The 57671-nt window shown below is 68.4% G+C and carries 43 protein-coding genes, 1 tRNA gene, 1 pseudogene and 1 riboswitch (1 of these 46 running past the window's edge); of the genes and pseudogenes, 27 read left to right on the top strand and 18 right to left on the bottom strand.

Translation table 11 applies throughout. From position 1 onward, the window contains the following. From MLGJGCBP_RS11150 to MLGJGCBP_RS11095, 12 genes are all read left to right on the top strand, one after another. Positions 1 to 659: the 3' portion of a 3-oxoacyl-ACP reductase gene (locus MLGJGCBP_RS11150; RefSeq protein WP_160095554.1), read on the top strand. Its footprint begins 259 nt before the window's first position; only the last 659 of its 918 coding nucleotides appear in the window; its start codon lies beyond the left edge, outside the window; its stop codon occupies positions 657 to 659. Positions 660 to 1244: 585 nt separating this feature from the next. Next, the gene (locus MLGJGCBP_RS11145) at positions 1245 to 2009 is read left to right on the top strand and encodes an MlaE family ABC transporter permease (protein ID WP_087561128.1); all 765 of its coding nucleotides are present in this window, start codon (positions 1245 to 1247) and stop codon (positions 2007 to 2009) included. 20 nt (positions 2010 to 2029) lie between these two features. Next, positions 2030 to 2881 (top strand): MlaE family ABC transporter permease, encoded by an 852-nt coding sequence (locus MLGJGCBP_RS11140; protein WP_087561127.1) that lies wholly within the window; start codon positions 2030 to 2032, stop codon positions 2879 to 2881. Between the two features lie 12 nt (positions 2882 to 2893). After that, on the top strand, positions 2894 to 4069 hold the full coding sequence (locus MLGJGCBP_RS11135) for an MCE family protein (RefSeq protein WP_087561126.1): 1176 nt from the start codon (positions 2894 to 2896) through the stop codon (positions 4067 to 4069). After that, a complete protein-coding gene (locus tag MLGJGCBP_RS11130; protein ID WP_160095552.1) occupies positions 4066 to 5088 on the top strand; it encodes an MCE family protein in 1023 nt (340 codons plus the stop codon). Before MLGJGCBP_RS11135 ends, MLGJGCBP_RS11130 begins: the two co-directional genes overlap by 4 nt. A 2-nt stretch (positions 5089 to 5090) precedes the next feature. Then, entirely contained in the window at positions 5091 to 6146 is a 1056-nt protein-coding gene (locus MLGJGCBP_RS11125) for an MCE family protein (protein WP_160095550.1), read from the top strand. Next, a complete protein-coding gene (locus MLGJGCBP_RS11120) occupies positions 6143 to 7435 on the top strand; it encodes an MCE family protein (RefSeq protein ID WP_160095548.1) in 1293 nt (430 codons plus the stop codon). The genes MLGJGCBP_RS11125 and MLGJGCBP_RS11120 overlap by 4 nt, the downstream gene beginning before the upstream one ends. Further along, complete coding sequence (locus MLGJGCBP_RS11115) at positions 7432 to 8661, top strand: MCE family protein (protein WP_160095546.1); 1230 nt, start codon at positions 7432 to 7434, stop codon at positions 8659 to 8661. Before MLGJGCBP_RS11120 ends, MLGJGCBP_RS11115 begins: the two co-directional genes overlap by 4 nt. After that, positions 8658 to 10067, top strand: a complete 1410-nt coding sequence (locus MLGJGCBP_RS11110; RefSeq protein ID WP_160095544.1) for an MCE family protein — start codon at positions 8658 to 8660, stop codon at positions 10065 to 10067. The genes MLGJGCBP_RS11115 and MLGJGCBP_RS11110 overlap by 4 nt, the downstream gene beginning before the upstream one ends. Further along, entirely contained in the window at positions 10064 to 10810 is a 747-nt protein-coding gene (locus MLGJGCBP_RS11105; protein WP_160095542.1) for a hypothetical protein, read from the top strand. Before MLGJGCBP_RS11110 ends, MLGJGCBP_RS11105 begins: the two co-directional genes overlap by 4 nt. After that, positions 10807 to 11325: a h domain protein gene (locus MLGJGCBP_RS11100; RefSeq protein ID WP_087561119.1), complete on the top strand. Its 519-nt coding sequence runs from the start codon at positions 10807 to 10809 to the stop codon at positions 11323 to 11325. Before MLGJGCBP_RS11105 ends, MLGJGCBP_RS11100 begins: the two co-directional genes overlap by 4 nt. Before the next feature lie 174 nt (positions 11326 to 11499). Then, entirely contained in the window at positions 11500 to 12510 is a 1011-nt protein-coding gene (locus tag MLGJGCBP_RS11095; RefSeq protein ID WP_160095540.1) for an NAD-dependent epimerase/dehydratase family protein, read from the top strand. On the opposite strand, the gene MLGJGCBP_RS11090 is transcribed toward MLGJGCBP_RS11095, so the two are convergent. After that, the gene (locus MLGJGCBP_RS11090; protein ID WP_160095538.1) at positions 12480 to 14027 is read right to left on the bottom strand and encodes an alpha,alpha-trehalose-phosphate synthase (UDP-forming); all 1548 of its coding nucleotides are present in this window, start codon (positions 14025 to 14027) and stop codon (positions 12480 to 12482) included. The two genes, MLGJGCBP_RS11095 and MLGJGCBP_RS11090, sit on opposite strands and share 31 nt — an antisense overlap. 33 nt (positions 14028 to 14060) lie before the next feature. Continuing rightward, positions 14061 to 14234 carry a hypothetical protein gene (locus MLGJGCBP_RS50460; protein WP_005244525.1) on the bottom strand — a complete coding sequence of 58 codons (174 nt, stop codon included), beginning with the start codon at positions 14232 to 14234 and terminating at the stop codon, positions 14061 to 14063. Between the two features lie 166 nt (positions 14235 to 14400). On the opposite strand from MLGJGCBP_RS50460, the gene MLGJGCBP_RS11085 reads away from it, so the two are divergent. Together MLGJGCBP_RS11085 and MLGJGCBP_RS11080 are read left to right on the top strand one after the other, a co-directional pair. After that, a complete protein-coding gene (locus tag MLGJGCBP_RS11085; RefSeq protein ID WP_160095536.1) occupies positions 14401 to 16131 on the top strand; it encodes an ABC transporter ATP-binding protein in 1731 nt (576 codons plus the stop codon). Continuing rightward, complete coding sequence (locus tag MLGJGCBP_RS11080) at positions 16128 to 17876, top strand: ABC transporter ATP-binding protein (protein WP_160095534.1); 1749 nt, start codon at positions 16128 to 16130, stop codon at positions 17874 to 17876. The genes MLGJGCBP_RS11085 and MLGJGCBP_RS11080 overlap by 4 nt, the downstream gene beginning before the upstream one ends. Positions 17877 to 17936: 60 nt before the next feature. Here the strand turns inward: MLGJGCBP_RS11080 and MLGJGCBP_RS11075 are convergent, their stop codons facing one another. Beyond that, on the bottom strand, positions 17937 to 18872 hold the full coding sequence (locus MLGJGCBP_RS11075) for a methionyl-tRNA formyltransferase (RefSeq protein ID WP_160095532.1): 936 nt from the start codon (positions 18870 to 18872) through the stop codon (positions 17937 to 17939). Positions 18873 to 18982: 110 nt separating this feature from the next. On the opposite strand from MLGJGCBP_RS11075, the gene MLGJGCBP_RS11070 reads away from it, so the two are divergent. From MLGJGCBP_RS11070 to MLGJGCBP_RS11050, 5 genes are all read left to right on the top strand, one after another. Further along, positions 18983 to 19786: an alpha/beta fold hydrolase gene (locus MLGJGCBP_RS11070; RefSeq protein ID WP_087561113.1), complete on the top strand. Its 804-nt coding sequence runs from the start codon at positions 18983 to 18985 to the stop codon at positions 19784 to 19786. A gap of 80 nt (positions 19787 to 19866) precedes the next feature. Beyond that, the gene (locus MLGJGCBP_RS11065) at positions 19867 to 21066 is read left to right on the top strand and encodes a sensor domain-containing diguanylate cyclase (protein ID WP_160095530.1); all 1200 of its coding nucleotides are present in this window, start codon (positions 19867 to 19869) and stop codon (positions 21064 to 21066) included. A gap of 300 nt (positions 21067 to 21366) precedes the next feature. Continuing rightward, complete coding sequence (locus MLGJGCBP_RS11060; RefSeq protein ID WP_160095528.1) at positions 21367 to 38106, top strand: non-ribosomal peptide synthetase; 16740 nt, start codon at positions 21367 to 21369, stop codon at positions 38104 to 38106. 162 nt (positions 38107 to 38268) lie between these two features. Beyond that, on the top strand, positions 38269 to 39615 hold the full coding sequence (locus MLGJGCBP_RS11055; RefSeq protein ID WP_160095526.1) for a lysine N(6)-hydroxylase/L-ornithine N(5)-oxygenase family protein: 1347 nt from the start codon (positions 38269 to 38271) through the stop codon (positions 39613 to 39615). Beyond that, positions 39612 to 39863: an MbtH family protein gene (locus MLGJGCBP_RS11050; protein WP_005244517.1), complete on the top strand. Its 252-nt coding sequence runs from the start codon at positions 39612 to 39614 to the stop codon at positions 39861 to 39863. The genes MLGJGCBP_RS11055 and MLGJGCBP_RS11050 overlap by 4 nt, the downstream gene beginning before the upstream one ends. Positions 39864 to 39972: 109 nt before the next feature. Here the strand turns inward: MLGJGCBP_RS11050 and MLGJGCBP_RS11045 are convergent, their stop codons facing one another. Next, positions 39973 to 41412, bottom strand: coding sequence for a threonine/serine ThrE exporter family protein (locus MLGJGCBP_RS11045; RefSeq protein WP_087561109.1), 1440 nt, complete (start codon positions 41410 to 41412; stop codon positions 39973 to 39975). Position 41413: 1 nt separating this feature from the next. Then, on the bottom strand, positions 41414 to 41794 hold the full coding sequence (locus MLGJGCBP_RS11040) for a nuclear transport factor 2 family protein (protein WP_087561108.1): 381 nt from the start codon (positions 41792 to 41794) through the stop codon (positions 41414 to 41416). A gap of 72 nt (positions 41795 to 41866) precedes the next feature. Between MLGJGCBP_RS11040 and MLGJGCBP_RS11035 the strand changes: the two genes are divergently transcribed. Both MLGJGCBP_RS11035 and MLGJGCBP_RS11030 read left to right on the top strand, forming a co-directional pair. Then, a tRNA-Thr gene (locus MLGJGCBP_RS11035) sits at positions 41867 to 41941 on the top strand. Between the two features lie 173 nt (positions 41942 to 42114). Then, entirely contained in the window at positions 42115 to 42291 is a 177-nt protein-coding gene (locus MLGJGCBP_RS11030; RefSeq protein ID WP_160095524.1) for a sigma factor-like helix-turn-helix DNA-binding protein, read from the top strand. Between the two features lie 4 nt (positions 42292 to 42295). Here the strand turns inward: MLGJGCBP_RS11030 and MLGJGCBP_RS11025 are convergent, their stop codons facing one another. The 4 genes from MLGJGCBP_RS11025 to MLGJGCBP_RS11010 all read right to left on the bottom strand — a co-directional run bounded on the left by MLGJGCBP_RS11025 (position 42296) and on the right by MLGJGCBP_RS11010 (position 47353). Further along, positions 42296 to 43708, bottom strand: a complete 1413-nt coding sequence (locus MLGJGCBP_RS11025) for a lipase family protein (protein WP_160095522.1) — start codon at positions 43706 to 43708, stop codon at positions 42296 to 42298. Positions 43709 to 43809: 101 nt separating this feature from the next. After that, positions 43810 to 44445, bottom strand: coding sequence for a TetR/AcrR family transcriptional regulator (locus MLGJGCBP_RS11020; protein WP_160095520.1), 636 nt, complete (start codon positions 44443 to 44445; stop codon positions 43810 to 43812). 43 nt (positions 44446 to 44488) lie between these two features. Further along, positions 44489 to 46381 carry a glycoside hydrolase family 15 protein gene (locus tag MLGJGCBP_RS11015; RefSeq protein WP_160095518.1) on the bottom strand — a complete coding sequence of 631 codons (1893 nt, stop codon included), beginning with the start codon at positions 46379 to 46381 and terminating at the stop codon, positions 44489 to 44491. An 84-nt stretch (positions 46382 to 46465) separates the two neighbouring features. Further along, a complete protein-coding gene (locus tag MLGJGCBP_RS11010) occupies positions 46466 to 47353 on the bottom strand; it encodes a sigma-70 family RNA polymerase sigma factor (protein WP_160095516.1) in 888 nt (295 codons plus the stop codon). A 79-nt stretch (positions 47354 to 47432) separates the two neighbouring features. Between MLGJGCBP_RS11010 and MLGJGCBP_RS11005 the strand changes: the two genes are divergently transcribed. After that, positions 47433 to 48194: an SDR family oxidoreductase gene (locus MLGJGCBP_RS11005; RefSeq protein WP_160095514.1), complete on the top strand. Its 762-nt coding sequence runs from the start codon at positions 47433 to 47435 to the stop codon at positions 48192 to 48194. On the opposite strand, the gene MLGJGCBP_RS11000 is transcribed toward MLGJGCBP_RS11005, so the two are convergent. The 3 genes from MLGJGCBP_RS11000 to MLGJGCBP_RS50450 form a co-directional block, all read right to left on the bottom strand. After that, on the bottom strand, positions 48179 to 49093 hold the full coding sequence (locus MLGJGCBP_RS11000; protein ID WP_087561101.1) for a SigB/SigF/SigG family RNA polymerase sigma factor: 915 nt from the start codon (positions 49091 to 49093) through the stop codon (positions 48179 to 48181). The two genes, MLGJGCBP_RS11005 and MLGJGCBP_RS11000, sit on opposite strands and share 16 nt — an antisense overlap. A gap of 43 nt (positions 49094 to 49136) precedes the next feature. Further along, positions 49137 to 49283 (bottom strand): hypothetical protein, encoded by a 147-nt coding sequence (locus tag MLGJGCBP_RS50455; protein WP_179220422.1) that lies wholly within the window; start codon positions 49281 to 49283, stop codon positions 49137 to 49139. Between the two features lie 73 nt (positions 49284 to 49356). After that, entirely contained in the window at positions 49357 to 49500 is a 144-nt protein-coding gene (locus MLGJGCBP_RS50450; RefSeq protein WP_167372176.1) for a hypothetical protein, read from the bottom strand. Positions 49501 to 49721: 221 nt separating this feature from the next. Between MLGJGCBP_RS50450 and MLGJGCBP_RS10995 the strand changes: the two genes are divergently transcribed. After that, the gene (locus tag MLGJGCBP_RS10995; protein WP_087561100.1) at positions 49722 to 50048 is read left to right on the top strand and encodes a MerR family transcriptional regulator; all 327 of its coding nucleotides are present in this window, start codon (positions 49722 to 49724) and stop codon (positions 50046 to 50048) included. 11 nt (positions 50049 to 50059) lie between these two features. Here MLGJGCBP_RS10995 and MLGJGCBP_RS10990 read toward each other — a convergent pair whose 3' ends face one another. Beyond that, entirely contained in the window at positions 50060 to 50443 is a 384-nt protein-coding gene (locus tag MLGJGCBP_RS10990; RefSeq protein ID WP_087561099.1) for a hypothetical protein, read from the bottom strand. Between the two features lie 242 nt (positions 50444 to 50685). On the opposite strand from MLGJGCBP_RS10990, the gene MLGJGCBP_RS10985 reads away from it, so the two are divergent. Both MLGJGCBP_RS10985 and MLGJGCBP_RS10980 read left to right on the top strand, forming a co-directional pair. Next, positions 50686 to 50991: a MerR family transcriptional regulator gene (locus MLGJGCBP_RS10985; RefSeq protein ID WP_087561098.1), complete on the top strand. Its 306-nt coding sequence runs from the start codon at positions 50686 to 50688 to the stop codon at positions 50989 to 50991. 87 nt (positions 50992 to 51078) lie between these two features. After that, positions 51079 to 51309, top strand: coding sequence for a hypothetical protein (locus tag MLGJGCBP_RS10980; protein ID WP_160095512.1), 231 nt, complete (start codon positions 51079 to 51081; stop codon positions 51307 to 51309). A gap of 291 nt (positions 51310 to 51600) precedes the next feature. Here the strand turns inward: MLGJGCBP_RS10980 and MLGJGCBP_RS10975 are convergent, their stop codons facing one another. The 3 genes from MLGJGCBP_RS10975 to MLGJGCBP_RS10965 all read right to left on the bottom strand — a co-directional run bounded on the left by MLGJGCBP_RS10975 (position 51601) and on the right by MLGJGCBP_RS10965 (position 53193). Then, positions 51601 to 51951: a hypothetical protein gene (locus MLGJGCBP_RS10975; protein WP_087561096.1), complete on the bottom strand. Its 351-nt coding sequence runs from the start codon at positions 51949 to 51951 to the stop codon at positions 51601 to 51603. Between the two features lie 72 nt (positions 51952 to 52023). Beyond that, positions 52024 to 52830 carry an ABC transporter gene (locus MLGJGCBP_RS10970; protein WP_160095510.1) on the bottom strand — a complete coding sequence of 269 codons (807 nt, stop codon included), beginning with the start codon at positions 52828 to 52830 and terminating at the stop codon, positions 52024 to 52026. A 48-nt stretch (positions 52831 to 52878) separates the two neighbouring features. Further along, positions 52879 to 53193 carry a DMT family transporter gene (locus MLGJGCBP_RS10965; protein ID WP_087561094.1) on the bottom strand — a complete coding sequence of 105 codons (315 nt, stop codon included), beginning with the start codon at positions 53191 to 53193 and terminating at the stop codon, positions 52879 to 52881. 10 nt (positions 53194 to 53203) lie between these two features. After that, positions 53204 to 53265, bottom strand: a riboswitch (guanidine-III (ykkC-III) riboswitch). Positions 53266 to 54039: 774 nt separating this feature from the next. On the opposite strand from MLGJGCBP_RS10965, the gene MLGJGCBP_RS10960 reads away from it, so the two are divergent. Both MLGJGCBP_RS10960 and MLGJGCBP_RS10955 read left to right on the top strand, forming a co-directional pair. Continuing rightward, positions 54040 to 54756, top strand: a complete 717-nt coding sequence (locus tag MLGJGCBP_RS10960) for a response regulator transcription factor (RefSeq protein ID WP_167372175.1) — start codon at positions 54040 to 54042, stop codon at positions 54754 to 54756. Positions 54757 to 54836: 80 nt separating this feature from the next. Further along, positions 54837 to 56219 carry a sensor histidine kinase gene (locus tag MLGJGCBP_RS10955; RefSeq protein WP_160095642.1) on the top strand — a complete coding sequence of 461 codons (1383 nt, stop codon included), beginning with the start codon at positions 54837 to 54839 and terminating at the stop codon, positions 56217 to 56219. 3 nt (positions 56220 to 56222) lie between these two features. On the opposite strand, the gene MLGJGCBP_RS10950 is transcribed toward MLGJGCBP_RS10955, so the two are convergent. Further along, a complete protein-coding gene (locus MLGJGCBP_RS10950; protein WP_201453027.1) occupies positions 56223 to 56648 on the bottom strand; it encodes an HIT family protein in 426 nt (141 codons plus the stop codon). Between the two features lie 28 nt (positions 56649 to 56676). After that, positions 56677 to 57671 (bottom strand): annotated as a pseudogene (locus MLGJGCBP_RS10945) (tryptophan 7-halogenase); the annotation flags it as partial.

The raw sequence follows: 57671 nt of genomic DNA, 5'->3' as shown, positions 1-57671 counted from the left end.
GCCGGCTCGGCAGCCTCGACATCCTGGTGAACAATGCGGGCATCACGCGGGATCGCATGCTGTTCAACATGTCCGACGAGGACTGGGACGTGGTGCTGAAAGTTCATCTGCGCGGCCACTTCCTGTTGTGCCGCTCCGCCGCGTCGTACTGGCGGGGCAGGTCGAAGGAGGCGGGCGCGCCCGTGTACGGGCGCATCGTCAACACCTCGTCCGAGGCGGGACTGCTCGGCCCCGAGGGGCAGGCGAACTACGGCGCCGCCAAGGCGGGCATCACCGCGCTCACGCTGTCCGCCGCCCGGGGCCTCTCCCGGTACGGCGTCCGGGCCAACGCGATCTGCCCTCGGGCCCGCACGTCGATGACGGAGAACGTCTTCGGGGAGGCGCCCGCCGAGGGGGTCGATCCGTTGTCGCCCGAGCACGTGGCCGCGCTGGTCGCCTACCTCGCATCGCCCGCCGCCGACTCCGTGAACGGTCAGGTCTTCGTCGTCTACGGACCGATGGTGGCGCTGATGGCGGCACCGGTCGTGGAGCGGCGCTTCGACGCCGCGGACGGCCGCTGGACTCCCGATGCACTCGCCGCGGAACTCGGGACGTACTTCGAGGACCGGGATCCGGCCGCGATGTTCTCGGCCTCCGCGGCGCTACGCGAACTGGGCTGATGCGCGTCCAGCGGGGCGAAGAATCGACACGAAGCGTGTTTGCGTATCGTTTCCGCAGGTAATGCGTCGCGATGGGCGATACTGAACGTAACTGAACGTAACTGAACAGCTGCGGAGCGGGGCCGGGTGACGGTGGAGAGGTTGTGGAACGCGTGCCGGATTTGACTAGATCGTGTTCTAGTTTTCCGTCGTCGACCGGTTCGATCACCCTTGCCCGCGCGACTTCGGCGAGCCGCCGCCCAGTGGGCGAATGCGACCGCCGGATTCGGGGCTCGAAGGCAATTCCCACGCCCATCCGTACGTGATGATCTTCACTCAAAGTTCTTGTGCTATAACATCTTAGCGCCACTGCTCCCGCCTTTCGGCCGGCACGAACTGCCGGGTCCGATCGCGGGGCGGCACGCCCGGATTTTCGGTCGAATCCGACCCTCGGAGTGTGCTGAATGTGGGACGATTCTTGCTGATGAGCGACCACCTTTGACAGGTGAACACGTTCTAGTTAATATGACCTGAGTCACAGACCGATGGGGGGCTGGGCTCGAACTGACAGTCGGTGCTGGGCGAGATCATGGACGAGGAGGACGGATGGTAGACCTCCTCGAGGTGCCGTTGCGTGCGGTCGGCGGGTTCTTCACGATGTCGGGCGAAACGTTGAGGGCAGTCTTTTCGAGGCCCTTCCAGCGTCGTGAGTTCGTCGACCAGGCGTGGTTCGTCGCCCGGGTCTCGATGGTGCCCACCGTGCTGGTGGCCATCCCGTTCACGGTGCTGGTGAGCTTCACGATCAACATCCTCCTGCGCGAGATCGGCGCCGCAGACCTCAGTGGCGCGGGCGCCGCTCTCGGCACCGTCACCCAGGTCGGCCCCATCGTCACCGTGCTGATCGTCGCGGGTGCGGGTGCCACCGCCATCTGCGCAGACCTCTCCGCCCGCACCATCCGCGAAGAGATCGACGCGATGCGGGTGCTGGGCATCAATCCCATCCACCGCCTGGTCGTGCCGCGTGTGCTGGCCTCGACCATCGTGGCGCTCCTGCTCAACGGGCTGGTCTGCACCATCGGCATCCTCGGCGGTTTCGTCTTCTCGGTCTACATCCAGGACGTCAACCCGGGTGCGTTCGTCAACGGCATCACACTGCTCACCGGTTTCGGGGAGCTCGTGATCTCGGAAGTCAAAGCCGGTCTGTTCGGCATGATCGCCGGCCTCGTCGCCGCCTACCTCGGCCTGAACGTCAAGGGTGGCGCGAAGAGCGTCGGTGACGCCGTCAACCAGACCGTCGTGTTCTCGTTCATGGCCCTGTTCGTGGTCAACGTTCTCGTCACCGCCGTCGGCATCAAACTGACGGCAGGGTGATCGACTTGGTGGTGGAGTAGATGGCACTAGCGGCGGCCGGGCGCTTTCCCCGAACTCGCAGACGCTTCGCGTCGGCGTCCCGTTCGATCGACCGGCTCGGTGAGCAGGCGCTGTTCTTCGCGCGGGCCATCGGCTCGGCGCCCCGCGCCCTGATGCACTACCCGAAGGAGACGCTGCGGCTGATCGCCGAGATCAGCATGGGCACCGGTGCGCTCGCGGTGATCGGCGGAACGGTCGTCATCGTCGGCTTCCTGACGCTGTTCACCGGCGGCACCATCGCGGTGCAGGGGTACAGCTCGCTCGGCAACATCGGCGTCGAGGCACTCACCGGCTTCTTCGCGGCGTTCATCAACGTGCGCATCGCGGCGCCGGTCATCGCGGGTATCGGGCTGGCGGCCACCATCGGCGCCGGCTCCACCGCTCAACTCGGTGCGATGCGCGTGTCGGAGGAGATCGACGCGCTCGAGACGATGGCGATCCCCTCGATCCCCTACCTGGTCAGCACCCGCGTGATGGCGGGCATGATCGCGATCATCCCGCTGTACGCCCTGGCGGTGATCGCGTCCTTCATGGCGAGCCGGTTCGCGACCGTCGTGCTGTACGACCAGTCGTCCGGCGTCTACGACCACTACTTCTCGACGTTCCTGATACCCACGGACATCCTGTGGTCGTTCGCCCAGGCCATCGTCATGGCCATCGCGATCATGCTCATCCATACCTACTACGGCTTCAACGCCTCGGGCGGCCCGGTCGGTGTCGGTGTGGCCGTCGGCAACGCGGTGCGCTCCTCGCTGATCGCCGTCGTCACCGTCACCCTGCTCATCTCGCTCGCCATCTACGGCGGGTCCGGCAACTTCAACCTTTCGGGATAGGAGTGCCGGTAGATGACTGATTCGGGTGGGAAGAAGAAGCTCGCGGCACTCGTTCTCGTGGTGAGTCTTCTCGCGATCATCGGTGTGTCACTGGCCATGTTCAACGGCACGTTCGACGAGTCCACGCCCGTCACCGTGACGTCGGATCGCTCCGGGCTGGTGATGGAACCCGACGCCAAGGTCAAGCTCCTCGGTGTCCAGGTCGGCCGCGTCGGCTCCATCGAACACGTGACGGACGGCGCCGAGCTGAAACTGGACATGTACCCCGACATGATGTCGCTGATCCCGTCGAACGCGACGGTGGAGATCAAGTCCACCACCGTGTTCGGCGCCAAGTACGTCAACTTCGTGATGCCGGAGAACCCGTCGTCCACCCATCTCCAGTCGGGGGCGGTCATCGCGTCCGACAACGTCACCGTCGAGTTCAACACGGTCTTCCAGCACCTGTCCGACGTGTTGGCGAAGGTGCAGCCGGAGAAGCTCAACGCCACCCTCGGTGCCATCTCCTCGGCGCTGCACGGGCGGGGTGACGAACTCGGCGCGCTGCTCGAGCAGGGCGACAGCTACCTGGCGAAGATGAACCCGAGCCTGCCTCAGCTGCAGGAAGATCTGGCGAAGGCGGCGCAGGTCACCGACGTGTATGCCGACACCGCACCCGACCTGCTGCGGGTGCTCGACAACGCGACGGCCACCAGCGGCACCGTCGTCGACGAACAGGACAACCTGGACGCCGTGCTGCTCAACGTCACCGGGCTCGCCGACACGGCGAACACCGTCCTGACCGAGAACGAGCAGAACCTGGACTCCGCGCTGAGCCTGCTGCTGCCGACGACGGATCTGCTGGCCGAGTACTCGCCCGAGATTTCCTGCTTCATCGTCGGCCTCAACAACGTGATCCCCCTCGCCGAACAGCTCATCGGCGGCAATCAGCCGGGAATCGCGCTGAGCGCCAGCTTCATGTACGGGCAGGAGCCGTACACCTATCCGAAGGACCTGCCGAAAGTGAACGCGACAGGTGGGCCGAACTGCCACGGTCTTCCCAACCCCGATCTCAGCAAGCACGCGAACTTCGTCGTGGCCGACACCGGCACGGTGCCGTTCGTCCCGTCGACGGAAGTCCAGGTGCATCTGCCGAAGGTGTTCCAGCTGTTGTTCGCGGGCGTATACCCCCAGCAGGGTGGGCAGTGACTGTGCGAGCGACCACGGTCAAACTGCTGATCTTCGCGACGGTGATGTCGGTGATCTTCGCCGGGCTCGCCCTGGTGTTCAGCCAGTACCGTTTCAGCAGCTCCGACGGCTACCACGCCACGTTCACCGACGTGTCCGGGCTCAAGCCCGGCGACAAGGTCCGCATCGCCGGCGTTCCCGTCGGCGCCGTCGAGAAGGTGGGCATCGACGACGACAACCTCGCCGACGTCGACTTCACCGTCGACACCAAGTACTCCCTGTTCGACGGGACCAAGGCCACGGTGCGGTACGAAAACCTCGTCGGCGACCGGTACATGGAGCTCCTCGAGGGCGCCGGATCGGTCGAACCGCTCCCGGACGGCGGCTCGATCCCCGTCGAGAACACCTCTCCCGCACTCGATCTCGATCTCCTGCTGGGCGGGTTCAAGCCGCTGCTCCGGGCACTGGACCCGCAGCAGGTCAACGATCTGTCGCAGGCGCTGGTCCAGGTGTTCCAGGGGCAGGGCGGCACGCTCGTCTCGCTCCTCGGCAGCACGAGTTCGTTCACGAACACCCTCGCCGACCGGGACCAGCTGATCGGCGAGGTGATCACGAACCTCAACCAGGTGCTCGGCACCATCAACGACCGCGGCGACCAGTTCCGGTCGACGCTGGACCAGTTGCAACAGCTGGTGAGCGGGCTCTCCCAGGACCGCGACCAGATCGGTGACGCCATTCCCCGCATCGCCGGGGCGACCGGCGATCTCGCGGGCCTGCTCGAGGGTGCGCGGCCGCCGCTGCAGAGCACGATCGCCGAGGCCAACCGCACCGCCACGCAACTCCAGGCGGGCGAGGACGATCTCGACTGGGTGCTGCAGAATCTGCCCGACGCGTACCGCAGGCTCATCCGCATCGGCACGTACGGCAGCTTCTTCCAGATGTACGTCTGCACGGTCAAGTTCAAGTTCTCCGGCCCGGACGGATCGGATCTGCTCCTCAACATGCCGGGCGGTCAGACGGCAGGGAGGTGTGCACCGTAGCCATGAAGAGTGAACGCAATCCCGTACAGGTGGGACTCATCGGTGTCGCCGTCGCGAGCATGATCGTGATCGCGACCCTGCAATACGATCAGCTGCAATTCCTTTCGGGCGGCACGCAGTACTCCGCCTACTTCGAGGACGCGGGTGGGCTGATGACCGGCGACACGGTGACCCTCGCCGGGGTCGACGTCGGGAAGGTCGCCGAGGTGGAACTCGACGATCAGAAAGTGCTCGTCACGTTCACCATCGAGGACGGCATCGCTCTCGGCGACGCCACCGAGGCGAACATCAAGACCAACACCGTTCTCGGGCGCAAGTCGCTGGCCGTCACCCCGCTCGGGCACGACACGATGCGGGTGGGGTCGACTATTCCGTTGGAGCGCACCAACTCTCCGTACTCCCTCAACGACGCGCTCGGCGATCTGTCGACCACCGTCTCCGAACTCGACACCGACCAGGTCAACAACGCGTTGAACGCGATGTCCGGTGCCCTCGAGAACACACCGCCCGAACTGCGCACCGCACTGGACGGCCTGACCCGGTTGTCGGAGAGCATCAACTCGCGGGACGAGAGCCTGCGGCAGCTGCTCTCGCGGGCCGAGAACGTGACCGGAATCCTCGCCGAGCGCAGCGGGCAGATCAACTCGCTGATCGTCGACGGAAACCAGCTGTTCGGTGAGCTCGACCGGCGCCGCGCGGCGATCAGCCAGCTGATCGTGAACATCTCCGAGGTGTCCCGGCAGCTCACCGGACTGGTCCAGGACAACGAGGAGCAGATGAAACCGACGCTCGACAAGCTGAACTCGGTGGTCGACGTCCTGCAGCGCAACAAGGACAACATCTCACAGGCTCTCGACGGCCTCGCGCCGTACGCCACTCAGCTCGGCGAGTCGGTGGGTAGCGGCCCGTTCTTCATGGCGTATGTCTACAACATCGGCATCGGCAACCTGCTCCAGGGGCTCAACGACGCGGTGACGTGGCCGGAGCATCTGCCCAACGACCTCCAGGCCTACCTGCAAACGGGTCCGTCCATCGAGCTGAGGGAACCGCCGCGATGACGACGAACCCGGAAATCACCAACACGCGGAAGAAATGGCTGATCCGCGTCGGCATCGCCGCGGTCGTGATCGTGCTGATCGTCGGTGCCGCAGTGATGTTCGTGCCCAAGCTGTTCCAGAACACGATCACCGCGTACTTCCCGGCGACCACCGGGCTGTATTCGGGTGACGACGTCCGCGTCCTCGGCGTGAAGGTGGGGACGATCGATTCGATCGAGCCCGGCGCCGACTTCGCGCGCGTGACGATGAACGTGAACAAGAGCGTCGAGATTCCGGCCGACGCGAAGGCCGTCATCGTCGCACCCAGCCTGGTGTCGGGACGGTTCGTCCAACTGACCCCCGTGTACGCGGGCGGGCCGACGATGGGCGACGGCGCGAGCATCCCGGTGGAGCGCACCGCCGTCCCGGTGGAGTGGGACGAGATCAAGACCGAGCTGAACAAGCTGTCGGAGGCGCTCGGACCGCAGGGCGCCGACCCGCAGGGCTCGCTCGGCACGTTCATCGACACCGCCGCCGCCAACCTCGACGGCAACGGCCAGTCGCTGCGCGACACGCTGCGGGAATTGTCGGAGACCATGCGGACCCTGTCCGACGGCCGCACCGACCTGTTCTCGACCATCCGCAACCTGCAGACGTTCGTGGCGGCGCTGTCGTCGAGCAATGAGCAGATCGTCCAGTTCGAGGGCCGGCTCGCGTCGGTGTCGAACATGCTCGCCACCAACTCCGACGAACTCGGAACCGCCCTGAACGACCTCGACCTGGCGCTCGGCGACGTCAACCGGTTCCTGGTGGAGAACCGCGCCGCCCTCAGCGAGCAGGTCGGCCGCCTGGCGGACGCCACCCAGGTGCTCGCCGACAAGCGGCCACAGATCGAGCAGGTGCTCCACGTCGCGCCCACGGCGCTGGCCAACTTCAGCAACATCTACAAGCCGGCGCAGGGGTCACTGGTCGGTGCGGTCGCGTTTGCGAACCTCGCGAACCCCGTGAACTTCATGTGCGGTGCCATCCAGAGCCTGCAGGCCAACGAGGCGAATCGCAGTGCGGACCTGTGTACCCAGTACCTGTCGCCGGTGCTGAACTCGCTGACGATGAACTATCTGCCCGTCCTCACCAACCCGACCACGGGTGTGAATGCGTTCCCGGATCAGATCGAGTACAGCCCGCCGAGTCTCGAGGCCTCCGTGCCGCCCCGGTCCGCGCCCCCGGTGACCGGCACCCTCGCCGGGATGCCGACGGTGGACGTGCCCCGGGACCTGAACGATCTGCTGCAGCCGGGAGGTGGGCGATGACGAAGCACGCACGGATGCGTCGCGGCGGCCTCGCCGCGGTGGCGATCGCCCTCACGCTGACCCTGACCGGATGCGAGTGGGAAGGGCTGAACTCGCTTCCCCTACCGGGCACCGAGGGGCAGGGCGACGACGCCTACACCGTCGAGATCCAGATGCCCAATGTGACGACGCTGTCGCAGAATTCGCCCGTCCGGGTGAACGACGTGACGGTGGGTTCGGTGACGGGCATCGAGGTGCAGGACTGGCACGCCCTGGTCACCGTGTCGATCAACGGCGACGTCCAGTTGCCCGCCAACGCGACGGCCGAGATCGGTCAGACCAGCCTCCTCGGCTCGCAGCACCTCGAGTTGGCTCCGCCGACCGACATCGAGCCCGAAGGCACACTCGAGAACGGTGACGTGATCCCGATCGAGCGGGCGGGCGCCTACCCGACCACCGAGCAGACGCTGTCTTCGCTGTCGGTGGTGCTCAACGGCGGCGGCATCGCCCAGATCCGCGACATCACCCAGGAACTCAACGCCGCACTCGGCGGACGGGAGGACTCGATCCGCGACCTCCTTCCGCAACTCGACCAGCTCGTCACGAGCCTCGACCAGCAGCGCGGCGACATCATCGGTGCGATGGAGGGGCTCGACCGGTTGTCGGGCACCGTCAACGAGCAGAAGGCCACCCTGGACGCGGCGCTGGACGGCATCCCACCGGCACTGGAAGTGCTCGTCACCCAACGGCAGAATCTCACCACCGCACTGGTCGAGGTGGGCAAGCTCAGTGACACCGCCACCCGTCTCGTCGAGAGCAGCGGCGAGGACCTGAAGGCGAACCTGCGCAACCTCACCCCGGTGCTGCGTGAACTCGCCAACTCGGGGAGCGCGCTGACCGAGGTGCTGACCCTGATGCTCACGTACCCCTTCCCGATGAAGACGATGGACAAGGCGATTCAGGGCGACTACGCGAACCTCATGATGACGATCGACCTGACCAACGAACGCGTCGACAGCAACTTCCTCACCGGAACCGGTCTCGGCGGATCGCTCGGCGGTGTCGAGGGCGCCGTGGGATCGCTCGCCGGGGTGGCCGGACAGTCGGGCGACCCGCTGCAGGCGCCACTGCAGCCGGCCCCGAAACCGGCACCCGCACCGCCGGTGATTCCGGGGCTCCCGCAGATACCCGGACTGCCGCAGATACCGGGCCTTCCGTCGCAACTGGGAGGGGCTCCGACACCATGAGAATGACGAGATTCGTTCGCATTCAGCTGATCATCTTCTCGATCCTCACCGTCATCGGGCTCGTCGTGATGTCGATCCAGTACATCAAGGTGCCGGTGCTGTTCGGCGTCGGACGCTACGAGGTGAGCGTCCGACTGCCGTCCACCGGCGGCCTCTACTCCCACGCCAATGTCGCGTACCGCGGCACCAACATCGGTGTCGTCGAGAACGTGACGCTCACCGGCGAGGGTGTGGAGGCGAAGATGTCGCTCGACAGCGACTACAAGATCCCGGCCGACGTCGACGCGGCAGTCAAGAGCGTGTCGGCGGTCGGCGAGCAATATGTCGACCTGATTCCGCGGGAAGGCGCCGCCGACGGCCCGTACCTCGCGGACGGCGACGTGATCCCGGAGGATCGGGCCACCATCCCGCAGGACGTCGGCGAGATGCTCGACCAGGCCGACGAACTGCTCGCCAGCATTTCGGACACCAGGCTGCAGACGGTGATCGACGAGGCATTCACGGCGTTCAACGGATCCGGTCCCGACCTGCAGCGGCTCATCGACTCGGCCCGCCTGTTCGTCGAGGAGGCCGACGCGAACAGCGACGCGACGAAGGCTCTGATCGACCAGGTCGGCCCGCTGCTCGACACCCAGACCATCAGCAGCGACTCCATCCGCTCCTGGACCCAGGACCTCGTGACGTTCACCGACCAGTTGCGGGCGAGCGACCCGAGCCTGCGGTCGGTGCTGGAGAAGGGGCCCGGCGCGGCGCAGGAGACCACCCAGCTGTTCCAGGACCTGCAGCCGACGCTGCCGATCCTGTTGCGGAATCTGGTGAGCGTCGGCCAGGTCGGGGTGATCTACAACAAGAGCATCGAGCAGGTACTGGTCATCTACCCGCCGCTGACCGCGGCGCTCGTGACGGCGGCGACGGGCGGGCCCGTGGAGGACGGCGCGATCGTCGACTTCGCCCTGCAACTGCACGACCCCCCGGCGTGCACAACGGGATTCCTGCCCCCGGACCAACGCCGGTCGGGAGATCAGACCGACCCGATCGCGACACCGAACGACCTGTACTGCAAGGCCGCTCCGGACGACCCGTCCGTCGTGCGCGGTGCGCGGAACCTGCCCTGCATGGAGTTCCCCGGACGTCGCGCACCGACGGTCGAGGCGTGCCGCGAGGGCTGGGAGGCGTCGGGCAACAACCCGCCGTACGGGCCGATCATGCCGCCGGATGTACCCTCGTACACAGCCGTTCCGAGTTCCTACGAAGGCTCCGCGGGTGCACCGGTCGCGGCCGTGCCCTACGACCCGGCCACCGGTAGCTTCATTGGTTCGGATGGAAAGACGTACACCCAACCGGATCTGGCGGTGCAGGGAAAGGACTCGACGTGGCAGACGATGATGACAGGTCAGCAGATTTGAGTTCCGGAACAGACGAAACTGTGACCGACTCCGCGGATCAGGCGCAGCAGACGCCCGCATCGACGGACCGGACGAGGCGCCGGGCCGTCCGGCACGCCGGCCCACCGGTGGGGGAGACCGAGGCCCCGAAGCCGGTGGTCCTCGCCAAGCCGGCGGGCGCGCAGGCCGCGCCCGAGGCCGAGAAGGTCTCCACGACGAAGTCCGCGTCCCCCGCGTCCGAGACACCGCCCATCGAGGCAGCGAATCAGGGTCGGCCACTGAAGTCGTTGCTCGCGTGGGGTGTTACGGCGGTGGTGATCGTCGCACTGATCGCCGCGGCGGTGGTCCTGCTGCTCGACCAGCGGTCCGCACGCGAACGGGACGACCGCCGTCAAGCCTTCGTCGACACGGCCCGGCAGACGGTGCTCAACCTGACGACCATCCATCCCGAGACCGCGAAGGCCGACGTCGACCGGATCATCGCCGGCGCGTCCGGGCAGTTCCTCGAAGAGTTCCAGGGCCGGGAGGATCCGTTCGTCGGTGTCGTGCAGGACGCGAACGTGACCACCGAGGGCGAGGTCATCGAGGCCGGCGTCGAGAACGGGACCGAGACGTCGATCTCGGCGAACGTCCTGGTGGCCGCGCGGACGATGGTGAGCAGCAAGGAACAACCGGAACCCTCACCGCGCGACTTCCGGATGCGGGTGACGATCAGCGACGTCGACGGCAAGTTGACCGCATCGAAGGTGGAGTTCGTGCCATGAGCGACAACAACGAAGGCAAGCGAAAGTTCGCACTCACCAAGGGCGTAGCGCTGAAAATCGCGGCCGCGGTCGTGGTGGTCGCGCTCGCCGTCGGGGTGGGCTTCCTCTGGTACGGCCACCGGCAGGATCAACTGTCCGAGCAGGCGCGCATCGACGCCGTCGACGCCGCGGGCAAGCAGGCCGTCGCGATGCTGGCGTACGATTTCGCCGACGTCGACAACCAGTTGGCCGCTGCCGCAGACGGACTCACCGGTTCGTTCCGCGACGACTACACCACGCTCGTGCAGGGAACCATCGCACCGGGCGCCAAGGAGAAGCAACTCACCGTGCAGGTGTCGGTGCAGGCCGCGGCGCCGGTATCCACCACACCCGACGAGGCGGTGGTTCTGCTGTACCTGAACCAGACGACGACGAGCGCCGACGCCCCGGACGCCCGAACGTCGGGCAGCCGGGTGCGGGTGTCGTTGCAGAAGGTGGACGACCGCTGGCTCGTCGATCAGCTGACCCCGGTGTAGCTGCGGCTCCGCCGCCCGTGAGTACTTATTAACCGCCCGACGTTAATAAGTACTCACGGGGCGAAGCCACCCCCTTCGCAAAATGAAACAAGTTCTAGTAGTGTCGGGGTCTCCTGGCCGAGTGTCGACGCACGACGCTGTGTCGCACGGCCACAACCGAACAGGGAGTCGTCGATGAAGGTTGCAGTAACCGGCGCCGCGGGATTCGTGGGCAACAATCTGCTGAATCTGTTGGTCGAGGCAGGGCACGAGGTGACCGCCATCGACCGCGTGCGTTCCCGGTACGCACCCGAATTCGGGGTTACGTGGGTGAACGCCGACGTACTCGACGTCGAATCCATGAAGCGGGCGCTGGAGGGCGCCGAGGTGGTCTACCACCTGGTCGCGATGATCACCCTCGCCCAGAAGGACGACCTGGCGTGGACCGTCAACACCAAGGGCGTTCGTACCGTCGCCGAAGCCGCTCTCGCGGTGGGAGTTCGGCGGATGGTGCACTGCAGTTCCGTGCACTCCTTCGACCAGAGCAGTTGCGGCGGAACGCTCGACGAGCACTCGCCGCGGTCCGTCGACGCGTCGATCCCCGTGTACGACCGGTCGAAATGGGCGGGCGAGATCGAACTCCGCGCAGTGGTCGACGCCGGCCTCGACGCGGTGATCTGCAACCCCACCGGGGTGTACGGGCCCGCCGACTACGGACTGTCGCGGGTGAACGCGTTGCTGCGCAACGCCGCTCGCGGCCGGGTGCCCGCGGCGGTGCAGGGCGGGTTCGACTTCGTCGACGTCCGCGACGTCGCCGCCGGACTGATCGCTGCAGGCGAGAAGGGCCGGACCGGTGAGAACTACCTGATCTCGGGGCACATGCTCGGCATGCATGATGTCGTGAGGAGGGCAGCGCGTACGGCGGGCCGTCGGGGGCCGCTGTACTCGTTCCCGCTCAGTGTCATCGAGCGCGTGCTGCCGATCGCCGAACCGATCGGAAACCGGTTCGGGTCGGACGTGCTGTCGCGGTCGGCGATGTCGGCGCTGCTCGCGGCGCCGGTCGTCGACGGCGACAAGGCGCGGTCCGAACTCGGTTACACCCCGCGTCCCGCCGACGAGACGATCCGCGACTTCGTCGCCTTCCTGGTGACGTCCGGTCAGCTGAGCCGGGGAGGTCAGTTGTCCCCGGTGGGGTCCTCGGTGTAGTCGGACTCGGAGGCCTCGGCGGGAGCGATCAGTGCGGGGCCCGCGGCGCCGCCGTGCGCGAGGGCGTCGAGGAACGACCGGGCCCACCGGTCGACGTCGTGTGCGAGGACCTGCCTGCGCAGGGCCCGCATGTGGCGTCGGCCGTCCTCCTTCGGCTGGTTCAGGGCCTGCGCCATCGCGTCCTTGACGCTGTCGAGATCGTGCGGATTGCACAGGAACGCCTGGCGCAGTTCGGCGGCCGCACCGGTGAACTCGCTGAGCAGCAGCGCGCCGCCGAGATCACTCCGGCACGCCACATACTCCTTGGCGACCAGGTTCATGCCGTCCCGTAGCGGCGTCACCAGCATCACGTCGGCGGCGACGAAGAACGCGATCAGTTCGTCGCGGGGGATCGGCCGGTGGATGTAGTGCACGACGGGCCTGCCGACCTCGCCGTACTCGCCGTTGATCCGCGACACCGACTGCTCGATCTCGCCGCGCATGTGGACGTAGCTCTCCACGCGTTCACGGCTGGGGGTCGCGAGTTGCACGAGCACGGTGTCGGCGGGGTCGACGCGCTTCTCGTCGAGCAGTTCGTGCAATGCGGCGAGGCGGACGTCGATGCCCTTCGTGTAATCGAGGCGGTCGACGCCGAGCATGATGTGTTTGGGATTGCCCAGTTCCTTGCGGATCTTCCTGGCGCGGTCCCGGATGGACTTGGACCGGGACTGCTCGTCCAGCTGCCCCGAGTCGATGGAGATCGGGAACGCGCCGACGCGGACCGTGCGGAAACCCACCTGCACGACGCCCAGCTTGGAACGGACGCCCACGTTGCCGCGGGACGTCTGCTGGCCGGCGAGTTTGCGGGCCAGGTAGAGGAAGTTCTGGGCGCCGCCCGGGAGGTGGAACCCGATCAGGTCGGCGCCGAGCAGGCCCTCGATGATCTCGGTGCGCCACGGCATCTGCATGAACAGTTCCACCGGGGGGAACGGAATGTGGAGGAAGAACCCGATGGTGAGGTCGGGGCGGAGCATGCGCAGCATCTTCGGGACGAGCTGCAGCTGGTAGTCCTGGATCCACACGGTGGCGCCCTGCGCGGCAGCCTTCGACGTGGCCTCCGCGAAACGCCGGTTGACCTCGACGTACGCGTTCCACCAGGCGCGGTTGTACTCGGGCTTGACGATGACGTCGTGGTACAGCGGCCACAGCGTGGCGTTGGAGAAGCCCTCGTAGTAGTCGGCGATCTCCGCGGCGCTCAGCGGAACGGGGTACAGCTCGAGATCGTCCTCGACGACGGGATCGAGCTCGGCATCCGGGACCCCCGCCCAGCCGACCCATGCGCCCTTGTTGCGGCGCAGGATCGGCTCGAGCGCGGTGACGAGGCCACCGGGGCTTCGCTTCCAGCGGGTGGTGCCGTCCGGAAGGCGTTCAAGGTCGACGGGGAGCCGGTTCGCGACGACGACGAAGTCGGCTTGCCCGGAAACCGGATCAGAAGTCGAGCGTGATGACGATGCTGACGATTCCGAACTGGCAGCCACGGGCTTCCTTCGCGGTCGAAGTGGATGAAATTATCAGTCGAGCTTGGTGGTGGGTCCGATTCCGAGCATGGAGAGCAGCATCCTGCACTCGTCGGCATCTTCGGCGTATGCAGCGACTACGCGCTGCGCCTGGCGGGCGGTCTCGTCGGCTAGGGGTTCGAGATCCTCGTCCGCGATGTCGTTTTCGGCGGTCGTCTTCGCGGCCATCTTCGTCCTCTCGGGCTTGCTGCTGCGTCACGCGCAGTAGTTCGTATCGGCGACTCTATGAGAACCGGGCATGTCAACGCTAGTTGCCCATCGATTAGGGTTCATCTAGTTAGGGTCTGCTTACTTTGTGGTGGGTGGGGAAGCGTCGGCGTTGGGAGTTACGCGCGTGAAGACTGGTGGCACCGCAATTCTGCGTCGCACCCTGGTGCGGAATCGGAGACGGCTGGGGATCGGCACCGTACTCGTCTGCCTGCATCAGGTAGCCGAGACGCTGGTCCCGATCTCGATCGGTGTGATCGTCGACCGGGCCGTCGCGACCGGCGACGTGTTCGCGCTCGCGGTGTGGCTGTGCGCCCTCGCACTGCTGTTCCTGGTTCTCACCGCGGCCTGGCGCTACGGTGCGCGATTCATCGTCGTGGCGATGCAGAACGAGGCCCACCAGCTTCGGATGGAGGTGGCGCACCGCATCCTCGACCCGCGGGGAGTGCGCACCGACCTGCGCGCCGGTGAATTGCTGTCCGTGTCGACGTCGGACGCCGACCGCGCGGCGTGGATCGCGGACATCACCCCGCGCGCCGCCGCGGCCCTCACCGCGGCGATCGGATCCGCGATCGCCCTGCTGCTGATCGACGTGCCCCTCGGCCTCGCCGTCCTGATCGGCACCCCCGTCATCCTCGGACTTCTCCAACTCGCCGCGCCGCTGATCACCCGCCGCGCCACCGACCAGCAGGCGGCGGTCGCGCGGGCGTCCGCGATGGCCACCGACCTCGTGAGCGGGCTCCGGCCGCTGCGCGGGATCGGCGCCGAGGTGTCGGCGTCGCGTCGGTATCGCGCGGCCAGTCGCGACGCGCTCGGCGCCACCCTGCACACCGCGAAGAGTTCCGCCGTGTTCGCCGGGGTGTCGATGACCGTCAGCGCCCTTCTCGCCGTCGGGGTCGCGGGTTTCGCGGGCTGGTTCGCACTCGAGGGCCGCATCACCATCGGCGAGCTGATCACCGTCGTCGGACTGTCCCAGTTCTTCATCGAACCGCTCGGTGTTCTCGCCGGCCTGCCCGGGTTCCTGGCCCTCGCCCGCGCGTCGGCGGACCGTCTCGCACTCGTCCTGGACGCGGAACCCCTGCTGCCCGCGGGGGCGGGCCGGACACTCGACGGCAGCGAACTCAGTCTCACCGGCGTGTCCTACCGGTCCCTGAACGGACTGGACCTGCGGGTCACCCCCGGCGAATTGCTCGGCGTCGTCGCGTACCGCCCGCAGGATGCCGAGGCGCTGGCCGCGCTGCTGTCCGGGCAGGTGCCGCCCGACCGCTACGACGGCGAACTGACGGTGGGCGGGGTTCGGCTGTCGGACGCGGATCTTTCGCACGCCCGCCGGACGCTGCTCGTCGAACCCCACAACGGCGACCTGTTCTCCGGGACCGTCGCATCGAACGTGACCGCGGGCCGGCCCGGCGCCACGGCGTCCGAGGTGCACGCGGCGCTGTCCGCGTCCGCGGCGGTCGACGTCGTCGACGCCCACCCCGAGGGGCTCGACCACGAGGTTGCCGACCGAGGGTCCTCGCTGTCCGGCGGTCAGCGGCAGCGCGTCGCCCTGGCCCGCGCACTCGTGGCGCAGTCGCCGGTGATGGTGCTGCACGATCCGACGACGGCGGTGGACGCCGTCACCGAACACACGATCGCGGGCGGAATCGCGGACCTGCGGCACCGCACGGCTGCGTTGAATCCGACGTCTCCGACGGTCGTGAACCGTCAGACCACGATCCTCATCACGAGCAGCCCCGCGCTGCTGTCCGTCACCGACCGCGTCGTCGTGCTCGACGACGGAACGGTGGCCGGCGAGGGCACCCACTCACAACTGGCCACCGAGAACGCGAACTACCGTCAGGCGGTCCTGCGATGAGTGAACTGCTTCCCATCGCGAACGCGCGCGACACCTGGGCGTGGCTGAGGTCCGAGCTGGGACGACGCCGCGGCCGGAGCGTGTTCACCCTGCTGGTGGCGGCCGTCGCGGCCGGTATGGCACTGGTCCCCGTCTACGTCTTCGGTGTCCTCGTCGACCGCGTCCAGGACGGTGCGCCGCCGTCCACCATCGGCTGGGTGGTCGCGGTGATCGCGTCCGCCGCGGTGGTCGGCGGACTGTGCGCCGGGTTCGCGTCGTATCTGATCCGCAGTCTCGGCGAGGGAATCCTGGCGGACCTGCGCGAGCGCACCGTCGACCGGGCGCTCCGGCTGCCGATCCAGACGGTCGAACGCGTCGGCAAGGGCGACCTGCTGTCGCGCGTCGGTGATGACGTCGCGGTGATCGGCAAGGCCGTCACCGACGTCGTCCCCAACCTCGTCACGGCGGTCCTGCTGGTGGTGCTGAGCATGGTCACGATGCTCGGCATCGACTGGCGGCTCGGGCTCGCAGGCATGGTGGCGCTGCCGATGTACGCGCTGGCGATGCGCTGGTACCTGCCGCGGTCCGCGCCGGTGTACGCCGCCGAACGCGTCGCGATGGGAGAGCGTTCGCAGGCCCTGATCAGCAGCATGCAGGGTGCGCGGACGGTGCGCGCCTACGGCCTGGAAGACAGCCACCTCGACCAGATCAACGGTGCGTCGGAGAAGGCCCGCGACCTGTCCGTCGGCGTCTTCGCGCTGTTCACCCGGTTCGCGGGACGGGGCAACCGGGCCGAGTTCGTGGGGCTGGCCACCATCCTCGCCGCCGGGTTCGCCCTGGTGAACGCGGACATCGTCACCGTCGGCCAGACCACGACCGCGGCGCTGCTCTTCCACCGGTTGTTCAATCCGATCGGCATGCTGATGTATACGTTCGACGAGGTCCAGTCGGCCGGCGCGAGCCTGGCGCGGCTCGTCGGTGTCGTCGACCTCGACGACGAAACCTCCGCCGGGACTACCGCCGCCGGGGAGAACACGGACGCGACGCTCCAACTCGACGGCATCCGCCACACCTACGACGGCAGCCACGAAGTGGTGCACGGCATCAGCCTGCACGTGAAATCCGGTGAACGCGTCGCACTGGTCGGCTCGACCGGGGCGGGCAAGACGACGGTCGCGGCGATCGCGGCCGGGTCTATCGTCCCCACGGCCGGGTCGGTGCGGATCGGCGGAACCGCGCTGGCGGACCTCGAGCCGGGCGGCCTCCGTCGCCGGGTCGCCATCGTCAGCCAGGAAGTCCATGTGTTCGCCGGACCGCTGATCGACGACCTGCGGCTCGCGGCACCCGACGCGTCCGACGAGGACGCGGCGATGGCGTTGAAGGCCGTCGGCGCCGACGGCTGGGTGACCGCTCTGGACGACGGCGTTCAGACCGTGGTCGGGGAGGGCGGACACGAGTTGACCGCCGCCCAGGCGCAGCAGCTGGCTCTGGCCCGACTCGTCCTCGCGAACCCGGCGGTCGCGATCCTGGACGAGGCGACGGCCGAGGCGGGCAGCGCGGGTGCACGGGAACTCGAGGCGTCGGCCGAGGCCGCGACCCGCGGTCGCACGACGCTGGTGGTGGCCCACCGGCTGACGCAGGCGGCTGCCGCCGATCGGGTGGTCGTCCTCGAACACGGACGGATCGTCGAGGAAGGTCCGCACACCCGGCTCGTCGCGGCCGGCGGACGCTACGCCGAGCTGTGGTCGGCGTGGGAGGGGCGGTAGGGCGCTCCGCGCCTCGTGCGCCTTTCTGGTAGTCGGAGCAACCAGAAAGGCGCACGGGCGTCAGCTGAGGTAGCCGCCGCCGTGGGGGAAGAATTCGGTCCCGGCGAGTTCGGTGCCGTCGTCGAGGCGGACGCGCTGGATCTTGAGGCCCTTGTTCTGTCCGGTGCGGGCGTCGGGTCCGGCGACGATGACCATTCCGTCGCCTTCGTGGATGAAGACACGCCCGGGCGTGCCTCCATAATTTCCTTCGGATACGGCGGCCTTCAGAACCCGGACACGCTGACCCTTGAAATGGGTGAAGGCATTCGGGTACGGGTCGGACTGGGCGCGGACGAGGCGTTCGATGGCGTCGGCGGGCCACGTCCAGTCGATGAGGCTGTCCTCGGGGGCACGCTTGTGGAAGAACGTGGCCTGCGAACGGTCCTGTGGCGTCCAGTCCGTGCGACCGGACTTGATCAGTGCGAGCGCGTCGAGCGTGATCGGGCCGATCATGTCGACGGTGCGGTGGAACAGATCGGTGACGGTGTCCGTCGGCCCGACCGGCGTCGACCTCTGCAAAACGATGTCGCCGGCGTCGAGTTCCTCGTCCATCAGGTGCGCGGTGAGGCCGACTTCTTCCTCACCGTTGATGAGCGCCCAGATGAGCGGGGAGAATCCTGTGTACTTGGGCAGGAGCGAATCGTGAATATTGAGGGTGCCGTAGCGGGGAGAGTCGAAGACGTCCCGTGGCAGCCACGTGCGCCAGTTGTTGGCGACGACGATGTCCGGGTCGGCTTCCTTCAGCGCGGCCTTGAAGTCCTCGTCCGGCTTGGTGGCGGTGTGCACGGGCACGCCGTGCGCGGTGGCCAGGTCGGCGACGGAGTCCGCCCACATCTGTTCGTAGACGTGATCGCTCTTGGGGTGGGTGATCGCGAGGACGACCTCATGGTCGGACTGGAGCAGGGCCTGCAGGGTACGGTGACCCCAGGTTTGATATCCGAGTGTGGCGACTCTCAACGCGGTCCTCCTGGACGAGCTTGTCGGTCAGCGCCGCTTTCGAGCGGCAGCAAAGCCAGCTTAGGCTATCCAATCTATTTCGGTGAGACCGCCCAGGGAAGGAAGGCAAGATGACGATCGCCACGATCAACGGGATCCCCCTGAATTACCAGGTCAAGGGATCCGGCGATTTAGTGGTGCTCATCATGGGAACCGGAAGCCCGGGGCGGGTGTGGGATCTGCATCAGACCCCCGCGCTCGTCGACGCCGGCTACCGCGTCTGCACGTTCGACAACCGGGGCATCGCGCCGTCCGGTGAGAGCGTCGACGGAATCACCATGGATGACCTCGTCGCGGACACCGCGGGACTGATCGAGCACCTCGGTGGGGGACCGGCCCGTGTCGTCGGCACCTCGATGGGCGCCCGCGTCGCACAGGAACTGGCCCTGTCCCGACCCGATCTCGTGCTCAAGGCGGCCTTCCTCGCCGGTCACGCCCGCATGGACTACTTCCAGCAGACCCTCACCGAGGGTGAGCGCGCGCTCCACGACAGCGGTGTCGAACTCCCCGCCAAGTACCGGGCCGCGGTGACCGCCGTGATGAACCTGTCACCCGCGTCGCTCGTCGACCCGCACACGGCCCGCGACTGGCTCGACCTGTTCGAGTTCAGCGGCGGCCGGACGTCGGAAGGCGTACGCGCGCAGATGGAGATGGACCGCAGCTTCGATCGCAGGCAGGCCTACCGGGCGATCACGGCGCCGTGCCTGTCCGTCGGCTTCGCCGACGACCGGATGATTCCGCCGTACCTCTCGCGTGAGGTGGCCGAGGCGATCCCGTCGGCCCGGTACTACGAGATCCCCGATGTGGGGCACTACGGCTACCTCGAACAGCCCGAAGTGGTGAACAAGGTACTGCTCGAGTTCCTCGCCAACTGACGTCGTGGCTGCCGCCACCGTGGTGAGTAGGGTGGATCTTCGAGCGGCTGGGAGACGATCACGGTGACGGCGAGGTTCTGATGGCGTTGGGCATTCCGCGCCTCGGGGTGGGCATCGTCCGGTTCGACGTCGTGAACGGGTCGTTGTGGTGGGATGCCAGGGCCGCCGCCATCTTCGGGGACGACGGTTCCCTGCCGCCGCTCGAATTGTGGCGCGAGCGAGTCCATTCCGACGACATCGGCGCGGTGCGTCGCATGTTCGGCGACACGGCCGCGTCGGTCGGCGCGGAATGCGTGTTCCGGATCGTGCTGTCGGATCGGTCGACGCGGTACATCCTCACTCGCAGCATTGACGTCACCACCGATGCGTCCGGTGCCCCTGTCGAGCTCACGGGGGTCGTCATCGAACTCGGACACGTGGCCGGCCGGGACGCGCAACTCGCGTCGCTGCTCGACCGGGTGGGTCTGGGGTTTATGGCGCTCGACGAGGACCTCCGGATCATCTACGTCAACTCAGGCTGCCTGACGCACGTGCGCCGGTCGCGGGAGGAGTTGCTCGGCCGTGTCGTCACCGAGGTGCTTCCCGAAACGCGGGGCAGCTACTTCGACGCACTGTGCCGCAAGGTCCTCGCCACCGGCACGCAGCAGCAGACTCGCGCGGATTCGCTGTACTCGCCCGGGGCCACGATCGAGGTGACCGCCGCGGCCGACTCCGGTGCGCTGGTCGTGCATTTCCGGGACGTCACCGCCGAAGTCACCGCGCAGAAGCGGGCGGAGGAGGCGCATGCGCTGCTTCTGCACGAGGCCACGCACGACAGTCTCACCGGACTGCTCAATCGCGCGGCCATCACCGAGCACCTGCAGCGCCTGTTCGAGCCCGGCGTGGGTCCGGCAGTCGCGTTGTTCCTCGACGTGGACGGGTTCAAGGAGGTCAACGACACTCGGGGGCATCGCGTCGGCGACCGCATCCTCCAGGCGGTGTCCGAGCATCTGCGGCAGGCGATGCGGGCACCGTCCGCGGTGGGCAGGCTCGGTGGCGACGAGTTCGTCGCGATCCTTCCCGACGTCGACCAACTCGCTGTCGACGACGTGGTCGACCGGATGCTCGCCTCGATCACGATGCCGATCGACGTCGGTGACGAACTACTCGTCGTGACGATCAGTGTGGGGATGGCGCACAGTACGTCGGCCCGCACGGTCGACGAGTTGCTCCATCACGCCGACATCGCCCTCTATGCCGCCAAGCGTCGCGGCGGGAACACCGCGGTCTGGCACGAATAGATTTCGGGGCGATTGCTGGACACCTGCCCCCGGGAACCGGCACCGCGCGGGCCTCCCGCGTGAGCGAACGCACAGTATGTTTACGGGGTAAAACCCGACGTAGTGACCGCTTTTGTGTGGGAAATTCTGTCGGCGGTTCGGGGGACACGCGGTCGGCGGGATTGAACGGGAATTGCTGCTGTGCTAACCCTCGCCTGTGAACTTGCTGGCAACCGGCTTGTTGCTGGTGGGTAGCCTAACCTAAACTCCCTCGGGTGCCCGTCGTTGGACGGGCGCTCTCGACGGACGATCGGATCACCCATGTCTCCGGACCACTCGGCGGCTGCGCGCCCTCAGTACCTTTCGGCTGGGAGCACATCTTCCTCGACCGGCGCCGGTTCGACGCCCGTCGCGCTGCCGGTGACGGCTGCGCAGTCCGAGGTGTGGGTCGGGCAGCAACTGAACCCGGTCAGCCCGGTCTACAACCTCTCGCTCGTCGTCGAGGTCGCGGGCCCGATCGATCTGGACCGGACCGTCGCGGCGATCCGGAAGACCGTCGCACGGGCCGACGCCCTGCATGTGCGCTTCGAGCGCGGTGAAGGCAACGAACTGCTCCAGGTGCGGACAGCACCCGGCGAGTGGACGCTGAGCGTCGTCGACCTGCGCCGCGACGAGGATCCCGAAGCGAGTGCGCGCGCGTGGATGGACCGCGACATGGAGACCGTCGTCGACATCGAGGGCGACGAACCGCTGTTCCGGCACGCCCTGCTGCACACCGGGGACGAGTCGGTGATCTGGTACCAGCGCTACCACCACAGTCTCATCGACGGATACGGCATCACCCTGCTCGTGGCGGACGTCGTCGATCGGTACGAGCACTCGGAACTCGAGACGTCCACGGCGCCGTGGCCTCTCGACACCCTCGTGGCGTCCGACCGCGACTACCGCGCGTCGGAGCGCTTCGCATCCGACCGTGACTTCTGGATCCGGCAGGTCGTCGACGCGCCGGAACCGCCCCGGCTGCTCCCGCAGGTCGTCGACCAGTCCGGGACGCCGATCTCCGCTCTCGTCCAGATCGACGGGGACGACGCCGACGCGCTCTACGCCTTCGCCTCCGACGCCGGGATCCGGCGCACCCGGTTGCCGCTCGCCGCGGTCGTCGCGTACATCCACCGGATCACCGGCCGCCGCGACCTCACGTTGTCGCTGCCGATGACGGCGCGGGTCGGGCGCGAACTGCGCCGCATTCCGGGAATGTGCTCGACGATCCTGCCGCTCCGGGTGCAGGTGGATCCCGAGACGACGGTGGGTGAGCTCGCCACCCGCATCGACACGACGCTGATCTCGGTGCTGCGGCACGGGCGCTACCGCGGTGAGGACCTCGCCCGCGAACTGCGGTCGATCGACCCGGACCGTCAGATCTTCGGTCCCGGAATCAATTCCATGATGTTCGAGCATTCGCTGACGTTCGGCGGATTCCCGGCGTGGGTGCGCGGTTCGGCGACCGGACCGGTCCGCGACCTCGACTTCTCGATCCGCGGTGGGCAGGATTCGGAGCCCATCCAGATCGACCTGCGGGCCCCGGCCGGTCTCGGCGCCGAACTCGAGGAGCATCGCCGCAGGCTCGAGCACTTCGTCGGGCAGATCGTCGCCGACCCGGCGCAGCCCATCGCGTCACTCGATCCGATGACCGAGGCCGAGCGCAGGCAGTTGCTCGTGGAGTTCAACGACACCGCGTCCCCGCAGGACTCGGTGACGGTGCCCGAACTGTTCCACGCCCAAGTGTCGCGGACGCCGGATGCCGAGGCTCTGATCGCCGGCGACGTCCGGCTCACCTATCGGGAGCTCGGGGAACGGGTGGCACAGCTGTCCCACCACCTCCTGGACCGCGGTGTCGGTTCGGAAACCGTTGTGGCGATCGGTCTTCCGCGTTCCGCGGAAATGGTGATCGGACTGCTCGCCGTCATGTGTGCGGGTGGGGCGTTCGTGCCCCTGGACCCGTCGTGGCCGGAGGACCGCCGGACGTCGGTGCTCGCCGACGCCGAGGCCGCGCTCGTTCTCACCGGACCCGGCGGGGTCGCCGACGCGGGGGAGCGGGCCGTGCCCGTCGACCTCGCGGCGTGGGCGCACGCCGGGCAGCCGACCGAACCGCCGACCGTGACCGTGCAGGGTGCGCGGCTGGCGTACGTCATCTTCACGTCGGGTTCGACGGGCAGGCCCAAGGGGGCCATGATCCGGCACGAGGCCGTGTGCGCGCGACTGCTGTGGCAGCGCGACGAAATCCTGGGATTCGGACCTTCGGACGCATCGCTGTTCAAGGCGCCGCTGTCTTTCGACATCTCCGTGAACGAGATCCTGCTGCCCCTGGTGGCAGGCGGCAGGCTCGTGGTGGCCGAGCCCGGCGGGGAACGGGACCCGCAATATCTCCTCGATCTGATCGCCCGCGAATCGGTGACGTTCGTCTACCTCGTGTCGTCGATGCTGGACGTGCTGCTCGACCTGTCGCGGGGCACGGACCGGTTGTCGGCGCTGAAGCACGTGTGGTGCGGCGGTGAGGTTCTCACCCCCCGGCTGTTCGAGAGATTCCGGGCGCAACTCGCCATCACGATGTACCACGGTTACGGTCCGGCGGAGGCGACGATCGGGGTGTCACACGTGATCTACCGGGAGGACGCCGCGCGGATCGCGACGTCGATCGGGCGGCCAAACCCCAACACCCAGCTGTACGTGCTGGACGAGCACTTGAACCCGGTGCCGCTCGGCACCGGTGGCGAACTCTACGCAGGCGGATTCCTGCTCGGACGCGGCTACGTGGACGCAGCGGAGCTGACGGCGTCCCGCTTCGTCGCGAACCCGTTCGCGGACGACGGTTCCCGGCTGTATCGGACCGGGGACCTCGCCCGGTGGGCGCCGGACGGCACCCTAGACTTCCTCGGGCGCGCCGACAACCAGGTGAAGATCCGGGGCATGCGGCTCGAACTCGAGGACGTCGAGGCGGGCATCGTGTCGCATCCCGCCGTCCGGCACAGCGCCGTCGTCGTGCGGGAAACAGCGGCGGGCACAAAGTATCTCGCGGCCTACGTCGTGGCGAAGCAGGATGCGGTGCCGGACGCCGCCGAGCTGCGGGGCTGGGCGACGTCGAAGCTGCCGGAGTACATGGTGCCGTCGGCGTTCGTCGTCCTCGACCGGTTCCCGCTCACCCCCAATGGAAAACTGGACCGGCGCGCACTGCCCGAGCCGGACCTCGGCGCGGCCGGTGAGAACGTCGCGCCCCGCACTGCCGCCGAGGAAACCCTGTGTGCGTTGATGGCGGGTGTCCTCGGGGTCGAGTCCGTCGGTGTCACCGACGACTTCTTCGCGCTGGGCGGCGACAGCATCGTCGCGATCCAGCTGGTCAAACACGCTCGGCGGGAAGGGCTCTCGATCAGCCCGCGGGAGATCTTCCAGCTCCGCACCGCGGAGGCGCTCGCCCGGGCGCAGGACGGCCGGACCGCGGCCGCAGTGGATTCGGACGACGTCGCGGTCGGTGACGTCCGCAGCACCCCCATCCTCGCCCGCACCGCCGAGCGGGGCGGCGACATCGCCGCGTTCCACCAGTCGGTGCTGGTGCAGACTCCGGCGGCCCTCGACGAACCTGCCGCGAGGACGGCCCTGGCGGCGGTGCTCGAGCGGCACGACGCCCTCCGCGCGACGCTGGTTCGCGGTAACGGAAGCGGCCTCCGCCGCGGCGGCGACCACTGGACACTCTCCGTGCCGGAACCGTCCCCGGCGGCGGTCGACGGCATCCTCCGGGTCGTCGAATTCGATGGCAGCGCCGAGCAACTCGACAGCGAGACCCGCGCGGCCGTCGCACGGCTCGACCCGGACGCGGGCACGATGCTGCAGGCCGTCCTCTTCTCCGCCGCCGAGGGATCCGGCCGGTTGCTGCTGATCGGACATCACCTCGTGGTCGACGGAGTGTCCTGGCGCATCATCCTCGAGGACCTTGCCCGCGCGGGCACTACCGCGGCGGCCGGGGGCGTCCCCGAACTGCCTCCGGTCGGGACGTCGCTGCGCCGCTGGTCCGAACTGCTGGACGAGCACGTGAAGTCGGGCGGGTTCGACCACGAACTGCCGTTCTGGGCGGACATCGCGGCCACCCGCGACCCGCTCGTCGGTGCGCGGGCGCTCGACCCGGCCCTCGACGTCGCCGGTGACGCCGAAACCCTCACGGTGACACTGCCTGCGGAGTTCACCGGGCCGCTGCTGTCCACGGTGCCCGCAGCGTTCCACGGCCACGTCAACGACGCACTTCTCACCGGTGCCGCGGTGGCACTGCGGAGGTGGCGGGGCGGCGAACCCGGCCCCGTGGTCCTCGACGTCGAGGGGCACGGACGCGAGGAAGACCTCGTGCGCCGCGCCAATGGACCCGCCCTCGACCTGTCCAGGACCGTCGGCTGGTTCACCACCGTCTATCCGGTGGTGCTCGACCCCGGTGCGGCCGCGGACGAGGCGGGGATCGCCGACGCACTCAAGGCCGTGAAGGACCAGTTGCGCCGCATCCCGGGTGCAGGGTTCGGCTACGGCGCGTTGTGCTACCTCGGTGCCGCGAAACCGGAACTCGGGCAGGCGCCGGCACCGCAGGTGCTGTTCAACTACCTCGGGCGGGTGACGTCCGGCGCCGGCGCCGATTGGCTGCCGCAAGCGATGGGCGGCGCCGACGACCCGCGGATGCCGCTCGGACATGCCCTCGCATTCGACGTGATCGCCGAGGACGGTGCCGACGGTCCGGTGCTGCGGACGACGCTGACGTGGGCGCCCGGTGTGCTCACCCGCGACGCCGTCCGGGCCCTCGCCGACGAGTGGACCGCGGTGCTGCGGGTGCTCGCCGGGGTCGGTGATCTCGGCGGTCACACGCCTGCGGACTTCCCGCTCGTGTCGCTGACCCAGCCGGACGTGGACGCGCTGGCGGGTGCGGCCGACGTGCTGCCGCTGACACCGCTGCAGGAGGGCATCTACTTCCAGTCGGCGTTCGAGGACACCGGCACGGACCCGTACGTGGTGCAGCAGGTGATCGAACTGACCGGACCCGTCGACGCGGCGGCGCTGCACCGCGGACTGCAGGCCGTCGTCGACCGGCACGCCGCCCTGCGCGCCGGGGTGCGGGCGGTCTCGGGCGGCCGGGTGGTCCAGGTGGTCGGTGACGACGTCCGGGTGCCGATGGAGGTACTCGACCTCACCGGCGTCGCGGATCCGGCGCAGCGCGTGGAAGAAGTGCTGGCGGCGGACCGGGCGCGGGGCTTCGACTTCGCCCGCGGACCCCTGCTGCGTTACACGCTCGCCCAGGTAGAGCCCGAGAACTTCCTTCTGCTGCAGTCGATTCACCACATCGTCGCCGACGGGTGGTCGGTGCCGGTGATGTTGCGGGAACTGATGGCCCTGTACCGCGTCGAGGGGACGCCGCAGGCGCTTCCGATGCCGACGCCCTACCGCAACTACCTCGAATGGCTGGGCGCGCGGGACCGTCAGGCGTCGCTCGCGGTGTGGCGGGAGGCGCTCTCCGATGCTCCCGAGCCGGTGGAACTCCCGGCACCCACGCGGAAGGGGGAGTCCGGGATCCGCAGTGTCCGGGTGGCACTGCCGTCGGAAGACACCGCCGCCCTCACCGCGGTCGGCCGGGCCCGTGGACTGACGCTCAGCACGCTCGTGCACGGCACGTGGGGCCTGGTCCTCGGCCGCCTCACCGGCCGCGAGGACGTGCTGTTCGGTTCCACGGTGTCGGGCCGCGGCGGCGACCTGCCCGGCATCGAGACCATGGTGGGCCTGTTCATCAACACCGTTCCCACCCGGCTGCGGTACCGGCCCACCGACACGGTGGCCGGGACCCTCGCCCGGTGGCAGCACGAGCAGTCGACGCTGCTCGACCACCAGTACCTCGGACTGGCCGAACTGCGCCGGGAAGCGGGACTGCAGAACCTGTTCGAGACACTGGTCGTGTTCGAGAACTATCCGCTCGGCGACGGCGCGGTCGCGGACCCGACCGGTGCGGTGCAGTTGACCGGCATCCGTTTCGACGAGCACCCGCCGTACGCGATGACGCTGATCGTGATGCCCGGCGACACCCTGACCCTCGAGCTGAAATACGACGCCGCCCGCATCGACGCGGCGACCGCGACCCGGTTCGCGGAGTCGACGATCGCCTATCTCGCCGAGTTGACCCGCGACGCCGACCAGACCGTGTCCGCCGTCCCGCTGGCGTCGCGTGAGCCGATCGAGGCCGCACTGCGCGACGTCGAGGTGCAGTTCCCCGACACGACGGTGACGGCCCTGCTCGAGCAGCAGGCCGAGCGGACACCGGACGCAGTCGCCGTCGTGTTCGAGGACGACCACCTCACGTACGCGGAACTGCACGCGCGCGCCAACCGCCTCGCCCGGCTGCTCGCCGAGCGTGGGGTGGCACCCGAGTCGAAGGTCGCGGTGGCACTGCCGCGTTCGCTGGATCTGATGGTGGCGCTGCTCGCGGTCGGGAAGGCGGGCGGCGCGTACGTCCCGCTCGACACCGGGTACCCCGCGGACCGGCTGGCGTACATGCTGGCCGACGCGCAGCCGGTGTGCGTTCTCACCGACGGCACGGTGACGTTCGCCGGGTCCGGCGTCCCGGAGGTCCGGGTGTCCGCCGCCGACCGGTACTCACCCGAGCCGCTGACCGGTGTGCCGCTCGCACCGCAGCACCCGGCCTACGTGATCTACACGTCGGGCTCGACGGGACGGCCCAAGGGCGTCGTCGTGCCGCACGCCGGCATCGTCAACCGCCTGCTGTGGGTTCAGCGGTTCCGCCCGATCACCGTCTCGGACAACGTGTTCCAGAAGACGCCGTCCAGCTTCGACGTGTCGGTGCTGGAATTCTTCGGACCGCTCCTCGCCGGCGCGACGCTCGTGCTGGCCCGGCCGGACGGGCACAAGGACCCGGCGTACCTCGCCGACGTCATCGTGCGGCAGTCGATCACACGCGTGCACTTCGTCCCGTCGATGCTCGAGGTGTTCCTCGCCGAACCGGCCGCCGCCCGGTGCACCGGCCTCCGGATCATCTCCTGCAGCGGTGAGGCGCTGCCCGTCGCGTCCGCGCGACGCGTCGCGGAACTGCTGCCGGGAGTGGAACTCGACAACCTGTACGGCCCCACCGAGGCGTCGGTCGACGTCAGCTACGCCGCGTCCGTTCAGAAAATCGACGCGGCCGCGCCGTCCGTGCCGATCGGCCTGCCGACGTCCAACACCGGGCTCTACGTGCTCGACCGGTACCTGCAGCCCGTGCCCGCGGGTGCCGCCGGTGAGCTCTATCTGTCCGGGCCGCAGCTGGCCCGCGGCTACCTGGGCAGGCCCGGATTGAGCGCGGAACGCTTCGTCGCCGACCCGTCCCGCACCGGGTCCCGCATGTACCGCACCGGCGACGTCGCCCGGGTCGACGCGGCCGGTGCCGTCGAGTACCTCGGCCGGATCGACGATCAGGTGAAGCTGCGCGGCTTCCGGATCGAACTGGGCGAGATCGAAGCCCAGATGGCCGCGTGCCCCGGCGTGCGGCAGGCCGCCGCCGTCGTGCGCTCCGATGCGCCCGGTCGGCAACAGCTGGTCGGGTACGTCGTCGGGGACGCCGATCCGGGCGACGTCCGTGAGCACCTGGCGTCGGCGCTGCCGGAGTTCATGGTGCCCGTCGCGTTCGTGAACGTGGCCGAATTCCCGCTCGGCCCCAGCGGCAAGCTCAACCGCAAAGCCCTTCCCGCGCCGGACTTCGCGGCGCAAGCGACGTCGGAGCCAGTTGTGGAAAGCGGGACCGCGGGGGTGCTCGCCGGCCACTATGCCGAGGTACTCGGACTCGGGGCGGTCGGGGTGGACGACGACTTCTTCGCCCTCGGCGGAGACAGCATCCTCGCCATCCGCCTGGTGAATCTCGCTCGCCGGGAGGGGATCACCGTCACCCCGCGGCAGATCTTCGAACAGCGGACACCGGCCGCGCTCGCGCGACTGGTCGCGGACACCGCCGTCCCGCAGGTCCCGCAGGTGGAGGCGTCGGGCATCGGCGTCCTGCCGCCCCTTCCCGTCGTCCACCGACTGTCCGAGTGGAGTGGCGGAAAGAACCGCTTCAACCAGGCCGTCCTCATCCACACCCCGGCCGGCACCGACGCCACCGTCCTCACGGCGGCCCTGCGCTCAGTGATCGCCCACCACGACGGCCTGCGGCAAAGGCTCACCCGGCACGCACCGGGCGTGTGGTCGCTCGAGATCGCCGCCACCGCCGACCTCACGCTGCGCCGCGTCGACGTCACCGGACTCGACGCCGACGCGCTGCGCGAAATGGTGGCGGCCGAATCCGACGCCGCCACCGACCGCTTGAACCCCGACGACGGCACCATGCTGTCGGCGGTGTGGTTCGACGCCGGCCCGCAGGAACTGGGCAGGCTCCTGCTCGTCGCGCACCACTTGGTGATCGACGGGGTGTCGTGGCGGACCCTGATCGAGGACCTCGCCATGGCGTGGGTGGCCGCCGACAGCGGCGAGAACGCGGCACTCGACCCGGTGCCCACGTCGCTGCGCGGTTTCGCCCGCATCGTCACCGAGCAGGCGCAGGAACCGGCCCGCCTGGCAGAACTCGACCACTGGCTGCGGGTCACCGAACCCGGTGCCGACCTGGTGTCCGGCACCGACGGGCACGCCGTGGTGGGCAGCGGCGCCCGGCGGACGGTCCGCCTGGACCGGCAACTCACGGCTGCCCTGCTGACCACCGTGCCCCCCGTCGTCGGCGCGGACGTCACCGACGTGCTGCTCGCGGCGCTGCGACTGTCGGCCGACCGCTGGCTCGCCGAGCGCGGTCGCGACAACGACCTGCTGGTCGACCTCGAGCGGCACGGACGCGAAGAACTCTCCGAAGGCGTGGATCTCTCCCGCACGGTCGGCTGGCTCACCAACGTCACCCCCGTCCGGTTGCGCCGCCGGGCCGACGCACTCGACACGCTCAAGGACGTCAAGGAACAGTTGCGCGGCGCGCCCGACGGCGGCATCGGCTACGGCATGCTGCGGTACGTCAACGCGCGCACCGCCGGTCTCCTGGCGGCACGGTCCGAGTCGCAGGTGCTGTTCAACTACCTGGGCCGCATGCCGCACGCTGTGCCCGGACCCTGGACGCAGGCGGTCGAATCCGACTCCCTGGCAACCGATCCCGATGCCGACCTCGGCGGACCGTACCGCCTGGTCGTCAACGCGCTGTGCGAGGAATCCGCGGAGGGCACCGAACTGCAGGCCGTGTTCGCCTGGTCGGAGGCCGACCTGAGCGAGGCCGACACCGTCGCGTTGAGCGACGGCTGGGTGGCCGCACTGGGTGAACTCGCCGACGCCGCCGCAGAACACGACGGACCGGCGATGCTGACACCGTCCGATCTCCCGCTCGTGACGTTGACGCAGGACGAGATCGACCGGATCGTCCAGGCGAGCCCGAGCGGGGTCGACACGGTGCTGCCGCTGTCGCCGCTGCAGGAGGGCCTGTACTTCCAGGCCGGGTTCGACTCCGGCATCGACATCTACACGGCACAGTTCTCACTCGACTTCGAGCACCGCCTCGACACCGACAGGCTCGCCGCCGCGCTGCGGACCCTGCAGCGCCGCAACCCCACGCTGCGAGCGGGATTCGTCAGCGCGGGCCTGCCCGCGCCGGTGCAGTTCTTCGGCACCGGACTGGACGTGCCCGTCGCCGAGTTCGACCTGCGCGAACTCGACGAGACCGAGCGCGTCTCCTACGCCGAGCAATTGACGGCGCAGGACCGGCTGACGCCGTTCGACCTGACCTCCCCGCCGCTGTGGCGAGCAATGGTGTTGCGGCTCGGCGATTCCCACGACCGGCTGGTGATCAACCGGCAGTTCCTGCTGTGGGACGGATGGTCCAACGGTCTCGTCGTCAGCCAGCTGCTGGCCTTCTACGAATCGGGCGGCGACGACTCCGGGTTCGCCGCCCCGGAAGGGTCCTTCGAGGACTACCTGCAGTGGCTGGCCACCCGGGACGCGGACGCCGCGCAGTCGGCGTGGACCGACGCGCTCGGCGGCCTCGACGAGCCGACACTGCTCGCCGCGACGATCACCGGGGAGCCGGAACCGCCGCAGCGCCGGGACGCAGTGCTGCCGGTGGACCTGAGCGAACGGCTCCGGGGCGCTGCCCGCGGCGCCGGTGTCACGTTCAACGCGGTACTGAACGCCGCGCTGGCCGTCGTCCTCGGAATCGAGACCGGACGCCGCGACCTCGTGTTCGGCACCACCGTGGCCGGACGACCACCGGAGGTCCCCGGCATCGACGCGGTGACGGGCATGTTCCTCAACACCGTCCCCGTCCGGACGACACTGCGCGCCGACGAGACCGTCGCCGACCTGCTGCGGCGCACCCAGTCCGAACGGTTGGCGCTGACCCCGTACGACTACCTCGGGCTTGCCTCCATCCAGCGCGTCTCCGAGCACCGGCAACTGTTCGACGTGCTCTACGTGCTGCAGAACTTCGTCGACGAGAAACAGGTGTCGGCGCTCAACGCGGCGCACGACATCAGCGGCGGCGACAGCATCGACCACACGCACTACCCGGTCACGGTCGTCGTGACACCCGGCGCGAGTGTGAAGGTGAAGTTCGAGTTCCACCCCGAGAAGATCCCGGCGTCGCGGGTCGAACGCATGCTGTCGCGGTACGTGACCGTGCTCGAGGAGTGGTCCACGGACCTGTCGGGCATGGTAGGCGGAATCGCCGGTGCCGCAACACCGGTACCGGCCGCGCCGAAAGCCCTGCCCGACGCGACCATCGCCGACCTGTTCGCCGACGCGGCGCTCGTCCGTCCCGACGAGACGGCCCTCGTGTTCGGCGACCGCGCCGTGAGCTACGCCGAACTCGACGCCGACGTGAACCGGATGGCCCGGCTGTTGCTGGGTCACGGCGCGGGCCCGGAACGGATCGTCGCGCTCGCACTGCCGCGGACGGTGGAGATGGTGGTGGCGCTGTTCGCGGTCCTGCGCACCGGATCCGCGTACTTGCCGCTCGAACTCGACCATCCGGCAGAGCGCCTCGTCGGGATGCTCGACGACGCCCGGCCGACGGTCCTCGTCACCACGTCGGACGTCGCGGGGACGCTCGCCGCGGCCACCGTCGACACGGTGGTCGTCGACACCCTCGACTTCGGGGCGGTCGCGTGTGGTCCGCTGTCGGCGGCGGAACTCGGCGGGTTCGCGCCCGGAACCCCCGGTCGCCTGGACCATCCGGCGTACGTCATCTACACGTCCGGGTCCACCGGCAGGCCGAAGGGCGTCGTCACGCCGTACCGCGGGCTGACCAACATGCAGTTCAACCACCGGGAGGCGATCTTCGAACCCGTCGTCGCGGTGGCGGGCGGTCGGCGACTGCGCATCGCGCACACCGTGTCGTTCGCGTTCGACATGTCGTGGGAGGAACTGCTGTGGCTGGTGGAGGGCCACGAGGTCCACATCTGCGACGAGAACCTGCGGCGTGACGCCGAGGCGCTCGTGGCCTACTGCGACACCCACGAGATCGACGTCGTCAACGTGACACCGACGTACGCGCAGCACCTGATCGAGGAGGGTCTGCTCGACGACGGCCCGGGAAGGCACCGGCCGCCGCTGGTGCTTCTCGGAGGCGAGGCGGTGTCGGATTCGGTGTGGAACCGGTTGCGCGACACGGACGGAACGTGCGGATACAACCTGTACGGTCCCACCGAGTACACCATCAACACGCTGGGTGCCGGCACCGCCGACAGCGCGACGCCCACCGTCGGCATACCGATCTGGAACACGTCCGCGTACGTGCTCGACGCCTGGTTGCGTCCCGTACCCGACGGCGTTCCCGGTGAGCTGTACATCTCCGGGGTCGGGTTGGCCCGCGGCTACCTCGACCGGTTCGCGTTGACGGCGGAGCGTTTCGTCGCCGACCCGTTCCGTGAATCCGTACGTATGTATCGGACGGGTGACCTCATGCGCCGTCGCGAAGACGGGAACCTCGACTTCCTGGGCCGCACGGACGATCAGGTGAAGATCCGGGGTCACCGGGTGGAACTCGGCGAAATCGCCTCCGCGCTCGAAGCGCTCGACGGCGTGCGCCAGGCGGCGGTCGTCGTCGACTCGGGCCCGGGCGGGTTCAAGCGGCTCGTCGGCTACGCCGTCGTGAGTACTTATCAACCGCCGGACGTTAACAAGTACTCACAGGCGCTGCGCGCAACGCTGCCGGACTACATGGTGCCCGCCGCGGTCATCGAGGTCGACGGGCTGCCGATGACGGTCAACGGCAAACTCGACGTGAAGGCGCTGCCGTCCGCGGACGATGTGCTCGGCCGCAGCGGCGGAGCGCGCACCGAACCCCGCACCGACACCGAACGGGTGCTGTCCGCACTGTTCGGCGAGATCCTCGGCGTTCCCGCTCCCGGGATCGACGACGACTTCTTCGACCTCGGCGGTCACTCGCTGCTCGCCACCAGGCTGATCAGCCGGGCACGGGCAGCGCTCGACACCGACCTCACCATGCGCGACCTGTTCGAGGCGCCGACGGTGGCCGCACTAGCCACCCGGATCGGCGACGACACCGCGTCGACGTGTCCGGTGCTCGCGGCCAGGACACGGCCGGAGCATCTGCCGCTCTCCGCTGCGCAGCAACGCCTGTGGCTCCTGCAGCAAGTGGAGGCAGGCGCGGGCGCCGCCGTCGCCTACAACTTCCCGATCGTCCTGCGACTGCGGGACGCACTGGACCCGGAGGTGTTCGCGCAGGCGCTGACCGACGTGGTGTCGCGGCACGAATCGCTGCGCACCGTGTTCGGGGAGCACGACGGCGAACCCGTGCAGGTGATCCTGGACGACGTCCGCCCCGACGTGGCGGTGATGGATGGCACCGAGGCCGATCTGGTCCGGCTCGTCACCGAGACCGTCGGCAGGCCGTTCGACCTGGCCACCGAGATCCCGGTGCGCGCGAGCCTGATCCGGGTCGGCGACGAGCAGGTGCTGGCGATCGTGCTGCACCACATCGCCACCGACGAGTGGTCGGACCGGCCGTTCCTGCGAGACCTGATGACGGCGTACGCCGCCCGCGCGCAGGGTTCGGCACCGGGCTGGGAACCGCTGGCCGTGCAGTACGCCGACTACACCCTGTGGCAGCGCGACGTCCTGGGTGATCCGCAGGACCCGTCCAGCCTCGTCAGCCGCCAACTCGACTACTGGGCGAACACTCTCGCCGGGGCGCCGGAGGAGTTGGTGCTCCCCGCCGACCGCACCCGTCCGGCGCGGCCCAGCTTCGCGGGCGGCGCCATCGAGACGACCCTCGACGCCGCGACGACGCGGGCGCTGCGTTCGCTCGCCCGGACGTCGGGGACCAGCATGTTCATGGTGCTGCACGCGGCGTCGGCGGCGTTGCTGCACCGCCTCGGCGCGGGCGACGATCTGCCGATCGGGGCGCCGGTCGCCGGCCGCGGCGAACAGGGCCTCGACGACCTGATCGGGTTCTTCGTCAACACCGTGGTGCTGCGGACGGACGTGTCGGGCAACCCGACGTTCGACCAGTTGCTGGCACGGGTCCGCGACACCGACCTGGCGGCGTTCTCGCACTCGGACGTCCCGTTCGAAACCGTGGTGGAGAGGGTGAATCCGGCGCGGACCCTGGCCCGGAACCCGCTGTTCCAGGTGATGGTCGGCTATCACAGCCGGACGTCCGATTCGGCGCAGGCAGCCGGATCGGCCCTCACCCCGGTGGCGTTCGAGGAACGCACGGCCAAGTTCGACCTGGTGTTCAACTTCACCGAGTACCTCGACGACGAACGGGTCGAACTGCGCCTCGAATACGGTTCGGACCTGTTCGACACGGCCACCGCGGAGAAGATCGCGCGCAGGCAGGTCGAGGTGCTCGGCGCCGTCGCGTCCGACCCGGGGATCGCCGTCGGCGACCTCGACGTGTTCCTCGGCGAGGAACGCGAACTGGTGGTGCACGGGTTCAACGACACCGCGCATCCGGTGGCGGAGGAGACGTTCTACGAGGCGTTCGCGCGCCACGTCGCCGCGACCCCCGACGCCGTGGCCGTCGTCGACGCCGCGGGCGAGGTGACGTATGCGGAACTGAGTGCCCGCGCCGACCGGATCGCCGCGCTGCTGCATCGCCGCGGGGTCTCGGCCGAAGATGTTGTGGGGCTGGCGGTCCCGAGGTCTTCGCAGATGGTGGCGGTCGTGCTCGGGGTGCTGAAGCTCGGGGCGGCGTACCTGCCGCTCGACCTGAACCACCCGTCCGACCGCATCTCCTACATGCTCGCCGACTCCGCGGCACGGGTGCTGGTGACCACGGTGGGGGAGAGCCCCCGCATCGCGGAGGTCGACGGCCTCGTCCGTGTTCTCCTCGACGACGAGTCCGTCGCCGCGGAACTCGCGGCCGGGCTCGACGACTCGGTGCCGCCGCTCCCGCGGGGTCTGGACCACGCCGCGTACGTCATCTACACGTCGGGCTCCACCGGTACACCGAAGGGCGCGATCCTCACTCACGACGGGATCCCCAGCCTCGTCGCCACCGCCGAACAGCGGATGAAGCTGATCCCGGGCTCGGTGGTGATGCAGTTCGCGTCGATCGGATTCGATGTCGCGGTCTTCGAGTTGTCGATGGCGCTCTGCACGGGTTCCCGGCTGGTGATCGTGCCCGACGAGTCCCGCGTCGCCGGACCGGAACTCACCGATTTCATGGCCGCGCATTCCGTGACGCACGCGATCATTCCCCCGTCCCTGCTGGCGGCGCTGCCGTCCGGATGCGACGTCCCCGCGGGGTGCACCGTGCTGGTGGGCACGGAGACCGTGCCGCCGGAACTGATCGGACGGTGGGCGGAACGGCTCAACCTGCTGGCCGCTTACGGTCTCACCGAGGCCACCGTCAACAACACGCTGTGGCAGGCGCAGCCCGGGTGGAACTCCGCTGTGCCGATCGGCATCCCGGATCCCAACGAACAGGCGTACGTCCTCGACGACCGCCTGCAGCCGGTGCCGCCGGGAGTGGCGGGCGAGTTGTACATCGCCGGCCGCGGACTGGCCCGCGGATATCTCGGCAGGCCGGACCTCACGTCGGTCCGGTTCGTGCCCAGCCCCTTCGGCGAGGCGGGCACCCGCATGTACCGGACCGGGGACCGGGCGCGCTGGCGGGCCGACGGCAACATCGACTTCCTCGGACGCGTCGACGACCAGGTGAAGATCCGCGGGTTCCGCATCGAACTCGGCGAGATCATCGCGGCCCTCGGAAGCCATCCGGCGGTGAAGCAGTCGGCGGTCGTCGCCGACCGGTCCGGCGACATCGTCCGCCTCGTCGGCTACGTCACCCCCGCCGACGGGCACGGGGCCGGGCAGATCGACCCGCGGGCGGTGCGCGAACACGCCGCCGCGCGGTTGCCCGACTACATGGTGCCGACACTCGTGGTCGTGCTGGACGGCGAACTCCCGTTGACCCCCAACGGCAAACTCGACCGCAAGGCGCTGCCGCTGCCGGACTGGTCGGCCCTGACCGGGGACGGCACCCCGCAGACGCCGGAGCAGAAGGAGATCGCCGCGGCGTTCGCCGAGATCCTGCACCTGCCGTCGGTGGGCATCCACGACAACTTCTTCGACCTCGGTGGCAACTCCATGGCGTCGATGCGGCTGGTGGGCCGGATCCGTGGGCGGTTCGCCGTCGACATCGGCATCCGGGACGTGTTCGACAGTTCCACGGTGGCCGAACTCTCCGCGATCGTCGCGGCGGCCGCGTCCACCGGCAGACCGGTGCTGACGGTTTCGGATCCGAGGCCCGAGGCGCTGCCGCTGTCCGGGCCGCAACGCCGGTTCTGGAAGCAGTTCCGGGCGGCCGGTGCCGACGCGCGCGCCAGTCACGCACTGTCGCTGCAGCTTCGCGACACCGTCGACCCCGAGGTCCTGGCGCAGGCCCTCGACGACGTCACCTCGCGGCACGAACCGCTGCGGACCCTGTACGTGGAGGTCGGGGACACCGTGTTGGCCCAGGAAGCGGTGCGGCCCGCCCTCGAACTCGTCGACGTCGGGGACGGGGACGTGCACCGCACGGTCTTCGAATTGGCGCAGGCGCCCCTCGACCTCACCGGGCACGCCCCGCTGCGGGTGCATCTGGTGACCGGTGCCGACGGCACCCAGGCTCTGCTGCTCGCGATGCACTACATCGCCGTCGACGAGTGGTCCGTGGTGCCGCTGCTGGGGGATCTGATGGGCGCATACGCCGCCCGGTCACACGGCGCAGAACCCGAATGGGAACCGCTGCCCGTCGGATACGCCGACTACGTGGTGTGGTCGCAGGCACTCGCCGGCGATCCCGCGGACCCGGACAGCCGCCGGTCCCGTCAACTCGCGTACTGGCGCGAGGCCCTGGACGGGATGCCGTCCCGACTCGCACTTCCCACCCCTGCCGTGCGCGGACCGCGGACCGCGGAGATCGTGCCGGTCGAGATCGACGCGGAACTGCACAGTGCGGTCGCGAAGTTCGCGAGCGACACGGGCACCAGCCTGTTCATGGTGCTGCAGGCGGCGCTCGCGACCGTGCTGACACGGCACGGCGCAGGCACGGACATCCCGCTGGGGTCGCTCGTCGCGGGACGCACGGAGGAGTCGCTGGACGCGCTGGTCGGCTGCTTCTTCAATATCGTTCTGCTGCGAACGGATACGAGTGGCGACCCCGATCCCGTGGAGTTGCTGCAGCGTATCCGCGCCGCGAACCTCGACGCGCTGGACAACCAGGACGTGGCGTTCGCCGACGTCGCGGAGGCGCTCGGAGACACACCGGTGCTTCGTCCGCAGGTCATGATCGTTCACCACGAGCAGGCCAGACTCGGTCACCTCGACGCGCTGGGCGGCTTCATGCCGGTACCGGTGGGTGTGCCGGATTCGGATCTGACGCTGAGCTTCTACGAGCCGGTCGGCGGCGGACCCGTCCACGCATATTTCTCGTTCTCCACCGATGTGCTGGATGCCGGGGAGGTCCGTGGCTGGGCGTCGGAGTTGTCGACGCTGGTCACCGGATGGGCGGGAGGAGTCCGGTGATCAGGAGTGATCTAGATCGCACTTCCGCGGCGGACTTCGCCGCCGTGGGGGCCGGAAGTACTTGGTACTGTGCTCGAAATAAGGATAGGCTTCACTATCTTGCCGGAAGACAGACGGCGGCTGGGTCGGGTGCGGCGTGGCGTCGAGGACGGACAACGAGCTATGAGTGAATCGCCGGAAACGGTCGGTACAGATCTCCCGGTGCGAGATGTCGTGGGTGTTGGATTCGGTCCCGCCAACCTCGCACTGGCCATTGCCATCGAGGAACACAATGCGGAGTGCCCCCCGCGCGAGCGGATCAGCGCGCAGTTCTTCGAGAAGCAGGATCGATTCGGGTGGCACCCCGGGATGCTGCTCGACGGGGCAACCATGCAGATCGCGTTTCCCAAGGACCTGGTGACGTTCCGGAATCCGCGCAGCGCATTCACCTTCTTCAATTACCTCTTCGATCAGGGTCGCCTCGTCGACTTCGTCAATCACCAGACCTTCTTCCCGACTCGGCACGAGTTCCACGACTACCTGCAGTGGGCGGCACGCCGAGTGGACGCCGACGTGCGGTACGGCACCGCGGTGGAGTCGGTACGCGGAATCCGCGGCGACGACGGGGTGATCGACCGGTTCGAGGTCCGGGCCGCCGACGGCAGCGCGGTGATCGCACGCAACGTCGTGATGGGCGCCGGCCTGCGGGAACGAATCCCCGAGTGGGCCAACCCCTCTGCGCGGTGCTTCCACAACCATCAATTCCTGTTCCGGCTCGGCGAGATGCCTGCCCCGGTCCACCAGCGGTTCGTCGTTCTCGGGGCGGGCCAGAGTGCCGCCGAGATCGTGCAGTACCTGCACGGAAACTACCCCGAAGCCGAAGTCCACAGCGTCTTCTCGCGTTACGGCTACAGCCCGGCCGACGACAGTCCGTACGCCAACCGCATCTTCGATCCGGAGGCAGTGGACGATCTGCACGGCGCCCCCGAGGAGGAGCGTCTGCGATTGCTGGATGTCCATAGGAGTACTAACTATTCGGTGGTCGACATCGAACTCATCAACGAGCTCTACGCGACCGAGTACCAGGAACGCGTGCGCGGGCGCCGCCGGCTGTTCATGCGGCGCGCGTCGGAGATCATTGCCGTCGACGAGACTTCGGACGGGATCGAGGTGGCGGTGCGCAGCGGGGTGGACGGCCTCACTGACACTCTCGCCTGCGACGCACTGATTCTGGCCACCGGATTCACCCCCGCCCCCCTCGCGCCGCTGTTCGACGATCTCGCGCCGAAAACCCACCCGCCACGGGAAGTCGGCCGAGATTACCGATTGGCGGTTTCACCGGACGTCACAGCGGGAATCTATCTGCAGGGCGGCACGGAGAAAACGCACGGAATCACGTCGTCGCTCCTGTCGAACGTTGCCGTGCGGGCGGGAGAGATCGTTACATCTGTCGTAACAAGGCGTGGCCGCAACGGCACGCTTGCTAGTGTGAACGCACAGGACACGTATGCGACAAGCGAGGCGAGATGAGCACCAATCCATTCGATGACGAAGAAGGCCGCTTCTACGTGCTGGTGAACGACGAGGACCAGCACTCACTGTGGCCCACGTTCTCTGAGGTGCCGGCAGGCTGGCGCGTGGTTTTCGGCGAGGAAAGCCGGGCAGCCTGCCTCGAGTACGTGGAGAAGAACTGGACCGACATGCGGCCGAAGAGCCTGCGTGAGGCCATGGAGGCCGACGAGAAGTCGGGCGGACGGCACAGCGTCGACAAGAGCTGACCTCCCCGTCGCCCGCGTTTCGGCGACGCTTAGGGCCGGGACGACCGTCCGGTGAGATTCCGGCGGTCGCGCCCGGCCGACGGCCGAGAGGCCGTCACCTGAAACTGCCTCAGGCCGCCTTCTGTGTGTGTGTTTCGACCGGCTTCCGCCGCCTCGTTTTGAAAACGGGGCGGCGGATGTCGTCTGTGCGGCGCAGGATGCGCGGCCTCCGCAGAGTCCGGGCGATCCATTCGCCGAGTGTGACACCGGCCGCGAGCGCGCAACCGATACCGAACGCCGCCAGCAGCGAGCCCAGTCCGATCACGACCTCGTTGTTCAGCAGGGCGTACAGACCCCGGTACAGGGACAGACCCGGCAGCAGCGGTGTGATACCCGCCACCACGACGACCAACGGCGGCGTGAGCGCACGGCGGGCCATCAGACCACCGGCGAAGCCGACCACGGTGGCGGCGAGTGCCGAACCGATGATCGGGCCGATGCCGAACTGGTGCGCCACCATGTACACGAGTGCGCCTGCCGCCCCGCCGAACCACGCGGCCGTGAGGGCCCGCTGCTCGGCATAACACGCCAGCGCGTAGAACATCGACGCGAAAGCGCCCGACATCACCAGCACGGGAAGTTGCACGAGTTCCGTGATCTCCACGTTGACCGGGGGCAGGGTCGAACCGAGCACGCCGGTCAGACGCAACGAGATGGCCACACCGGCGATGATGCCGCCGGTCATCATGACCACTTCGAAGAATCGCGCCGCCGCCGTGATCGGTGCCCCCGTGATGGCGTCCTGCACGGAACCGACCAGCGACAGCCCGGACAACAGCACCACCACACCGGCCGAAATGATCTGCGAGGGTCTGATCTCGACACCCAGCTGATCCTGGAACGTATACAGCGTCGCCGCCGGGGTCGCGGCCACCAGACCGCCCGCCACCTGCTGGAAGAAGAACGGCAGACCGATGCGGTTGAGGACGCGGTTGACCCGGTAGATCACCATCGTCGTCAGGAAGGCGACGGACGCGACCAGCACCCCACCACCCATCAACACCGACACCGACGCGGCCATCGACGCCCAGGCGAGCGTCGCGATCCAGCGGTTGTACGGGTGCGGCGCCGTGGTGACCGCGGTCAGAGCCTCGTGCGCCTCGCTGGGGGTGACCGCCTCCCGGCGGATACGCCGGGTGAGCCGGTCGACCGCCGCGAGCCGGGTGAAGTCCATCGAGCGGTAGTGCACGATCCGCATGGTGCTCGCCGGCGGGAGAGTGGGCCCGCGGTACGCCGACAGCACGATGGAGTTGTACGTGACATCCACATCGCACTGGGCGAGGCCGTACGTGGCGGCGATGAACTGCACCTGCTCGGCGGTGTCCATCGCACCGGTGCCGGACGCGAGGAGCACTTCACCGACTCGCACGGCGAGGTCGAGTACTTCGGCGACGACCGCATCGTCGGTGAGGTCGATCGGCTGCAGCGGTGTGGGTGCAGCGGTGACCGCATCGACCGTTGCGCGACGGTCGCCTGTGAGACGTTGGAGGGATTCTGTGAGCTTGGACATACTACGTGTCGGAGACAAGATCTTTCTCGGTCAAATCGGTAGCGGAGAGTGCAGACTCGAGTGTCTCGTGGCGGAACGTGGAGATGACCTGATCGTGGACGACACGGAATGCAGAGGCCAGGATACGCGTCTCTTCCGGGTCCGTGGCCCACGTGGCCTGCTGTTCGACCACCAGCACTCCGTCGTAGTAATACATTCGCTTCGGAATCAGCGTGATGCCCGCGGTCGACGCCCATTCCCGCAGCGCCGCCAGGCCCTGAGTGGCGCCTTTCGGCCCGCCCATCTCGATGTCGTCGCTCGACAGCGACAGCAGAGTGTCGATGTCGCCGGAGTTGAGGGCGTCGTGCCAAGCGAGGACGGTGGCGATCTCCGAGGTACTCATGGCTTCAACGCTATCCAATGTGGGCGGAAGTAGCCGACGTTCCTGCAATGGATATGATGGGCGCGCGTGTCCGCCTCCTTAGCTCAGTGGTAGAGCACTCGCCTTGTAAGCGAGCGGTCGTCAGTTCAATCCTGACAGGAGGCTCCACCGCGGAATCGACTCCGCACGACAGAGGGCCACCTTCCCCGGAAGGTGGCCCTCTGTCGTTTCCCGCGCGCTCACCCCTGGGTGGGCAGTTCGTCACCCTCGGGTACCTGTCTCCCAGCCCGCCGGTCCTTGACTATGGGTACATGCAAGTCAATTCGTGCAGGTCGGCGGTATTGGACGCGGTCGAAGCCCTGCCCGCCCTCGAGAGGGAGACACTCGCACTCGTGTTCTACCGGGGAATGTCCTGCGACGAGGTCGCGGCGACGATGAAGACCACCGTCGACGTCGTCCGGGACCGGCTCCACGAGGGCTCCCGCGCCCTGCTCACCGGTGTCGGCGGCGGACTCTGAACCGTCACGTGCCGATCGGCTGACCGAGCAGGCTCGCGAGTGTGTCGCCGACGATCGACGACCACATGGGCCACGTCTTCTCGTCGAGGGCCATCGATCCCACGTCGTGGGTGGCGCACCCGGTGCCGGCCGGGACCCCGTCGAAACGGTCGCGCAGCCACATCAGGGCGCTCGCGGCCGCGACCGGTTCGAGGGACAGGTGCTCGCTGGCATGGTCGCGGGTATACGTCACCCGGGCGTCCGGGTCCTGGCAGTACGTGTCGACGAGCCGGTCGACGGGCCCGACCGGCACCAGCCAGTCCGGGTTCGCCTGATACATGAACATGGGAACGTCCGGCACCTGATGGCCCATCCTCGTCCGGTCGAGTACCGATGCGACCACCGGATCGCGCAGCGGGTCGCCGCTGGGGCTGTCGAACAGGCCCCGCAGGTTCGCGAACGGCAGCAGCGCGGACTGATAGCTGACGCACAGGTTGCCCTTGGCTGCCAGGAGTTGCCTGCCGAGGGGGTTCAGGTGGGTGTCGAGATACTCCGCGAGTTCGGGATAGTCCCGGCTCACCCCGAACACCCCGCCCAGCACGATTCCCGCGCCCAGGTTGTTGTCCGCGAGATCGACCAGGGCGCCGAGATCGGCCGGGATACCGCCCTCGGCCGCGCCGACGATGTTCAGGTCCGGCGCGTAACTCTCGTGGAGTTCGGCGGCATGCCCCGTCGCGATTGCGCCTCCCGAGTACCCCATCAGTCCGACCGGGGTCTGCCTGCCGGACAGGCCGAGGGGGTCGAAGTTCTCCGCCGCCCGGATTCCGTCCAGAGTGATGCGGCCCGCGAGGGGCCCGGCAGCGTAGGCGGCGTTCGGGCCCTGATGGTCCGGCAGTACGACGGCCCATCCCTGGGCGAGCGCGGCCTGGGCCTCGAGGAACTGCAGCGGCGCGACGACCTGACCGGTCAGCGGCGCGGGCACGGACCACTGCTGCAGCGCGTACGAGGCGGCGCAGTACTTGCCGAGCGAGTCTTCCGCCGGCTGGAGCGACAGCAGATTGCGGACGCCGTCGATCGTGCCCCGCGGCTTGATCACCGTCGCGACCGCCGGGATCGCCTCGTCGCGCGAATTGTTGGAGCGGTACGACAGCTGCCACGCGTCGACGTTCACCGGAAGCACGGACAGGTTCGCCAGGTGCACTTCGCGGGCGGCGATGATCTCGCCGGGCTCGGCGGCCGCGACCACGTCGACGGGCGGTTCGTAGAACCCGCGGTCGGCCTCGGGCCAGGCGGGGACGGGCGGGGCCGGTTGCACGTCCACCGGCGTCCCGGATTCGGCGGGTGCCCCGACCGACGGTGCGGCGACGGCGAGCTGTGCGCCCACCAGCATCGCCCCCACCAGCAGGATTCGGTGTCGTAGCGCTCTCGATCTGATCATGTGGTCCTCCCCGGGCCGAAGTGAGACGTCCATGTCTCACTTTGAGTGCAGACCTTAGATCAGGTGTGACGGGTATCGCAATACTCGCGAGTAAGTTCCGGTCAGGATTGATCGGTGACCAGCGCGATGAGCATCGTGCTCAGGACGTCCACCAGGACCGACGCGGACGGCCGGGGGGAGGCGGTGCTCCAGTGGTGGGCGAGGTCGTTGACCGCCCCGATGAAGGCGATCGACACCATCCCGAACCGCTCCGGTGGGTCGACGACGCCACCGTCGATCGTGCGGGTGACCGCCTCGAAGAGTTGCGCCCACTGGGTGCGGCGCTCGAGGCGGTACTGCTCGACCCGGGGGCCAGCCCCGACCACTTCCACGAAGATGATCCTGGCGCGCCGCTCGTCGGTGCCGACCGATTCGATGTAGGCCGTCATCACGGTGCCGGCGACGGTCCGCGGGTCCCGGGACGGCGCCGCCTCGTTCGCGGCGAGCACGGCGTCCCGCGCGTCGTCCTGGATCGTGTCGTAGACGGCCAGCAGGATGTCCTCGCGGCTGCCGAACTCCTCGTAGAACTGGCGCCGCGACAGTCCCGCGTGGGCGCAGATGTCGCTGATCGAACTGTGGGCGTACGTCTTCTCCGCGAAGACCGACAGGGCGGAGTCGAGGAACCGGGCCCGGCGGGCCACGCGACGTTCGGCGACCGGTTGGCCGCTGTACGTCCGACTCGATTCGGCTCTGGACACGGTCTCAGCCTACGGTGGCGGGCACGTCGGGCCCGGCCTCGGCTCACATCAGTTCCCGCATCCGCTCGTGCAGGATGATGCGCCCCGCGGCCTCGATCAGCGCGAGGTGCGAGAACGCCTGCGGAAAATTGCCGAGGTGGCGGCCGGTGCTCGTGTCGAACTCTTCGGCGTACAGGCCCAGGGGAGAGGACACGCTGACCAGTCGCTCCATCAAATCGGTTGCCTCCTGCACCTGATCGACCACGGTGAGAGCCGACACCAGCCAGAACGAGCAGATCAGGAAACTGCCTTCCTTGCCCGACAACCCGTCGTCGGTTTCGCCGGTGCGGTAGCGCAGGACGAATCCGTCCTCGGTGAGATCGCTCGCGATGGCGTCGACGGTGGCACGCAGTCGGACGTCCCCGCGGGGAAGGAATCCGAAGACCGCGGCGAGCAGCGTCGACGCGTCCAGCGCCTCGGTGTCGTAGTGCTGCCGCAGCACCCCCTTCTTCACCCCGTGCGCGAGGATGTCGGCGCGGATCTCCTCGGCCGTGGCGCGCCAGGCGTCCTCGGACGCGCGATCGCCGCGGATGCCGGCGATCTTCGACGCCCGGTCGAGTGCCACCCAGCACATCAGCTTCGACGACACGTAGTGCTGCGGTGCGCCGCGCGCCTCCCAGATCCCCTGATCGGGGTCGCGCCACACCGCGGAGGCGCACGCCGCCTGCTGCTGCACGAGCGGCCACAACCGGCGGGGAAGGCGCTTGCTGCGCACCGTGTGCAGCAGGATCGAGTCGAGGACGGCGCCGAACACGTCGTTCTGCCGCTGGTCGAACGCGCCGTTGCCGATCCGCACCGGGCGCGCGCCCGCATAGCCGGACAGGTCGTCGCGGGTCGACTCGCTCAGGTCGCGGGTGCCGTCGATTCCGTACATGATCTGCAGTGCACCATCACCGTTCGACTCGAGGTCGGCGATGAACTGCATGAACTCGTCGGCCTCCCAGTCCAGGTTCAGGTAGTGCAGGGCCTGCAGCGTGAACGTGGAGTCCCGCATCCACGTGTACCGATAGTCCCAATTGCGTTCGCCGCCCGGGGTTTCCGGAAGGGATGTCGTGAGCGCCGCGACGGTGGCGCCGGTCGGCATGTACGTGAGGCCCTTGATGGTCAGCGCGGACCGCTGGATCGCCTCCCGCCATCGATGGTCGGGGAAGCGGGCGTGACTGAACCAGCGCCGCCAGAACGCCGCGGTCGCATCGAGTTGCGCGACAGCGTTTTCCGCAGTTTCCGGCGCGGCGAGTTCCGCCGCCCAGGTCAGCGCGCAGTACAGGGTCTCGCCCTTCTCGAGTATGTGGCGCGCGCGAGCCCGTCCGCCCTCGATGCCGAGCGCCATGTCCGTCCGCAGGCGCAGCGTGAGCCCTGCACCGCTCGCGTCGGCGGCGTGCCGATCGCCGCCCACGAGAACCCACTCCGCCGGTGTGCGTCCGTAATCGAACACGGGCTCGCACACCAACTCCACCTCCACGTTGCCGTCGAGGCACGTGACCGTGCGGACCAGCATGTGATCGGCATCCTCGTCCGCGGGCGGCCTCGTGTGCGGAGTGACGGTTTCCTCACCGCGGGTCGGGCCCATCGTCAGCGCACTGCGCACGTTCACCCACCCGGTCGGGGTGTTCCACACCGCGGAGATGATGTTGGTGCCCGGCTCGTACTGGCGGGATGCCGGAACGTTGAGCCCGAACGGGCCGATCCGGAACATCCCGGCCTCACGGTCGAGGAGAGAGCCGAACACGCTGGGCGAGTCGAACCGGGGCACGCACAGCCAGTCGACGGAACCGTCCGGCGCGATCAGCGCCCCGGTGTGGCAGTTCGAGAGGAAGGCGTAATCGGCGATCGGCGGGAACGGCGACGGCGCGGCCGCGCTTCGGGGTGGGGCATCGTCGTCCGAGGCAGTAGTCACGTTCGCGTCCCTCTCCCGGAGTGTCGGCTACCTCCATGCTGCGGGTCGCGGCGCCGACGGTCATCACCCGGATCGGGTGACCGCTCAGTCCCCGAGGACGGTGAGATCGAGTCGGCGGACGCGATCCGGCTCCGCGATGACGTCGATCTCGGTGATCTTCCCGTCCACGATCGTGAACGCCAGGACCAGGTACAGCCGCCCGCGGGGAGCCATCACGAGCCCGGCCGACCCGTTCACCAGGGCCACCTGGGTGACCCGTGCCCGTTCCGCGGATGCGAGCGCACCCTTGGCCACGACGCGGGCGCCCCGGATCACGAGAGGTCCCGGGGTGGGTCCGACAGCCGGATCGGCCCGGAGCACCACATCCGGATCGAGCAGGGCGACCAGCGCGTCGAAGTCGCCGCCGCGGGTGGCGGCCAGATAGGCGTCGACGACCGCTCGCCTGCGGTCCAGATCCGCGGAATCCGGTGCCGGCGAGGCGCCCTTCACCCGGTGGCGGGCGCGACTGGCGAGTTGCCGCACCGCCTGGGAGGAGCGGCCCACGATGGGGGCGACGTCGTCGAAGGGCACGTCGAACATGTCGTGCAACACGAACGCGAGCCGCTCGGCCGGGGTCAATGTATCGAGCACGACCAGCAGCGCCAGCCCCACCGAATCGGCCAGCATCGCTTCGTGTTCGGGGTCGCCACCGTCTTCGTGTCCGACGGCCGGATCGTGTGCCTGCACGTCGAGAGGTTCCTCGCGCCGTTGCTCGCGGGAGCGCAGCACGTTCAGGCACACCCGCGACACCACCGTGATCAGCCACGCCTCGAGGTTCTCCACCTCGCCGGTGTCCGCGCGGATCGTGCGCAGCCAGGCTTCCTGGACGGCGTCGTCGGCCTCGCTCACCGAGCCCAGCATCCGGTACGCGACGGCCCGCAGCCGCGGCCGGTGTTCCTCGAAACGCTCGGTCAGCCGATCGCGGTCGTCCACCGTGTCACATTCCTTCCTCGCGGCGTGTCTCACAGGTAGATCCACCGACAATCAGCTGTCCGAAGAATCTGGAGAGATCATGACATCACCCATTCTCATCACCGGCGGTACCGGCACGCTCGGACGTCAGGTCGTCCCACTGCTGCGGGCGGCGGGGCGGGACGTGCGGGTTCTCAGCAGGCACGGTCGCGAGCCCGGCGACGGCGTCGAGTATCAGACCGGTGACCTGTTCGAGGGCAAGGGAATTGACCCCGCGCTGGACGGCGTCGAGACCGTTCTGCACCTGGCGGGTGGCCCCAAGGGTGACGAGGTGGCGACCCGGAATCTGGTGGAGGCCGCCGCGCGCGCCGGAGTGCGGCACGTCGTCTACATCTCGGTGATCGGGGCCGACCGCGTTCCGCTCGGCTGGTTCACATCCAAGCTGGCCGCGGAGCGAGCGGTGGCCGACGCGGGCCTGCCGTGGACGACGTTGCGCGCAGCCCAGTTTCACGAACTGGTCCTGAGCATGCTGCAGAAGATGGCGAAACTGCCGGTGATCCCGGTCCCGGGCGGACTGCGCTTCCAGCCGGTCGATTCGGGGGAAGTGGCGGCGCGTCTGGTGGAACTGACGCTCGGCGCCCCGGCCGGCCTGGTTCCCGACCTGCCCGGGCCGGCCGTGTACGGGATGGGCGATCTGGCGCGCAGTTACCTGCAGGCGACCGGCAGGCACCGGCTGACGATGCCGGTCCGGATGCCCGGAAAGGCCGGCCGCGCGTACCGGGACGGCGCCAACCTGTCGCCCGAGGCGGCGACGGGCAAGCGGACGTGGGAGGACTTCCTGGCCGCCTACCCGAGCATCTGACCGCCGGCGTCGGCGAGCTTCCCGCGCAGGTCCGCCAGGGTCTTGGTCAGCAGCCGGGACACCTGCATCTGCGAGACACCCACCCGCGCAGCGATCTGCGACTGGGTCATGTTGCCGAAGAAGCGCAGGACAAGGACGGTGCGCTCGAGGTCGGGAAGCGATCCCAGCAGAGGCTCGAGGACGACATGGTCCTCGACGTGTGCGAGGGACGGGTCGAGGTCGCCGATCGTCTCCGACAGCGGGCGCTCGTCCTCGCCGAGTGGGAAGTCGACGGACAGGGTGCTGTAGGCGTCGGCGACCCGCAGACCCCGGACCACCTCCTCCTTGTCGATCCCGAGGGCCTCGGCCAGTTCGCTCGCCGTCGGGGCGCGTCCGAGGGTGGTGGTCAGTTCGGTCGTCGCGGTGGTGAGGGAGAGGTGCAGTTCCTGCATGCTGCGCGGGACGTGCATCGCCCAGCCGGTGTCGCGGAAGTGCCTGCGCACTTCGCCGGTGATCGTCGGGACGGCGTAGGACACGAAGCTCGCCCCGCAACTCGAGTCGAACCGGTCGACGGCCTTGACGAGACCGAGGCGGGCGACCTGGATCAGGTCGTCGAGGGGTTCTCCACGACCGAGGAACCGCCGCGCGATGTGTTCGGCGAGCGGCAGGCACCGCTCGATCAGCCGCTGCCGCAGCAGTTCGCGGCGGGGGTCCGAGACGGCGAGACGGCCGATGGCCTCGCACTGCGCGGGCACGTCGCGGTATTGGTCACGATCGCGGCGTGCGGTTTCCGGCTTTGTCTGCCGACGCTCGCTCCGTGCGGCGTCGGCGACGGGCTTCGGACGATGCGCCGACTTCGACCACACGGGGATGCGTCGGATGTCGAGCGATGGTTCGACGAGCGGGGTGGACACTTTCATGGCTCTGCCCTTCTCTGACCTGCCGGCATCGGCAATGGCGTCGTTATTCGACGAGTGCGGGGGACGTGTCGGCGGCCTCGTCGGCGAACATCGCCTCGATCCGGGCCTTGATTTCCTCGGTGCTCATCGTTGCTCCGCCTCGCGTGGCGGTGCTGGTGGCGGAACCGTGGGATGTGAAGCTGGCGGGCATGCGGGTTGTGTCCTGTCGTGTGCGAAGTGTCGGTGTCCGAGAGAGGGGAGGGCGGCCGAGTAGGGCCGTCGGGTCACGTCGGCAGGGACGAGAGGAGCGTGAGCGCGCTGAGCGCCAGCGTGGCGATCAGGCCGCCGGCGATCGCTCCGCCGCTGCCTGCGCCGAGAACGAGGACCTCCCCGTCGTGGGGAGTGCTCTGCGGGTCGTGGGTGGTCATCGGTTCTCCTTCGTGCGACGTCGTCGTGAGAACTAATCTGCGTTGAAGAATATAGATTTGTTCTACAGCGGTCGGACGGGAAGTTCAAGCCGAATCGGCAAGATTGCTGGTCCAGCCACGCGGCACTGCGGGCATTCCGGTGCGAACCTGCGCGCCCCGCGGCACATTGTGTTCACTGGGGCTTGCTAAGATTGATGCGCCCTGAGAAGAAGGGAGACCCGGTGACGTCCTCTCATGTGCCGCTTCGTTCGCAGCGGGGTGTGTACGGGATCTCGGTAACGTCGGAACTGACGGGTATCGGACCACAGACGCTGCGCCTCTACGAGCGGCGCGGGTTGATCACACCGACTCGCACGGGCGGTGGCACCCGCCGGTACAGCGAGGACGATGTCGCGCGCCTCCAGAAGATCACCGAACTCGTCGCCGCCGGAGTCAATCTCATCGGCATCGGCCAGATCCTTCAGCTCGAAGCCGAGAACGCGGTCCTCGCGGCGCGAAACGCCGAACTGGAGCAACTCGTCCGATCCGGGGTTCCCGACCGCGCCTGAGCGGTGCCGGATCAGCTCGCGGGCTGGTCGCTGGTGGGGTTGAACTCGTCGAACGATGCGTCGGCCGCCTGCCATTTACCTTCGGCCCGGATGTCGGCGAAAGCGCTGTCGAATGCGTCGACCAGCCACGCGTGCCCGGCCGTGGCCAGCAGTTCGTCGGACGTGCCGTCGGCGGCACCCTGGTACAGGCTGACCCGCCACTCGGACCTGTCCTCGACGGCGTCGCTCAGTCCGTCGGTGGCGTTGGATGCGAGAAGGTAGCGGTTGAACTCGAAGTCGACCCGAATTGCATAGCCGGCACCGGTGTTGACCACGTTGGCCGGTCGCTGGGTGGCCGCGGCGAGCGCCGTGAGGGCGTCACGGTAACGATCTGCGTGTTCCTGCGTGCGGGGCACCGTCTTCTCGTCTCTCGCGCAGAGGCCGTGGCGCTGACGGCCACGACACCTTGTACGAATCCGTCCGGGGTCGGCGGCGGTTCGTGTTCGGTTCGGGTCCGAGATTACGTCACCCGATGCTCGTCCTGGCTGCTACAGGCCAGGCGTGAGGGATGCGAGATGCAAAATCTGTATTTCCGGATGCAGATTCATTACGTTGTCGTGTTAACATCAGGTGTTCCTTAAGCAGAAGGGAGCCTATTGTGACCATCGACGTCCTACCCCGCTCACGGCGCGGGGTCTACGGAATTGCGGTGACGTCGGAGTTGACGGGTATCGGCCCGCAGACTCTCCGCCTGTACGAGCGTCGCGGGTTGCTCACCCCGGCCCGGACCAGCGGCGGCACCCGCAGATACAGCGACGACGACCTGAGCAGGTTGGCACGCATCGCTCAGCTCATGGACGACGGTGTGAACGTCGCCGGCATTCAGCGCATCCTCGCGCTCGAATCCGAGAACGCCGAGCTGGCGTCGCGGCTGGAAGTGCGGGGTGATACGCCCGCGCAGTAGTCCGCCATAGCGCCGAGGAGGTGAACTCTGAACCCGCCAGAGCTCCGGCTCTGGTCCGCATTCGACTCCAGACGGGACAGAAGAATCATGACCCTCACGGCCCACAATGCATTCCGCACCCGCACCGCCCGGCACGCGAAGGACCGGCAGGCCGAGCCCGACCGCCGCTTCTCGCTCGGAACCGCGCTCGTCGCTGCCCTCGTCGCGGCGGCGCCGGCGATGACCGTGACCGGTTCGGTGGTCCTCGCGGCCGCCACCGCCGGATCCGTTCTCGTCGGCGTGCTGCTCGCCGCCTTCCTCATCTCGAGTGTGATCTGACCGCCCCCGCCTGATCCGACCGCTCCGAATCGGCTCAGCGGAGTCCTGCGAAGAATTCCCGGATGTCCGCGGTCAGGGTCTCGGGCTCTACGAAGATTCCTGCATGGAGCCGACGTACGCGCCCGAGGATGCGGTGTCGGTGAGTCAGTACAGCATGACGTTGGTGAGCAGGCGGTCGATGCCGACCTGCGCGATGTCGCTGCGAAACGGTCGGACGGACTTCGTCGTGTCGGTCATGCAGACCACGCCACGAAGGATTGAGGACAGGTCCGGTCCCCGATCGGGAACGGGTCAGCAGGCCCCGGTCTTGGCGGCGTCGTAGGCCTGGATCATCTGGTCCTTGCGCTCCTGCGGAGCGTCCTTCCACTCCGGCGTCTCGGCTGACTGGGTGAAGAGGTCGTCGAGGGCCTGCGTGCGGTCGAACGTCTCGCCGCTCTGCTGCGCGCGGGCCTCGGCGCCGTTCGCGTACTGGAGGAGGCCCTTGCACAGGTCCGCGACTGCGGGCAGGTCTGCGGAGGACGCCTCGGTGGCCTCGGTCGTTGCGCTCGCCGGGGACTCGGCCTCGGTGGTGGTCGATTCGGAACTGCACGCCCCGAGCAGCAGGGCGGCCGGGATCAACAGCGCAACGATGGTTCGTGTCATGCGAAATACATACCAGAGGCAGGTGTCGGTCAGTGTCGGCCGGTCGCTCCCGGGCCGCTCGAGGTCAAGGCGTCAGGCGGGTCCGAGGGTGTAGTCGACGCCCGGACGGTCGCCCTTGCCCTTGTTGAGCCAGCGCCCCGGCAACTTGCCCGCCAGTTCGCCGAGCGGTCCGACGGCGGCACTGAGAACGCCCACCGTCTCCTGCAACAGGTCGACGCTCGCGCTCATCCGCTCCAGGTTGGGTGCCAGCGCCGTCAACGTCTCGGACAGCGCCACGATCTGATCGAGCGGGCCGCCCTCGGCGATGAGGCGTTCGAACGCGCCGCCCTCCGACAGCAGTGTGTCGAGGATGCCGTTCTCGGCAAGCGCCCGGTCCACCAGTCCGCCCGGTGCCGTGAGCCGTTCGACCGCACCGTCCTGCGCGGTCAGCCGTTCGAGTGGGCCCTGCTCGGCGGTGAGACGGTCGAGCAGGCCGTCTTTCGCGAGCAGGCGCTCCAGGGTGCCGTCCTCGGCGAGGACCCGGTCGAGCGGACCGTCCTTGGCGAGGACCCGCTCGAGCGGGCCACCCGGCTCCAGCAGTCGTTCGAGGGTGCCGCCCTCCGACGTGAGACGGTCGACGGGGCCGCCCGGGGCGAGGAGACGGTCGAGGGGACCGCCCGGTTGGAGTGCCTGCCCGAGCGGCCGGTCGTTGGCCGCCAGCGAGGACAGTTGGCTGATCACCTGCAACGGGCTGCCCTGGGTGCTCATGCCCGTGACGACTCCGGTCCCGGCGACCGCGGTCCGGACCGTCACGAGGGTGGCCTCGGCGATACCGAGACCGACATCGGCCGCCGCAAGACCGGCACGCACCGGAAGGGCAATCAACGACACCAGGTTCATGGAGTTACTGTAACCCGCGACACACAATCATCGAGCGTCTCGATCCGGTCAGTGCAGAGCCTTCAGTCCGACGACGCATCCCACGATGCCCAGGATCAGCAGAATCTTCACCGGTGTGGTGCTCTCGGCGCCCGTCAGCATCGCGAACCCGACCGTGAGTGCCGCGCCGATGCCGACCCACACCGCGTACGACGTTCCGGTGGGGAGACTGCGCATCGCGTAGGCCAGACCCGCCATGCTGAAGACCAGGGCGACGCCGAAGACGATGCTTGGTCCGAGCTTGCTGAATCCCTCCGACCGGCCGAGGGCGGTGGCCCAGACGGCCTCCAGAACTCCCGACAGCACAAGGACGATCCACGCCATGACAAACCTCCGGGCACCGTCTTGTCGCTGGCCGGGTACGGTGCGCTCGTCCGGATGTCGTGTCGACGAATTCCACGGTACCCAACGACGTGCTCCGCGCCCGTGAGTGGTGAGCGAGTCCACAGACTCGCCCCGCGCGCACGACGCGGGAATGCGCCGAATATCTCGCAGAGCGAGCCCTGCTGACTTATTGTCGAGCGCGACAGTGAATTCTGTGCGTATACCACGGAAGATAACGAGGAACATCATGATGCTCGGACTGCTCGCCGCAATCAACAGCGCTTTCACCCTCGGACTCGCCAACACGATCGGCACGTTCGGCGGAGTGGTGCTCAACATGAACGTCGTCGCCTGAACTTCCTGCCTGTCAAGACAACTCCGTTTCACGCAACCCCGCCGTCCGCTCGACGGCGGGGTTGTCGTGTGTGCGACGACGGTGAGCGCCGGGGCGCCGAAGCGCAACTGTCCCATCCTCGCTCATGCGCCCGGAATTTCACCCTTTTTGGCTCGAGAAGAATGGGTGATTTTATTCAGGGAAATTGCATGCGCGTGTCGCCACGAATTCTTCGAACTTGACTTAGTGTCATCCGCAACGCGCACGGACAGCGCGCAAACACCCCTTCACCGGGGCGACGACGGAGGTCATGATGCTGGGACTGCTCGGGGCGCTCAACAGTGGTGTCACACTCGGATTGGCCAACACGATCCTGACGTTCGGCGGGGTAGTGTTCAACCTCAATATCGTGGTGAACTGACGCCCGGAATCCGCCCGACCCGGGCCGGCCGCACCGGCTCACAGGAACCTCCCAGGAAACCTACAGCGACAATCCAGTCTCACGCGTGATGATGGGTTGCGTGAATGATAAGCCTGTCGAAGCCCGCGTCCTCGTCGTCGACGACGAACCGAACATCCTCGAGTTGCTCTCCGTGAGTCTCCGATTCCAGGGGTTCGAGGTGGCGACGGCGTCGACCGGGGCCGAGGGACTCGACACGGCGCGGACCTTCCGCCCGGACGCCGTCATTCTCGATGTCATGATGCCGGGAATGGACGGGTTCGGCCTGCTCAAGCGGTTGCGCGCCGACGGTGTGGACGCACCGGTCCTGTTTCTCACCGCGAAGGATGCGGTGGAGGACAAGATCAGCGGCCTCACCCTCGGCGCGGACGACTACGTCACCAAGCCGTTCAGCCTCGAAGAAGTGGTGACCCGGCTTCGCGTCATCCTGCGGCGGGCGGGCAAGGTGTCGGTGGAGGAGCAGTCGGCCCGCATCAAGTTCGCCGACATCGAACTCGACGACGACACGCGGGAGGTCTGGAAGGCCGGCGACCTGGTGTCGCTGTCCCCGACGGAGTTCACGCTGCTGCGGTACTTCATGGTCAACGCGGGCACGGTGCTGAGCAAGCCGCGGATCCTCGACCACGTCTGGAACTACGACTTCGGCGGTGAGGTCGGGGTGGTCGAGTCGTACGTGTCGTACCTCCGCCGGAAGGTCGACACCGGCGAGACCCCGCTGATCCACACCCTCCGCGGCGTCGGCTACGTGATGCGAGAACCGCGGCGATGACCGCGCCCGCGGCTCCCCGGGAGTCGGCCGAGGTGGTCGCCGCCGTCCCGAACAAGCCTGCGCGACGGTGGATCCGGGCGATGCCGCTGCGCATCACACTCGTCGGCGCCGTGCTCCTCCTGTCGGCGCTCGGCCTCCTCGCGTCCGGTGTCGCGGTGACGTCGGCGCTCGAGAATTCGCTGACCAACCGCGTCGACCACCAGTTGCACGACGCGGCCCAGGGGTGGGCCAAGCCCGGCAAATCGCGGCCTCTGCCGCCGCCGGACGAACCGAACCCCGGTCGCCCACCGAGCCCGTTCTACGTCCGCACGACGCTGGCGAACGGAACGGTCCTGCGTGAGATCAACGACGAATCCGTCTCGCCCGCACTGCCGGAAGACCTGCCATCTGTGCCCGTCACGGTCGGTTCGACCGACGACTCCGACGTGCGGTGGCGGGTACTGACCACGACCGCGCCGGACGGAACCGAGACCACCGTCGCGATGACGCTCACCGAGAACGACGAAACGGTGAACCGTCTGGTCGTGCTGCAACTCATCATCGGAGTGGTCGTGCTGATCGCGCTCGGAGTGGTCGCGTACTTCGTGGTCCGGCGCAGTCTGCGACCCCTCGTCGAAGTGGAGGAGACCGCCGCGGCGATCGCGTCGGGAGACCTGCACCGGCGCGTCCCGGAACGGGACGACCGTACCGAGATCGGGCGACTGTCCGTGGCGCTCAACGGAATGCTCGCGCAGATTCAGCACGCGTTCGCCGCCACCGAGGCGTCGGAGGAATCGGCGCGGCGGTCCGAGGAGAAGATGCGGCGATTCGTCGCCGACGCGAGCCACGAACTGCGCACCCCGCTCACCACGATCCGCGGCTTCGCCGAACTGTATCGGCAGGGCGCGATGACCGACACCGAAACCCTGATGAGCCGCATCGAAGGGGAAGCGTCGCGGATGGGTCTCCTGGTGGAAGACCTGCTGATGCTCGCGCGCCTCGATGCCCAGCGACCCCTCGAGACCCGGCCCGTCGACCTGCTGTCGGTGGCGTCCGACGCCGTGCACGGGGCGCGTGCCGTCGCCCCCGAACGGTCCATCGCTCTCGACGTCCGCCCCGGACCCGGGACACCGGAGGTGATCGGCGACGAGGCCCGGCTGCGGCAGGTCCTCGGCAACCTGCTCGCCAATGCCGTCAAACACACCCCCGCCACCGCGGACGTCACGGTCCGGCTCGGCACCACCGAGCACACCGTCGTGCTCGAGGTGGCCGACACCGGACCCGGACTGACCGAGGAAGACGCGGCCCGGGTGTTCGAGAGGTTCTACCGCACCGACGCGTCCCGCACCCGGGAGAGCGGCGGCAGCGGGCTCGGCCTGTCGATCGTCGCGGCCCTCGTCGCCGCCCACCGCGGGTCGGTGACCGTCGACAGCCGGCCCGACGAAGGTGCCACGTTCCGGGTGGAACTGCCGCGGTCGAGCTGACCGTCAGTCGGGGACGTTGTCCCCGTGGCCGAGTTCGCGCAGCGCCGCCTTGATCTTCGCCTGCGCCTCCTCGAGCGATTCCTGCGACGGATTCTGCTGAGCGTTGCTGATGTTGAAATCGCCGAGATCGTAGGCGGGGAAGACGTGCAGGTGCAGGTGGGGCACCTCGAGTCCGGCGATCAGCAGTCCCGCGCGCGGTGCGTCGAACGCCGGGCGGACGGCCTGCCCGATCGTGCGGGCCACGTCCATGACCTTGTTCCAGATCTCACCGTCGACGTCCTGCCACTGGTCCACCTCCTCGCGGGGCACGACGAGGGTGTGGCCCTGCGTGACGGGCGCGATGGTGAGGAACGCGACGACGTCGTCGTCCTCCCACACGAACCGTCCCGGCAGATCTCCGTTGATGATGGCGCTGAATACAGATCCCATGGCCGCCATTATGCGGCTTCGCCCCCGTTCAGCGTGGAACGACAGCCTTGCCCAGCTCGTCCCAGCGCTCGCGTACCGCGTCGACGATCTCGGCGTCGGTCAGCCACTCGGGAGAGCGCAGCAGCTGGGTGGTCTCGCGGTAACGGACGTAGCGCTCCGGGTCGAGCGCCATGTAGGCGGCGAGCCGGTCGGAGAAGTCCGACGACGTCGGATCGACCTCCTGGGCGACGCCGTCGATCGTGTACTCCACACCGGGAATGCGGTGGTCGAGGGTGTTCGAGGAGGTCCAGCAGTACTTGATCAGGGCATCGGCCTTCGCGTAGTACCGTTCCGCCAGTCCGGTCAGCTCATCGGTGCGCTCGGTCAGGTGGGCGGCCAGCTCGGTGCGCAGGTCCGAGGCCTCCAGTGCGGCGGCGGTCATTCCCTGCCCGTAGACGGGGTTGAAGCCCATCCAGGCGTCACCGATGGTGAGAAAGCATTCGGGCCGCTCGGGCTGGCCGGCGAAGTCGCGAAGCCGGCTGCGGGTGTCGCGCCACATCGAGATCTTCTCGGGGAACGTGACCTGCGACAGCGCCTTGTCCAGTTCGGGCACGCCGATGCTCGAGATGAAGTCGCGCAGTTTCTCCTCGGTCCGGGGCGGGTGGTCGCCGGCGGAGCCCTGAGCGGTCAGGATCCAGCGGCGCTCGCCCTCGACGACCCACATCGCCATTGCCCGGGACGCCGATTCGGGAGTCAGGGCGCCGTCCCCGAACGCGGTGAGCGCGAGTGCCTGGAAGCCCGGGTCCCAGTCCTCGGGCACCTCCAGGAAGGTGGAGGAGTAGCCCCAGTGCGCGTTGACGACTTCCTCCCGGGGAGTGGGGTAACCGAGCGCCTGCAGCCACGTCGGAGACTCGGAGAAGCGACCGCTGGCGTCGATCACCAGATCGGCGGGCAGCTCCTCCCCGTTGGTGGTGCGCACCCCCGTGACCCGGCCGTCGGCGCCGAGCAGTCCGGCCACCTCGACGCCTGAGCGGTACTGCACGC

Source organism: Rhodococcus sp. T7, from assembly GCF_009872365.1.
Lineage (GTDB): Bacteria > Actinomycetota > Actinomycetes > Mycobacteriales > Mycobacteriaceae > Rhodococcus_F.
This window is presented reverse-complemented; position numbering and strand designations above follow the sequence as displayed.

What these genes read in the sequence shown, in the direction of transcription:
- MLGJGCBP_RS10955 (WP_160095642.1), top strand. Translation starts at nt 54,837, where the DNA reads ATGCCGCTGCGCATCACACTCGTCGGCGCCGTGCTCCTCCTGTCGGCG.
- MLGJGCBP_RS10980 (WP_160095512.1), top strand. Translation starts at nt 51,079, where the DNA reads ATGACCCTCACGGCCCACAATGCATTCCGCACCCGCACCGCCCGGCAC.
- MLGJGCBP_RS11045 (WP_087561109.1), bottom strand. Translation starts at nt 41,412, where the DNA reads ATGTCCAAGCTCACAGAATCCCTCCAACGTCTCACAGGCGACCGTCGC.
- MLGJGCBP_RS50455 (WP_179220422.1), bottom strand. Translation starts at nt 49,283, where the DNA reads ATGCCCGCCAGCTTCACATCCCACGGTTCCGCCACCAGCACCGCCACG.
- MLGJGCBP_RS11095 (WP_160095540.1), top strand. Translation starts at nt 11,500, where the DNA reads ATGAAGGTTGCAGTAACCGGCGCCGCGGGATTCGTGGGCAACAATCTG.
- MLGJGCBP_RS11005 (WP_160095514.1), top strand. Translation starts at nt 47,433, where the DNA reads ATGACATCACCCATTCTCATCACCGGCGGTACCGGCACGCTCGGACGT.
- MLGJGCBP_RS11060 (WP_160095528.1), top strand. Translation starts at nt 21,367, where the DNA reads ATGTCTCCGGACCACTCGGCGGCTGCGCGCCCTCAGTACCTTTCGGCT.
- MLGJGCBP_RS11120 (WP_160095548.1), top strand. Translation starts at nt 6,143, where the DNA reads ATGACGACGAACCCGGAAATCACCAACACGCGGAAGAAATGGCTGATC.
- MLGJGCBP_RS11080 (WP_160095534.1), top strand. Translation starts at nt 16,128, where the DNA reads ATGAGTGAACTGCTTCCCATCGCGAACGCGCGCGACACCTGGGCGTGG.
- MLGJGCBP_RS50460 (WP_005244525.1), bottom strand. Translation starts at nt 14,234, where the DNA reads ATGGCCGCGAAGACGACCGCCGAAAACGACATCGCGGACGAGGATCTC.
- MLGJGCBP_RS11115 (WP_160095546.1), top strand. Translation starts at nt 7,432, where the DNA reads ATGACGAAGCACGCACGGATGCGTCGCGGCGGCCTCGCCGCGGTGGCG.
- MLGJGCBP_RS11055 (WP_160095526.1), top strand. Translation starts at nt 38,269, where the DNA reads ATGAGTGAATCGCCGGAAACGGTCGGTACAGATCTCCCGGTGCGAGAT.
- MLGJGCBP_RS11000 (WP_087561101.1), bottom strand. Translation starts at nt 49,093, where the DNA reads ATGAAAGTGTCCACCCCGCTCGTCGAACCATCGCTCGACATCCGACGC.
- MLGJGCBP_RS11025 (WP_160095522.1), bottom strand. Translation starts at nt 43,708, where the DNA reads ATGATCAGATCGAGAGCGCTACGACACCGAATCCTGCTGGTGGGGGCG.
- MLGJGCBP_RS11050 (WP_005244517.1), top strand. Translation starts at nt 39,612, where the DNA reads ATGAGCACCAATCCATTCGATGACGAAGAAGGCCGCTTCTACGTGCTG.
- MLGJGCBP_RS10965 (WP_087561094.1), bottom strand. Translation starts at nt 53,193, where the DNA reads ATGGCGTGGATCGTCCTTGTGCTGTCGGGAGTTCTGGAGGCCGTCTGG.
- MLGJGCBP_RS10975 (WP_087561096.1), bottom strand. Translation starts at nt 51,951, where the DNA reads ATGACACGAACCATCGTTGCGCTGTTGATCCCGGCCGCCCTGCTGCTC.
- MLGJGCBP_RS10970 (WP_160095510.1), bottom strand. Translation starts at nt 52,830, where the DNA reads ATGAACCTGGTGTCGTTGATTGCCCTTCCGGTGCGTGCCGGTCTTGCG.
- MLGJGCBP_RS10950 (WP_201453027.1), bottom strand. Translation starts at nt 56,648, where the DNA reads ATGGGATCTGTATTCAGCGCCATCATCAACGGAGATCTGCCGGGACGG.
- MLGJGCBP_RS11145 (WP_087561128.1), top strand. Translation starts at nt 1,245, where the DNA reads ATGGTAGACCTCCTCGAGGTGCCGTTGCGTGCGGTCGGCGGGTTCTTC.
- MLGJGCBP_RS11065 (WP_160095530.1), top strand. Translation starts at nt 19,867, where the DNA reads ATGGCGTTGGGCATTCCGCGCCTCGGGGTGGGCATCGTCCGGTTCGAC.
- MLGJGCBP_RS50450 (WP_167372176.1), bottom strand. Translation starts at nt 49,500, where the DNA reads ATGACCACCCACGACCCGCAGAGCACTCCCCACGACGGGGAGGTCCTC.
- MLGJGCBP_RS11100 (WP_087561119.1), top strand. Translation starts at nt 10,807, where the DNA reads ATGAGCGACAACAACGAAGGCAAGCGAAAGTTCGCACTCACCAAGGGC.
- MLGJGCBP_RS10960 (WP_167372175.1), top strand. Translation starts at nt 54,040, where the DNA reads ATGGGTTGCGTGAATGATAAGCCTGTCGAAGCCCGCGTCCTCGTCGTC.
- MLGJGCBP_RS11125 (WP_160095550.1), top strand. Translation starts at nt 5,091, where the DNA reads ATGAAGAGTGAACGCAATCCCGTACAGGTGGGACTCATCGGTGTCGCC.
- MLGJGCBP_RS11135 (WP_087561126.1), top strand. Translation starts at nt 2,894, where the DNA reads ATGACTGATTCGGGTGGGAAGAAGAAGCTCGCGGCACTCGTTCTCGTG.
- MLGJGCBP_RS11070 (WP_087561113.1), top strand. Translation starts at nt 18,983, where the DNA reads ATGACGATCGCCACGATCAACGGGATCCCCCTGAATTACCAGGTCAAG.
- MLGJGCBP_RS11110 (WP_160095544.1), top strand. Translation starts at nt 8,658, where the DNA reads ATGAGAATGACGAGATTCGTTCGCATTCAGCTGATCATCTTCTCGATC.
- MLGJGCBP_RS11140 (WP_087561127.1), top strand. Translation starts at nt 2,030, where the DNA reads ATGGCACTAGCGGCGGCCGGGCGCTTTCCCCGAACTCGCAGACGCTTC.
- MLGJGCBP_RS11040 (WP_087561108.1), bottom strand. Translation starts at nt 41,794, where the DNA reads ATGAGTACCTCGGAGATCGCCACCGTCCTCGCTTGGCACGACGCCCTC.